Source organism: Microvirga lenta (assembly GCF_020532555.1).
GTDB lineage: Bacteria > Pseudomonadota > Alphaproteobacteria > Rhizobiales > Beijerinckiaceae > Microvirga > Microvirga lenta.
The window spans coordinates 1-57,671 of record NZ_JAJBBR010000008.1; the positions used below are offsets into that span (position 1 = coordinate 1).

The window sequence follows — 57,671 nt, forward strand, 5'->3', positions numbered from 1 at the left end:
CGCACGGTCTGCACGCCCGCCTCCAGATCGACCTGCACCTTCCCGGTCTGCTGGAACGTCGACCAGCCGCCGGTGAAGCCCACCCCCACCGGAGTGGCCGTCTCGTAGACCGTGCCGCCCTTCTCGAACGTGGCCGTGATCGAGCGGGCCGTGCCGCCCTGCGCCCCCAGAGCCGACAGGAACGACAGGTCGTAGGTGCCGGCCTGAGCCACGTTGATGGTGTATTCCACCCATTCCCCGTTGGCGATCCAGCCGATGGCAGAGTTGTTGCCGACGATGTCGACACCCTCGTTGCGCCCGGCCGTGCCACCCTCGTCCGTGGTCGGCGTGGTGTCGTTGTAGGCAACACCCTGACCGCCAAGGTCGAACTTGGTGGCGTCCACCAGAACCGGATCGGCCCCCACTGCGATGGCCGTGCCGCTGAACGGCGCCTGCTGATTGGCCGGCGGCGGCACGTAGTCGAAGGTGAAGGAGCGCAGGTCCAGAATATAGGGCGAGCTTCCCTCCGGCGTGCCGTTGAAGGCCAAGCGGATGGTCTGCTGCCCCGCCGGCAGGGTCAGCTCTACCGGAGCGGTGGCCTGGAACGGCGCGTTGCCGAAGCTCGTCCCTCCGTCCTGCAGGGCCACGGTCGCCAGAGGCGTTCCGTTGCCTAGCGAGACGGCCACCGTGGCATTGCCGAGCGGCGTCTTGGCCATGAGGCTGAGCTTGTAGGTGCCGCTCTGGGGTACGTTGACGGTGTACTCCACCCACTCGCCCGGACGGACATAGCCGATGTCGTTCTGAGCTCCGACGAACTCGACCGCATCGCCCGGCCGGAAGCCGGTGCCGCCGTCCTTGCCGGCATTGTCGTTGTAGGCGACGCCCTGCCCTCCCTGGTCGAAGTTGGAGGCGTCCACCGTCAGCGAGCCGTTGACGAAGCTCGGCGCCGTCCCGCCATAAGGCTGCTGGGTCGGGGTCGATGTGGGGGGCGCAACGGTCAGGTTGAAGGTGGTTGCCGCACTGGCCGCACCATCCGACGCGGTCACCGTGATATCGAAGGTGCCCGCTGCCGCCGGCGTCCCGCTGATCACGCCGGCCGGCGTGATCGAGAGACCTTGCGGCAGGCCGCTGGCCGTATAGGTCAGCGCGTCGCCATCGCTATCGGTGAACGTATTCGCCGGAAGGGCGAAGTTGAAGGTCTGGCCTTGGGTGGCCGTCTGGGCTCCCACGGCCTGACCCACGACCGGCGCGACGTTCGTCTTGTCGAGGGTGAAGGACTTGAGATCCATGGAGCCGCCGCTGAAGGCCAGGCGCACGGTCTGCACGCCCGCCTCCAGATCGACCTGCACCTTCCCGGTCTGCTGGAACGTCGACCAGCCGCCGGTGAAGCCCACCCCCACCGGAGTGGCCGTCTCGTAGACCGTGCCGCCCTTCTCGAACGTGGCCGTGATCGAGCGGGCCGTGCCGCCCTGCGCCCCCAGAGCCGACAGGAACGACAGGTCGTAGGTGCCGGCCTGAGCCACGTTGATGGTGTATTCCACCCATTCCCCGTTGGCGATCCAGCCGATGGCAGAGTTGTTGCCGACGATGTCGACACCCTCGTTGCGCCCGGCCGTGCCGCCCTCGTCCGTGGTCGGCGTGGTGTCGTTGTAGGCGACACCCTGACCGCCAAGGTCGAACTTGGTGGCGTCTATCACGATCGGATCGGCCCCCACTGCGATGGCCGTGCCCGTAAACGGGGTTTGGCCGCCGCCGCCGGCACCCGCGTACTTGTACACGGTCACGGCGTTGAGTGCCGCATTGTCGATCCCGTCCGGCCCGGTGGAGTCGAGGGCAATGGAGATCACGCCGTTCGTGACGGTGACGAGTGTCTCGACCGCGTAGGGCGTGTCGCCGCCGACTTCGGCGAAGACATCCAGGTCGTCAGCGACAAGGCTGCCGTTCACCGATATGTCGAACTGGCGCATACCGGCCTGGTTCCAGTAGGTCTCCTGGGTGTGGAGAACGACCACGTAGGTCCCGTTCGCGACGTTGATCGCGGCATTCCAGCTGGTGCCGTCCTCGTACGTCTTGAAGGCGGATCCTGCGACGGCATTCGCTCCGTTCGGGTTGCTGGCGCTGTCCGTCCCGGCAGCCGGATTGACCGACCCGGTAACCGAGATGCTGGACTGCGCCTGGAGAGCGACGCCCAGGACGGGATCGTTCGCGATGGCTCCTCCCCCGAAGTTCACGCCGGTGACGTAGTCGCCCTTCTCCAATCCGCCGTCGCCCGGATCGGGGTTCGTGGTCGGATCGAAGAAGTTGACCGTGCCATCGGCGTCAGCGTCGAGCTCGAGCGCATCGTTGACGTCATTGTTGTTCGCATCGTTGGCCGTGGTCAGGTCGTAACCCTTGACGTTTTTGATGACGAACATGTGGTCGTTGTAGTCGTAGTTTCCGGCGCCCGGGTAATCCTGGATGCCGATATAGGTGCCCTCGATCGCGTTTCCGTTCGCATCCAGCGCCTGGAAGAAGCGGATCAGGTGGCCCTGGTTGTCGCCGACGAGATGCCCGAAGTTCGGGTCGATCTTGTTGGCTTCCGGATCGGACCAGGACGCGTAGGTCGGACGGCCGTCCACGGAGATGTAAAGGCCGAACGGATTGTTGTGGTTGATCGTCGCCCGGGCGACGTTCGCCCCCGATCCCGCACCCGCCAGGAGCTGATCCGGCAGGATCGTCTGACCCTGCTGGTCGTCGTTGGCGAAAAGCTGGGTGACCTGCGAGGACTCGAGGCCGTGGAAGCCCAGGCGAGCCACGTTGCCCTGGTTCAGGAAGGCCGCGAGCTGGATGACCTCGATCGGCTTGGTGCCGTCGAGCCGCTGGAGATAAGGCAGCAGAACCTCGTCCCCGATGGTCTCGACCACGCCTCCGCCTGCCAGCTCACCCTGCGCCACGTCGGTCCCGTAACCGAAGGCTTCGACGATCTGGGCCACGGTGGGTTCGGAGTTGTTCTCCGAGAACTCCTGGGCCAGACCGGCGAGCTGGATCACCTTCTCGGGCTGGTTCACATCGTTGGACCGGATGGTGAGCGTCGACTTGTAGAGGTCGGCGCCGCTGCCCGTTCCGGCATGGGTCCCGATGAAGCGGACCGTGACGGTTGCGCTGGCGCCCGCCGCAATCGAGGTGGGAGCCGTTCCGACGATCTCAAAGGCCGGATTGCCCGTGGTGATGCTTTCGATGGTCAGCGGGGCAAAGCCGTCATTGGTGATCGTGAACGTCGCTTCGTTACGGAAGGCCTGCGAGGCATTGACCGGGTTCTCGATGTTGGTGAAGACGAGACGCTCGTCCGCCGCCGCATCGTCCAGACCGCGCAACACCACGCTCTGGCCGAACCCGACCGGGGCAACACCTTCAATGACGAACATGTTGTCATTGTAGTCGTAGTTGATGCCCGTGTAGTCCATGATGCCGAGATACACGTTGGGGATCACGTTTCCATTCGCATCCAGCGCCTGGAACATCTTCACCGTGTGCCCCTGCTGAGCCCCCGGCACGACCACGCCGCCCGTCGGGTTGAGCCGCGGATCGGTCGACAGGCCCGCCACCGAGATGCCGAACATGTCGTTGCCGGTCCACCCGTCCGGAATGTCGTTCCGGGTGAAGGTGCGCGTCGCAAAGGTGCTGTCATTGCCGGCATTGGGCAGCAGGCGCTGGTTGTCGGTCCCTTCGTGGTTCCAGAGCTGGATGTTGGAGCCCTTGTTGTTGGGGTTGTGGAGGTGGATGGTCGCCCCGCCCGTGCCGTGGAAGGCAGCGATGTGGGTGATCTTGGCCTCCGTGACGCCGTCCGCGAGCTTCCAGTAGGGCGAGAGCACCTCCGTCGGATCGGTCTTGGCGAAGACGTCGTTGGTGCTCAGCGTCGAGTTCTCGCCGCCGCCGCGGGTGGTGAGACCCTCGATCACATTGCCGAAGCCGAAGATCTTCCAGACCTCATTGACGTTCGGCTCGTGACCGCCCTCGTCCCGCGACTGCCAGAAGCCTGCCAGGTCGATGGTGGAGACGGGGGTGTCGGCATCGTTGGTGACGAGGCGGATCGACCCTTCGAACACGGTCGACGTGGCATCGACGTTGGACGTCGGCGGGGTATAGGCGGCCCGGTTGAACAGGACCGTCACCTCGATCGACTGACCGGCCGCGAGGGTGAGCCCTTCGAAGATCGCCGGGTTGGCGAGCACGAAGGGACCCGTGATCTCGGCATCGATCACCGACAGGGGAGCCGTTCCGGTATTGGTGATCCGGATGGTGCCGCTGTCCTTGAAGTCGCGGTCGGCTGCATTCGGGTCGACGGCGTTCGGATCCTCCAGGTAGCTGAAGTGGAGCCTGTTGTCGAAGTAGGCCGGGTCGAGGCTCTGGATGGCGATGTCGGCATTGACGTCGCTGGCCACCGGCCGCACGTCGAGATAGTCGATGGCGCTGGCTCCCGGAGCGTTGGAGACGACACGCAGCTGGTACTGCGTCCCGGCTTCCAGCTGCAGGAAGGCCGTGCTTTCGCCCGCCGTACCAGTGCCCGGGAAGGCCAGGTTCTCGACGATCACGCCGTTGAGATAGAGGGTGAGCCCCTGCCCGTTCGGCGCCCCCGCATTGGCTGCGAGGTCGAGCGCATAGGTGCCGTCCTCGGCGACGGTGAAGAAGAACTCCACCGCCTGACTGTTGAGGGTGCGGGTCGAGTTGTCCGCCGTCTGCTCGAGCTCGATGCGGGTCTCCCCTGTGACCGCGACATAGTCGGGATCGAAGGGCGTGGTGCCCGCATTGGCGACGCGCAGCTGGTCGATGTTCGGTCCGACCGCGTTCGGAGCCGTCAGCGTGATCGTGTTGTTGCCGGCGACGAGGTTGACCATGGTCGACTGGAACTGCCACTCGGTTTCGGCATCGTTGCTGAAGCCCTCGAAGTTGATCGGTCCGAGATCCACTCCGTTGACGGTCAGGTTCAGGGGCCGATCCGCCTTGCTGGCGGCCAGGGCATACCGGAACGCGATTTCGAACGCTCCCGCCTGGGCCGAATTCACCGTCCAGGTGATCGACTGATCGGTGGTCCCATTGAAGTCGACGAAGCCCGTTCCCTCCTGGTTGCGGTTCTCCGTGACGACCACCGCGCCGTTCAGCGTCGCGTTTTCAGCCTCGTAGAAGCTGAATTCGGTCGGCTGCTGCGTGACCGGCGGCACCAGAACCTCGATCTGATCGATGTTCGGTCCGGTATTCGCCGTGGCCCGGAACGTGACGGTGTTGAGCCCCGCCACGAGGTTCATGGGGATGTCGAGCGTCTGCCAGGTGGCCCATGCGGCATCTCCGGTCACCCCGGCAGGCGGGCTGAAGCCGAAGGTGCCGATGCTGGCCCCGTTGACGAACACTTCCAGAGGCCGGTCGGTGGTTCCGCCGTTGCCGTAGCGGACCTTCACCACGCCGGCGCCCGCCTGATCGGAAGGAACCTCGAAGTTGAAGGTCAGGAAATCGGCGTTGCTTGCGCCGAAATCCGCATAGCCGCCAGGCACGCCATCCGCATTGTTCGTGTTGCCGTCGAGGCCGAAGGCGCCCGGACGGAGGCCGCCGACGAGGCCGCTGGTGCCCGTCTCCGGGTTGGCGGCGGTGCGGATCTGGATTTCAGCCGGAGCCCCGGGGATCGACACGGAGGTGCCGTCTCCGGGCGTGTTGTCCTCGGCCTGGATCGTCACGAGAGAGACGAGATCCGTGGGCTGGGGGTTGGGCTCCTGTCCCGGCGTGAAGGTGGCACTGGCCGTCGCGCGGTTGAGCGCATCGTCAGTGACCTCGATCTGCGCCGTCACCGGGCCGGTCAGGTCGCCCAGATCGACCGTGAAGCGGTTCTGCGAGTCGAGCAGCACCGTCTGCGGAGCTCCGCCGTTGAAGCTGATGCGGATCGCAGTGATGTCCGTATCGAGCCCGCCGATCTGGAAGATGGCGCTGGCGGGATCGCTGACGTCGACGACGGTAAGCGCAAGATTGCCACCCTCGTCCGCCGTCAGATCCTGGGTCACGCCGCCCGGAGCCGGCGTGAGGAGGACGAGCTGGCTCGCTCCCGTGCCGCGGTTCAGCGTCATGAGGTAGAGCTGGCCCGTGACCGGGTTCTCGATGATGTCGAGCGGATCGATGTAGTTGTTGATGACGGATCCGTCCGGACGGCGCAGCACGTCGTCGCCGACGATGTTGCCCTGCTGGTCGACCAGGATCGCACGGACGTTGTCGCCGGCGGAGAACTGGGCGAACAGGATCGCACCCTTGAGGTTGGATCCGAAGGCGGCGCCCTTGTACTCGATGGCTCCGTTCGGCGACTGGTTGTAGCCGAGGTTGTAGGTGCCATCGAGGTCGTAGTTCGGATCAGGCTGGACGCCCGGATCGTAACCGTCGGTGTTCGGGTTGCCGTCCTTGCCGTCGGTCACCTCGTTCGGGTCGATGCCTCCGGTCGGATTGCCGCCGTTGAGCACGTACTCGTCGCGCAGGACGTTCGGGTGGCCGTAATATTTGCCCTCCTCGACCGTGAAGAAGTAGTCGTACTGCTTCGGTGAGTTGTTGATCACCTGGCTGCCGGCCTGGGTCGGGTCGTCCGGCGTCTTGCCGCCGGAGGCCGTTCCGTTGGTCGGCATGTAGAGCTGCCCGTTCGAGTGCCAGACGAGATCGTAGGCGTTACGGACGCCCGTGGCGAAGATCTTCAAAACCGCATCCGCAGCATAGGGATTGTAGAAGCCCGGATAGGTTCCGTCGGCATTGAAGTTCGCGGCGGGGTTGACCGTCGTGGGCGCCGTGACCGGCTCGGTCCGCACGTTGAAGCCACCGGGAGGTGCATCGCGGGTCGGATCGATTTCGAGGACAGCCGCATTCAGCAGACGCTCGGGGCGATTGCCCCAGGCATTGTCGGCAGCACCGGCGGCCGAGTTCGAGCCCTGGGACACGTAGAGCAGGTAGTTCGGCTCACCCGCCTGGCCGGCATTGGGATTGACGCGGAACTCCAGGCTGTTGGTGAGGTGGTCGCCGCCCGAGCGCGGCAGGCCGTCGATATAGGTCTCGATCGTGGCCCCCGTGAACGAACCGTTCGGCCCGAGGGTGATCTTGCTGATACGCCCCGAGAACTCGGGCGTGTCGAAGGCCTTGTTCTCGCGCGGGATTGCGTAGTTGTTCGAGATCCAGATCGTATTCGGATCCTCCGGATCGAAGGTGAACCCGACGATACCGCGCCGGTCTCCGTCGGCCTGGGCGAAATACTCGTGGATCAGGCTCTCCTGGGACGCCTTGTCGATCGTCCCGTCGGCATTGACCGCCCAGCGATAGATCTCGCCCGTGATAGTGGCCACATAGAGCTTGCCGTCGGGACCGAACTCGATGGAGGTGTAGCCCCCGGCCCCGTCGGCGAAGCCGTCGAGCAGGGTCTGGGTCGTGAACGCCACATCCCGGGCAACCTCTTCCGGCGCTTCCCCGGTGACAAAGGTCGTCGTCATGTCCTGCATCTGGTGCAGCGGCGCCGTACCGTCGGTGATGCTACCCAGATCGAGGACGTCTTGGACCTTGAGCGTGTAGCTCGTGTTCTCCTTCAGCGGCTGGAGCGGTCGGATGGTCAAGGAGTCGGCGCCACCGCTGATCTGAACGTCGATGGCGACTTCCTGGCCGGTGAGCGTCTCGACCAGCTTGATGTTCTCCACATGCGCGATGTTCGGCCCGCGATGGTTCGGCGCCTGGACGTTCACGCCGACGACGAGGCTGGACAGCGGGTTGATGCCCACCGGCAGCGCTCCGTCCGACCCGATGGAGATCGGGACCTGGTCGTTGAGGTAGGCTGCGACCGGCGAGGTGAAGTAGGAGTAGTCGAGATCGGCGGGCCGGTCGTCGTTGGGGGTCAGGTCCGGCACACGTTCGACTTCCAGATACTGGATCTCGGTATTTGTGCCGCCGATGGAGTCGATGGTCAGGCGCCCGTCCGTCACATGCACGATGCCGGTGACGAGGGTGGAGCGGAAGCCGCCTCCGCTCAGGGAGCCGTCGACCGGATTGGCCGGCACCCAGCTCTGGCCGAACCTCTGCCCCTCGACGTCGACGACGTAATTGCTGTCGAAGGCGCCGGCCGTATCGCCGACCGACATGGTCACCTGATAGGTACCGTTCGCCAGCGACATCTCCCATGCCCGCGAGCCGGATACACCGGCCCCCGGATACTCGAAGTGAGCGTAGGTCTTCTGCAGATCGGACGCTCCGGTGACGGTGCTCTTGTACCAGTGCGCATTGGCCGGCTGGGCCGCGGCAATGGTGCCGTTGGCAGTTCCGTCCGCGACGCTGGCCTCGGTCACCCAGCCGTAGCTGAAGCCGTTGCCCCGATCACCGAAGGCCGCGCCGATATCCGCCAGATAACCGGTCGGCGTGCTGTAGCCGGTCGGCAGGCCCTGCGTCGTCTGGGACGGGGCCGGCTCGAAGTTGATCTTGACCACCTCCTGGAAGGTCATCTGCTCGCGGGGGTCGACCGGCCCCTGGGTATCGCGACTGATCGTGACATTGTCGATGTTCGGCCCGTTCGTCACCGTATTGGCGATCGAGACGGTGTTCACGCCGGCAGAGAGCTGCACCTCGACGGTCGCCGTCTGCCAGTTGTCCCAGCCGTCCACGCCGGTACCCGGGAACGACACCGTCTTCGTCTGGCCGCCGACCGTCAGCGACATCGGCCGGTCACCGTTGGTGCCGCCGCCGCCATTGGAGTAGCGGAAGGTGAAGGTATAGGTGCCTGCCTCGGGCGCATTGACCGTGAAGGTCGCCGCATCCCCGACCTGGGCGCCCATATCGAGGTAACCGGCGCCCGTGAAACCATCCCACAGGCCGTCGGAGTTGGCGTCGCGAGCCAGCGGAGCATTCGGCTCGGGATTGTCCGCGGTCCTCCCCTGGGTGATCTGGTTGCCCGTTCCCGAGGTATCGACGGGGGTGAAGGTCTCCGCCTCGATGGTGAGGGTGAACGGCTCCGGATCGGTGGGACCGCCATTCTGCGGCGCAAAAGTGATCTGGTCGATATTGGGGCCGTTGTTGCCTCCCGCCGGAATGGCGAGCTTGATCGCATTCGCGCCTGCCGACAGGTTCAGCTCCACGGTCTTCTCGACCCAGGAGTTCCAGGCTGTGGCGTCCGCGCCCGTGCCGACCACAGGACCGGGCACGAAGCTCACGGAAGTGGCCGCACCGCCGTTGAGCGACAGATCGAGCGGACGGTCCGTAGCCCCGCCATTGGCATAGCGGAACGTCACGAGATAGGTGCCGGCCGCCGGAGCATTGACATTGATGGTGATGGCGTCGCCAGGGTTGCTGCCGAAGTCCATGTAGGCCCCATCGACGGCTCCGGTGCGGTAGTTGCCGAAGGCATCGGGATTGGCCTGGTCCACGACACGCGTGAAGTCGCCGTTGGTGGGCACACCGGTATCCTGCACCGTCACGCTCGCGGCATCCTCGGCCTGGATCGTGAACGGCGCGGCAGTGGCGCCGGCGATCGTGACATCGGCGGTCGCCTCGGCTTCGTTGCCGGCTTCGTCGGTCACGATCACGGTCACCGTCGTCACGCCCGGAGGCAGTGCGGAACCGTCGAAGACGAAGTCACCGTCGGCATCCGGAAGACCCGTGATGTCCGTGCGGGTGACGCCGCCGTCGAAGCTGATCTCGACCTTCGTCACGTCCGCATCGACGCCTGCGATGTTGAAGTTGATGGAGGCGGCGCCCGCCTCGTTCAATTCACCGTCCGGCGCGTCGAGGAAGAGGTTCCCATCCTCATCCGCGGAGGTATCGGAACCGATCGGGCCGGTTCCGGCCTGCGTGATCTCGATGCGGTCGAGGTTCGGTCCCGCCGTGGCTCCGGCAGGGATCGCGAAGGTGATCGTGTTGACCCCTGCGGTCAGAGTCACCGTCTGCGTCAGGAGCTGCCAGACGTTGAAGCCCTGAAGCTCCGTCGGGCCGCTGCTCGGCCCCGTATCCGGGAAGGTGGTGGTGCCGAGGCTGGCACCGTTGATGCCGATATCCAGAGCCCGCGGAGCGCCGGCAAAAGCCTGCGACGCATAGCGGACGTTCAGATCGTACTGGCCGGCCTGGGCAACGGTGACGGTGTAGGTGACGGTGTCTCCCGCATCGTTGCCGAAATCCAGATAGCCCGTACCGGTGAAGCCGGGACGCAGGCCGTTCGGAAGGGCGGGGTTGTTCTCCGGGTTGTCGGGGTCGCGGACCATCGTGTCGTCGTCCGTCGTCACCGCGTCGCCGATCAGGCTGATGCTGCCGGCTTCGGCCTGGATCGTGATGGGTGTGAAGGCCGCCTCGTCCACATTGGTCACGGTGACCGTTGCGGTCTTGACGTCTTCGAGGCCGCCATCGGTCGCAGTGACCTCGACCTCATAGGCGTTGTTTCCGTCCGCATCCACGGGCGCCTCATAGTCGGGGGAGTCCTTGAAGGACAGTGCGCCGGTCGCGGCGTCGATGACGAACCTGTCCGCGTCGGCGCCTCCCGTAATGGCGAAGACCGGCGAGGCGAGCCCGGCGGATCCACCGTCCTCGTCGGTCAGCGAGACCGAACCGGCCGCAGTGGACCCCTCGGCCACCGAGAAAGCGGTTTCGCCGATGGCGATGCTCTCATTGATGTCCGCAACGGTGACGACGACATTCTGAGAAACGGTATTGCTGCCGTCGTTGACGGAGACCGTCACCTCGTAGCTGCCGTTCCCATCCGAATCCGCCGGTGCCTCGGCGTCGGGTGCCGACACGAAGCTAAGCGCGCCGGTCTCCTGATCGTAGCTGAAGAGCGCCGCATCAGCGCCTTCCAGAGTTACCGTGACGGCGTCGTTCTCCGGATCGGAGATCGTGACCGTGGCGACGCTCGTCCCGTTCTCGTCGATGGCGATGGCCTCGGCCAGCCCGCCTATGGCGGGAGCCGCATTCACCGGCTCCTCGATCCGGGTGAAGACCAGGCGGTCGATGCGCATCACCTCACCGGCATTGGTCTGCGCCGATAGCGTGGCAATGGTCTGCGCATCGATGAAGACGGGCGTTTCGAAAGCGATGGACTTCAGGTTGCCCGTCTGGGCTGCGTTGCCACGGGTGCCGCCGTTGAGGAAGCTCCCGAACTGGTCGTTCAGAACCACCGTCCCGGTGAGTTCGTCGGTGGCCGTGTTGCGGGCCTGGAGGACCGTGTCGCCGATCTTCAGCGACAGAGTGCCCTGCCCGTCCGTCTCATCGAAGGCGACGACGCTCACCATGTACCAGCCGGCCGTGAGCCCATTGGCGCCGAGATTCGTGGAGACCTCTCCGCTCTGGTTGTCGTTCAGACGGATCAGCTGGCTGCCGGAAGCCGGAGCGGCCGCCGTCATGTAGAAGTTCGTAGCGCTGGCAAGGCCGGTAAAGGCCTCCGCCTCGACGCTCACCACGTCACCGACGGTGGGGCCGTCGATGTTGAACTGCAGCGTGATCGTGTCGGAGAGACCGCCGGCATCGGTCGCGCGGACGATGACGGAGAACGCTCCTGCCTCCGTCGGTGTGCCGACGATCACGCCCTCCTCGTTCACGGAGAGCCCCTCGGGCAGCCCCTCGACCGACAGGGTGAGCTCGTCCCCATCCGGATCGCTGAAGAAGCCGCGCAGGGAGCCGAGATCCAACCCGTCGAAGGCTTGGCCGGCCTCACCGAAATAGGGCTCCAGAGCCACGTCGGCGGCAACCGGAGCATCGTTCACGTTCTCGACCGTGAGGTCGAAGGACGTGCTCGTCGTCTCCGTGCCGTCGCTGGCCGATACGGTGATCACATAGGCGCCGACATCGAGGCCGGACACCGTTCCGCTCAGCACGTTTCCGCTGATCGAAAGACCGTCGACACCTGGGACCCCGGCACCGTCCTTCGTGATCGTGAAGGCATAGGTGAGCGGGTCGTTGTTCCGGTCCACGAACGGCAGGTCGATCTCAACGGCGCCGCCCTCGGAAACGACGATGTCGGCGATACCGCCTCCGACCACTTCAGGCGCGACGTTGCCGGGGGTCTCGTCGACGCTTTCGACGAGCTGGACATTCGAGAACGTCGCGGAACCGAGAGGCGTGCGGGTGTCGTCGTCGCTGATGAACACGAGCGAGTTGATCGTGGTGCCGGCATGGGCGCCGAGATCGATGGTGTAGCGGACCGTTCCGTTCTCGTTCGGCTGGCCGGAGCTGCGCAGATCGATGAAGCCCGCCTGCGTCTGCGACCCGCCGAGCTGGTAGATCGACCGATCCCCGTCGAAGGCGTTCTCGTCCAGGTCGAAGCCGACCGCGACGATTTCCGGCATATTGGCGCCGATGGCAAGATCGAGGACGATCTTGGTGTCGGCGGTGATCGCATAGCCTTCCGTCAGCGCAACGCGCTTCCACAGGTTGTCGTTCAGGGCCAGCGTCGCGCCATTGTCGGACACGACGAAACCAGGGGCTCCGAAGGGGCTGTCCTGGCTGCCGGCATAGGAAGTCACATTCTCGAACGTCACCGATACGGGCCCAGCGCCGGTATCGGGAGCAGCCGCCATGGTGACCGTGATGCTCTCCGTCGCCACGTTTCCAGCGGCGTCGGTGGCATAGAACGCGATCGTCGCCGGGCCTTCCGGCAGCGCCGAGAGGTCCAGAGTGACCTGCCCGTTCGTGACCGGCACCTCAATGCGGCTCAAGCCGCCATCGAGGCTGGCCTCGACCTTCACGATGTCGCCGTCCAGGCCGGCCACGCCGAACACCACGGCACCCGCCGCCTCGGTCGAAACGGCCTCGGACGGTCCCGTGAAGCTGAGATCGTCCCCCTCATCGGCGGTCGTGTCGGGAACCGCAGCCGCCTCGAAGAGGTCGAGGGTAATCTGATCGATGTTGGGGCCGTTGTTAATGCCTGCGGGAATGCTGAGCTGGATCGTGTTGGCGCCGGCGGCAAGGTCCAGCTCCACGGTCTTCTCGACCCACGAGCTCCAGGCATTCGCAGTCGTTCCGGTCCCCACGATGGGACCGGGGAGGAAGCTGACCGACATCGGCTCCGCGCCGTTGAGCGACAGGTTGAGCGGACGGTCGGCGTCACCGCCATTTGCGTAGCGGAAGGTCACGAGATAGGTGCCGGCCACGGGAGCATTGACGTTGACCGTGATGGCGTCGCCCGTATTGCTGCCGAAGTCCATGTAGGCGCCGCCTACTGCGCCGGTTCGGAAGTTTCCGAAGGCATCGGGGTTGGCGGCATCGACCACGCGGGTGAAGTCACCGTTGGTGTTCACGCCGGTGTCCTGTACGGTCACGCTCGCGCTGTCCTCGGCCTGGATCACCAGCGAAACGCGGGCGGCTCCATTGTCCGCAAGAATGGTGAAGCCGACGGCCTTCTGGACCTCGTTTCCTGCATCGTCGGTGATGAACACCGTCGCCTGAGCCGAACCCGCCGGCACATCCGCTGCACTGACAGTCACCAGATAGGTGCCGTTGCCCTCATCGACTGCGGTAACGGGTGTGCGCGTCGTGCCGCCGTCGAAGCTGATTTCGAACGTCGTCGAGTCGGCATCGACGCCGTAGAGACGGAACTCGGCGGCACCGACCTCGGTGGAGTTCAGGATGCTGTCGACCGGAATGACGGCGAGATTTCCGTCCGCATCGGCCGAGAAGTCGGTGAGGGCGTCGAAGGTCTCCGTCTTGCCCGGATCGGTGACGGCGATGACATCGATGTTGGGGGCGTACTGTCCGGCCCCGGACATCTGCATGATGCCGATCGTGTGAGGACCGTCTCCCGTGAGTGTCACCTGGAAGGTCCGCACCTGCCAGATGTCGAATCCTCCGGTATTCGTGTTCTGGGCCGCCCCCTGCTGCTGACCGTCCACCGCGATGGCAATCGGACGGTTGAAGGCAGCACTGGTCGCAGTGCCGGTCGCGCCGTTCGCGACACGCAAATGGATGTCGTAGGTGCCGGCGGGAAGATTGAGCTCGAACGTGGCTCTTACGCCCGTGGTCGTGCCGTTGATGTCGAAATAACCCTCGCCGGTATAGCCGTTGCGCAGACCGTACTCATCGAACCCGGCCTCCGGCAACTGAGACTGCGTGCGTTCCTGGTTCGCTGTCCTCGTTCTGACCAGGGTATCGTCGGTCGTGCTGGTGTTGCCGTCCGGAATGATCGTCAGGTCTTCAGCTTGCAGATAGATCGTGTCCATGGCCGTGTCGCCTTAAGTTGGGAAAGCTCGGATTGAGGAGTTCTGGGGATCAGAATTCGGGTGGTTCCAGCGGCTTCCGCGCGCACTCGCTTTCGGGCGCAGCGGATGAGGCTGGTTGCGCTCGGCGCAGATCGGTCGCGGCTATGCCAGATGGCAGCTCGCGACTTGATGAGGTGGGGGATCGGCGGCTCCAGCCGGGCTTATCGAACAGTGAGAAAAGCCGGCGAGCAGAAACCGTTCAGATAAATTCGAGTTTTGGTAATTACGCTGCACCTCGAAAGTGCATAGGGACATATACCAATTCAGCTTAGTCACTGATGTCTCCGCGCTCAATTTCGATGTAACATCATCAAAGTCTTGGTGACGTTACGGCACGGAGGAAGCGTTAACTATACGGACTGAAGGCTTCATTTTGCACGACGATAGTCTGATCTTTGTCAGACCTTGGTCTGACGTGCGACATTTTGGCTTTTTGTCTGTCGAACAGTGGATCGCCGGGAATATTTCGGCCAGCGCCTTTCTCCCCGGCCGCTGTCAGGTCGTACGGGCTCCACCAGGAGCGGCCCGCCTTCAAACGGACACGCGACGCAATGAGGATAAAGTCTAATCGGACGATGGTCTGATGTCGGCAGGTCCCGGCTGGGCCGATCTGTGCGACACTGGGAACAAGCGGTTGCGGGATTGAGGCGGAAACGGAACAGCACCCGGCCTCCGCTCATCGAAAGGTCGCTCGTTGGGCCGCTGGAGATTCGGCAAGGGAATCGAGCCGATAGACCGTGGCTTCAGATGCCCGTGCCTTTGACCCTGCTCAGCATTTCCCAATTCTCGCCGGCCGCGATCATGCAGGCCGTGCCGTTCGGCATGGTCATCACCATCGACCACGTTCCGCTGGACGAGGCGAAAACCTCCACGACTCGCCCCGGCTGCGCCAGGCCTATGCTCACAGGGCTTTCCTTGTACTGCTCGGACAGGACCTTCACGAGCTGATCTCGGGGGCCGCATGACGTCTGGGCAGAGACCGGCGAGGAGGCGAACGCGACCAAGGCACCAAACACCAGGGCCGAAGGAAGGGATCGGCGGATCATGTCAATTCCTTGCGTTTGCCCGCAATAATCCCTTGGCGTCCGGCTAACGCCCGAATGAAGAAAAAGCTCCGTTGACCTCCTCGGGTCGACGGCGGGAGGGATCAGCCCTCACGAATGTGTGTTCTGGCTGCGCTCTCCAGGCGGCGATCGACGAACTGAGCAGGAGCCGAGCGGCCGAGGCGCGGCAGCCGGATCGTATCTCCTCCAGCCGCTCCTCTGGCGAGTTGGCAGCACGACGCCGGCAAAAAGCTCCCAATGGTCGCGACCGGAGTATTTGACTTTGGAGCGGGGCGGCCCAGATCCTGAGGGTTATCACCCTTTCGGGTGACTTACCTTCGAGGCAAGAATAACCCAGGTTATTTTTCGAACCGCAGGATGGTCTCACAATCCGCCATGGCTAAAGGATCGCTGCCGAAACATGTTGGTTTCATTCCCGATGGCAACCGGCGCTGGGCCGTCGGCCGCGGGCTGACCAAGGATCAAGGCTACCGCTTCGGGGTTGATCCGGGCCTGGTCCTGTTCGACATGTGCAGGAAACTCGGGATTCCGGAGATCTCGATTTACGGCTTCACCCAGGACAACACGAAACGCCCCTCCCCGCAGATCCAGGAGTTTCGTGCAGCCTGCGTTTCGTTTGCCCAGGAAGTTGCCAGCCGCGGCGCTGCCCTGCTGGTCGTCGGGCACGACAGGTCGCCGCTTTTTCCCGATGAGCTGCGGTGTTTTCGGACGCGGGAGGGGAGCGGAACCAAGGTCAATCTGCTGATCAACTACGATTGGGAGTGGGATCTCGCCGGACTGAAGGAAGGCGGCATCCGTTCGGAGGAGGTCTCCCGGCTCGACCTGATCGTACGGTGGGGCGGCGGGCGACGATTGAGCGGCTTCCTTCCGGTGCAGTCGGTTTATGCCGATTTCTACGTCGTGGACGACTACTGGCCGGACTTCAAGCCGCACCATTTCGATCAGGCGCTCAACTGGTTCAAGAAGCAGGATCAGACCCTGGGAGGATGAATGCCTCGCCAGCCGTCTGTCGTCCCCACAAAAGAGGCTCCCCATGGGAGCCTCAGTTTCTTTCAGGGAGGACCAATGCCGTCGGCCGATAACCAGTCTCGGCCTCGTTCATCCTTCGATCAACTCAATAATTTTAACCGATTATGAAGACCTGAGAGCACCGTCCCGCGTCGCTCTCTAGCGTGCTGCCCAAGCTCTCCAGGCCAGAACGGGGGCAAGCAAAGGCCACCCGAAGGCCGCAATGAGGATGTGCCGCAAACCAACACCCTCGTCTTCCTTGATCCCCGTCGAAAGCGCCAGCACTGCGATCACGACGCCGAGATAAGCGACCAGTACCCCCTCCATTCCCCTACCCTGCATGCTTGTTCATTGATGGAGTGCAGGGCTACAGGCGAATAAAACCGCAACCTATGCGGTGGGTGGTCGCGATGGGCGATTCAACGACCCTGGCGCAATTCTGCCACACCGCCGGAGATGAGATCCGAATACATCCTGACGCGGAACGCGGCTCATGAACCCACCAAGGCGGAAACAAGCACGCTCAGCGCGTGGGCCAAGAAGATCAGGAACGGGATCAGCACGATGGCCGCGACGACCATGGCAAGCGACAGACCAAGATTACGCATACCGGGCTCCTGGACTTCGAACCTTCAGCTTCATCGGTAATCTTGGCTGCAAGATGTCCTGACGTCGGACGGGGCTCCAACTCCTCGACTTTTGCAGATGAGCCGGTGCTACACCGAAAGAGGTACTCACGGAGCAAGATTCAAACTAACCCCTATTGTTAGGGAATGCTCGTTGCACCTTAACTGATCGGAAAGGTATGTTTCTTCAACGGATTCCATGATCCGGAGGGAACAATGCGCAGCAACCAAGACAATCCTCTCCACTCTGGCAAGCAAAGCGCAGGGCGCAAGGGGTTTCTGTCAGAAACGGACCTGAAGATTCTGTGGGTAGCGCGCACTTTGACGAATATTGATCTGCAGTACGAATCCGACTTGCTTAAATTGAACCAGAGTCGCGTTCCGCATGACCTGAAGAAGCCCATCCAGGCAGTGATTTTGTCACGGCACCATGCGAGGCGCGAACCTTATGTCAAACTGCTCGAGCAGCTTCAGGGGCAGCAGCGTCATCAAACGATCGCCGCCTGAGTCGACACGGCAGGCATTCAAACTCGCTCCCTTTTCGCTTTCCGGTTCGGCTGTTCCGCCCCCAGGCCCCGCCGAGTCGGGATCTCCAGCGCCTTCACGGGCGCTTCTTTTTTGTCGCCCCCCTGCCCTTCGTGCTACGATCCTCACCTAAGGCCGTACCTTACAAAAGGCTTAGTCCACCTCCGTAATGGGTGCGGCTGCCTTCAGGGGATGGATGTTGATTGCGGATTTGACGATAGCCCTGTTGATGCCCGTCGCCGGGTTCTTCACAGCGATCTGGCTGCTGATCCTCTGGGTCGGAGATGCCGCCGTGACGCCGGAGATGGACAGCGGCCTCGATCCGATCACAGGCGTTCGTGACCAGGTCGGAATCTACGAATCCTATGAATCCTACATCCCCATGCCCGACCATCTGAAGACGCAGGACGAGATGGTCGCCTGGATGACGAAGGAACTCCCCAAGCTGACGGCGGAAATATCCACGCCCGTAAACCCGCTCCGTCAGCCCAGGGACATCCGCGATCCGGACTGAACGACAGGTTCCGTGAACGGCATCCTCGCAGGAGGCCGGACCGACTTCTGGCGGTTCAGTGGGCAAATACCTGCGATCGTGGAAGAATGCTGTTCCCGGCCACCACCTGGGCTATCGCAGAAGCGATCTTGTCCCCGCCCCTCGCGGAAGGCTCGATAGGGTTGGCGTAGTCGTCAGGCTCGTTGCAGAGCAGGCGCAGGTCGATCAGCGGCAATCGCCTCCCGAAGGCCTCACGCATGATGCAATCGTTGAAGAGTGCCAGGCCGGTCACCACGAGGCGCTGCTCCTGCGGATCGGGAAAGCGCGCATCGTAGATAGTGCACAGCGCAACCGGCAGCCGCCGCTCCGCGACCTTGTCCACCATGTCACGATAAACGCGGGCGAACTCGTCCCGCACATCCGCGAGCCTCCCCATGGCCTCGGCGACCGAACGCGCGCCCTCCCGGAGAACCCCGATATTGCGCAGTCCATCGTTCCCACCCGCACTGACGACGAGGTGGCTGGCGCTTTCAGGAACGTTGCGGAGCTGACGGTCGACATCACGGGTCACGGCGCCATCCACCGCACACAGGGTTGCCTGCCAGTCCCGCGGAAGCTTGGTGCGGACTTGCGCGACGACATCGGGCTCTCCACGGCGCACATAGGCCGCGTTGTCGAAGATGGAATCTCCCAGGAGGACCACGTGACTCACGGTGACCTCCCCACCAGCCGGTCGAGTGTGGGCGCAAGATGGCTGAGCAGGTAGGGCTTGGAGATGAACTCGCCTCCTTCCGGAACGGGACCGGATGTTGCATCGGAGTGCCCCGACATCATCACCACCGCCACGGTCGGCCACCGTTTGCGAACCAGCTCAGCCAGCTCGAATCCATCGACATTTCCGGGAACATGCGCGTCCGTGACAACTCCACGGATGTCGGAGCGCTCGTCGAGGAGAGCCATGGCGACATCGGTGGTCTCAGCCTCGATCACCGCGAAGCCGGCTCCTTCGAGGTACCGAGCCACCGCCTCCCGTTGAGTCGTCTCCTCCTCGACGAGAACGATCACAGGCGGCTGTCGCGATTCCGAAGACATGGCCTACTCCAGAGGTGCATCCAGGCGTCGTGGAGCAACAACCGAGCCGGAACCGCCCTGGTTCCGCCCTTTGTGTCAATGGATTGACATGAGAGGTTGCCTGCTAGAGGATTTCTCAACCGCCCCGCGCGCACGTCCGGGTGGTGGGAAGACATCCTTCACATCCCCTGCGTCCTAATCCTTTGGAGATAGTCCTTTCGAGAAGTTGCGAATCTCCACGACGCGAACCTAAAGCTTGCAACAGCAAAGTTGATGCGAAGCACACAAGTAAGTAAGCCTTCTTAAACGCTCGCATCGCAAACTCGAACAGTAATCAATTACTGACGTGGGGCAGAAATGGACACAGCAATCGAGCATGTGGCGCGTGCGTTCTACGATGCGCAGGATGATGCACACTCTTGGGACCGCGAGCCCGAAATCCTGAAAGAGGAGTTTCGGCGTTATGCCCGCGAGGCCATTGCGCTCCTTCGCGGCAAGCATGCCGATGCGCAACAGGACGACCTCGTCGAAGGATCTGAGGCCCTGCTCTATGCGGTCGGTCTCGAAGGATCGGTCGGAGCTCCCGTAGCGGCTTAGGCTGAGGAGCCGGATCCCTGCCTTCAGGGTCGTCGAGAAGAAAGGCCTGCGCTTGGTCGAAGCGCAGGCCTTTTCCAATTAGGATGGGGGCCCGTCCTCAACGGAGGAAGAGCACCCGGCGGTCAGACGATGAAGAACTCCTTGGCGCTCATCTTGAGGTTCTTGTCGAGCTTTGCAATCTCGACAGCTCGTCCCGAGCCGGAACCGTCGGCATCGTAGTAAAGGATTCCGTTCTTCTTGTTGTAGAACAGGTAGTCGTTCTTGTCCTTGGCCTCGCTTCCGACAGTGAAGAATGCGGATTTCAACTTGCCTGGTTTCGTCTCGGAGCCTTTCCCGAGTTTCTTGAAGACCGCGTTGTCGAGATAAACGCTATCGTCGCGCACGTTGTAACTTTTGATCGTATCGAGATTCGTTTTCTTGTTCGGCTTCGTGTCGAAGACGAAGGCGTCCTTCCCCTTGCCGCCGGACATGACATCCTTGCCGTGTCCGCCATAGAGCTTGTCGTTATCAGCACCGCCATTGAGGCGGTCGTTTCCTTTTCCGCCCTTCAGGGAGTGGGCACCGACTCCGCTCCAAAGGGTATCGTTTCCGCTGCCACCATCGAGAATGTCGTCGAAGGCCGTGCCGACCATCGTATCGGAGCCCGACGTTCCTGTCCTCGTGATGACGTCGCCCCAGGAGAGCGTCATCGCCCCCAAGGAGGCGAACTGCGCCTCGGTGAAGGAAATCGCATTGTTCGTGGCGTCGAAGCCGACGACGCCTCGGCTGGCGAGTTCCCCGAACTGGTGCGGCGCGAGACTGCCGATGGTCGAGCCATGGTCCGTCAGTACGATGACGTCGCCAGGGGACAGCGGCACTTGAAGAGCGTTCAACTGTGCAAGGGAAAACGGAAGAACGTTGTCCGCAACGTCGATCCGGTCGACGTTCCTGGCAAGAAGGCCGGAAATCTGCTCGATGGTGCCAGTGCCGAGTTCGGCGCCGGTATCGGCCAGAACGATGGTGTCGGCTGCCGTAAGCCTCACTGCTCCCAGGGCTTCGTACTGCGACGTCGACAGGAACATCGAGTCGTTCGTGGCGTCGATGACATCGACACCGTTGGCGCCGAGTTCAGCAAGCTGCGCCGGGGTCAGGCCGTCGATGTTCTGGCCGGCATCCGCAAGAATGACTTCGTCTTCCGCCGAGAACGGTTTTGCCGCAGCGGTATACTCGGCATAAGTCAGAGTAATCGTGGCCATGCGCGCCTCACCATGTGCGTTTCATGCCTTCCTTGCTCACACGATGAGCCAGGAAGCCTTGCACCATTAGAGGCATATGGATGTTGCGTTATCCAACGTCCAAAAAGAGGTATCGGCAATACTCAGATGAGACTACTCTAAAAATACGCAGATCTATCCGCAGCAAGTATTCTCCGGAAAAGTTCTTGCAGTACCCCTAAAAGAAAAGCACGCGGGGGACCCGCATGATCCTCTGACCCGGTCGCGCTGGATTGGGCCGGGGCAATGCTTCTGCCGCCCCGGCCTTTGACGGATCTAGAGGGAGGCGGTCAGCATCGCCTCGTAGTCCGAAGCCGTCGCCTCGCGCGGGTTGGTCTTGTGCGTGTGGTCCTTGAGGGCGCCGTCGATGATCTGCGGGAACATGGAGGGCGTGATGTCGAGCTCACGCAGGCCGGACGGAAGGCCGAGGCGCTTCGTCATGTCCCGGATCGCCGGCGTGACGGCCGCCTCGTTCTCCAGCCCCATCGCTCTTGCGATGCGCTCCATCCGCCGGTCCGCGACGACGGTGGGAGCCGATGAATTGAACTCGATCACGGCCGGGAGCAGCACGGCATTCAGGGTTCCGTGGTGCAGGCGCGGATTGAGGGCGCCGATGGAGTGGCTGAGGCTGTGGACGCAACCGAGCCCCTTCTGGAAGGCCATGGCACCCTGCATGGCCGCGCTCATCATGTTGAGACGCGCCTCGCGATTGTCCGGCTCATGCGTGGCTTGAGCGATGTAGCGCCATCCCCGCTCCAGCCCGTCCAGGACGATCCCGTCGGCAGGCGGATTGAAGGCAGGCGCGAGAAAAGTCTCGATGCAGTGGGAAATGGCGTCCATGCCGGTCGCGGCGGTCAGGTGCGGCGGCAGGCCGAAGGTCAGCTCGGGATCGCAGATCGCCGATTTCGGCACGAGGTGCGGAGAAAGCAGACCGGTCTTGCGGCCGTCGTCGAGAATCATCATGGAGCCGCGGCCGACCTCACTGCCGGTTCCTGCGGTCGTCGGGACGGCGATGACGGGCGCGACCTTCGGCGTGATGCGTGCCGTGCCGCCTTCGACCGCCGCATAGGTCCGCAATGGTCCTTCGTGGGTCGCGGAAAGGGCAACGGCTTTTGCCAGATCGATCGGGGAACCGCCTCCGACCGCGATCACCCCGTCGCAATCATGCTCCTTGTACATCGCGGTCGCATCACGCGCCGCACTCTCGGTCGGATTGGGAGGCGTCTGGTCGTACACCTGAAACGGGATCGAGTTGCCGAGTTTCGCCAGGACGCGGTCGAGCAATCCGGCAGCCCTGACGCCGGCATCCGTGACCACCAGCGGCCGGGAGATTCCGACCCGCTCGCATTCCTGCGGGAGGAGGCCGACGGCACCGAAATCGAACTGGATCGTGGTGATATAGTTGATGACCGCCATGGCGTTTTCACCCCTGTTGTCTGGCTGTTCTCATGACTGCCGATTTCGGTTCACGGGTGGCTTTCGAGCGGCAGACAGGTCTCGAAACCGCCGGTGCGGCGAACATCATCATGCGCTGTCCGCGTGCCCTGGGGCATTGATGGGGAGAAGCACCGGCCTCCGCGGCGATGCGCGGCGGAGGCCGGCAGAGGTCAGGACGGGATCAGTTCGCGCCCACGCCCGTCTTCAGCTTGGCCACGGCCGCCTTCTCCGGGAACACCGTCACAAGCTCGCCCCCCTGCCACTGCATCAGGAACGGGCTCACCCGCGTGTTCTGGCCCTGCTCGTTGAACTTGGCGCCCCAGCCGGTCGGCGTTGTCCCTTCCGGCACGTCCACCTTCATCACCGCCTCGCGGATCGCATCCGCCGACAGGTCCTTGGCCGAAGCCATGGCGTCCAGGAACACGTTCGCGCCCATGTAGTTCGCCAGGCTGTGGCCGGAGCGCGGCGGCATGCCGTACTTGGCCTGGTACTTCTTCTCGAACGCGTCGATCCCCGGGGCCGCCGCCGGATTGGTGCGGTACTGGGTGAAGTCCACGTTCAGCGCCCCTTCCATGTTCTCAGGACCGACCGCTTTCACCGTATCCAGCAGCGAGTAACCGCCACCGGCGCCGATGGCTGCCTTGGGCTTGAAGCCCTGGTCCTTCATCTGGCGGAAGAACAGCACCGTGTCGTTCTGGTACGAGGTCTGCAGCACCACGTCCACGCCCGCCGACTTCAGCCGCAGGATCACCGGCGTCAGGTCCACCGACTTGGCCGAGTACGGCAGCGTCTCGACCAGGTTCAGCCCCTTCTCCTGCGCCCGCTTCTGCTGGAACCCGGCCACGGTCTGGCCGTAGAGCGAGTCCTCATGGATGATGCCGACCTTCAGGCTCTTCGGGTCCACCCCCAGCGCCGGCGCCACCGCGTCCGAGATCGCATCGACCATGCGGTTGGCGAAATCCTTGGAGGTGGGGTTGGTGCGGAAGGTGTACTGGAAGCCGCGTTCGGTGATCGGGTCCGAGATCGCGCCGAGCTCGAAATACGGCACTCCCGCCAGCTCCGCCACCTGCGTCGCCGCAATGGCGAGCGACGAAGAGAACGTGCCGAAGATGGCATTGACCTTGTCGACGGAGGTGAGGCGGCGGGCCTCGCCCACGGCCTGGTTCGGATCGACCGCGTCGCCGCGGATCATCTGGATGGGCTTGCCGTTGAGGCCGCCCTTGGCGTTGCGCTCCTCGACCGCGAGCTCGAGGCCGCGGAAGCTCTCGTCGCCGAGCAGCGCCAGGCCGCCGGAGAAGGGATAGAGCGCGCCGATCTTGACGGTTTCCTGCGCGAGGGCCGGCGCGGCGGACAGCGCCAGGGTGGTGGCGAGCGCCACCTTTGCAAAGAGTTTCATCGGTTTCCTCCCTGAAGCCTCTGTCGGGCAGGGCTTCTGTCGAACGGGCGCGGCACGGCGCACCGGCCGGCACGTTCCCGGCACCCGCGATACTGCAGATAACCAAGTTGCCTGACAAGCAGGAATTTCTGTTCTCGTTGCTTTAGAGGGGCGCTTCATAGGGACGCTCCAGATGAACGAAACGGCGGGGCAGTGGGACTGCTCTTCCCTGCCCCGACCAACTCACCTGATCGCATCGAGATAGCGTTCGACCGATATGTCGAAGGCTTGGCGGGCGTTGCCTACGATGTTGCGCTTCCACCAAGCCCCGAAAATGCTGTCGAACCCGTGGGGGGCCAGAGAATCGCGGATCCGCTCAACGGCAGCCGCATTCACGGGGATGAGGTTGGGATAGCTGTACATGAAGCTGACATGCCGCCGGTCCTGCACCACCTGCAGGATGTCGCCCGTCAGCAGAGCACCCTGCCCCTCCGCACCGTCGGCCCAGTGCAGCACGGCGCCGCCCTCGAAATGGCCGCCGCAGCGGATCAGGGTCAGGGACGGAGAGAGAGCGTGGGTCTCGCCGCTCCATGCCACAATCGACGGGTGGAGCCGCTGCACCCACTTCATGTCGTCGGCGTGGATGTAGATGGGAATTCCGCCGAAAGCCTCGCTCCATTCGACCATGGTCGTGTAGTAGTGCGGGTGGGAGATCGCGATCGCCTTCAGCCCGCCCCTCGCTTCGATCCTCTCGACGATCTCGTCGTCGATCAGGCTGATGCAATCCCAGAGAACGTTACCGTCCGCAGCTTCCACGAGGAGCGCCCGCTGACCGATGGCGAAGCTCGGTGTGCTCCCGATCCCGATCAGGCCGGCTCCCTCCTCTTCCCAGCGCAGGCTGTGGGAGGCCCGGATCTCCTCCAGCGTCGTCCATGCCTGTCCCTCCCAGCGCACATATTGGCGCTCGTCCTCGCAGATGGGACAGGCATCCGGTGGCGCCTCGGTTTCGGCGTATTGGGTTCCGCACTCGCGGCAGATGAAGTGGGGCATGGGCCTTCTCTCGTCTCGGTCGTCTCCTCGCCAGTATCCCTGCCCCTGCCCGTACGGCAAAGCGAAACTGCTACGTCTGGCATAAGCCTACCTTATCGCACGGGAGCATCACCATTCGGGTGGCGCTCTGCGAATTGATATCGCTCAAGGACAGAGGAAGACCGTCGCTGCAGGGTGGAGGCCGGACAATCTCAAGTGCCGATGAATGCCGGGCCACCGGCATCAGGCGCAAATAATCGAGAGGGAAACATGACCGCCAAGATGAAAGCAGCCATTTTCGTCGAGCCGAACCGGATCGTTCTGGACGAAAAGCCGATCCCCGATGTCGGCCCCCTCGATGCGCTCATCCGCATCACCACCACCACCATCTGCGGCACGGATGTCCATATCCTCAAGGGGGAGTATCCCGTGGCGCGGGGGCTGACCATCGGCCACGAGCCCGTGGGCATCATCGAGAAGCTCGGCTCCGCCGTCGAGGGTTTCGAGGAGGGACAGCGGGTCATCGCCGGCGCGATCACGCCGAGCGGGCACAGCGCCGCGTGCCTGTGCGGCTGCCATTCGCAGGACGGGCCGCGCACCAAGTACGGGTTCAAGCCCATGGGCGGCTGGCGCTTCGGCAACACGATCGACGGTGCGCAGGCCGAGTACCTGCTGGTGCCCGACGCCATGACGAACCTGTCGCCGATTCCCGACAGCCTCACGGACGAGCAGGTGCTGATGTGCCCGGACATCATGTCCACCGGCTTCTCTGGCGCAGAGAGCGGCAAGGTTCGGATCGGCGACACGGTGGCGGTGTTCGCGCAGGGGCCCATCGGCCTGTGCGCCACGGCCGGCGCGAGACTCATGGGAGCGACCCGGATCATCGGCGTCGAGGCTGTTCCGGCGCGAATGGAGATCGCGCGAAGGATGGGCGCCGACCACGTGGTGGACTTCACCAAGGTCGACGCCGTGGACGAGATCATGCGCCTGACGGACGGGCGCGGCGTCGACGTGGCCATCGAGGCTCTCGGGCGCCAGGAAACCTTCGAGGCGGCTCTCCGGGTTCTCCGTCCGGGAGGCACTCTCTCGTCCCTCGGGGTCTATTCAAGCGACCTGAAAATCCCTCTCGACGGGTTTCTCGCAGGTCTCGGCGACCACACCATCGTGACCACCCTCTGCCCCGGCGGGAAGGAGCGGATGCGCCGCCTGATGCAGGTCATCGCCTCCGGACGGATCGATACCCAGACCCTCGTGACCCACCGCTTCAAGCTCGACCAGATCGAGGAGGCCTACGATCTCTTCGCCAATCAGCGGGATGGCGTTCTCAAGGTCGCGATCACGCCTTGAGCTCTGTCCCACCCGTCCGCACCGACAGGCCGCGGGAGCTGGTCTCACGGCCTGCCGGCGACAACCCACCATTCGTTCGAGGAAGAGGAGAGCGACCGGCGATGGACAGATTCGTCTCCAGAAAAGCTGCTCCAAATCCGCCCGAACCCTCACAGGACCGGCCAGGGGCACCTTCGCGGGCAGGTGAGCCGTGGCATGCCCTTCCTGATGCCGATGTTCTCTCGGCCCTGGCGGCGAACGCATCCGGACTGTCGAGCGAGGAAGCCGCAGAGCGTTTGCGGAGTCACGGCCCCAATCGCCTGCCTCAGGGATCGAAGCGCAGTCCTCTCGCGCGCTTCCTGCTGCAATTCCACAACCTGCTGATCTACGTTCTTCTCGGGGCCGGCGCTCTTGCGGCCCTCATCGGCCACGGTACGGACGCACTCGTCATCGTCGCGGTCGTCCTGGCCAATGCGATCATCGGCTACGTGCAGGAGGGACGCGCCGAGCGGGCGCTGGACGCGATCCGGGGCATGATCGATCCCCATGCGTCCGTGGTCAGGGACGGGCACCGGGTCACCATCCGCGCCGAGGATGTGGTGCCGGGCGATGTGGTGATGCTGGAGGCCGGCGACCGGATTCCGGCTGACCTGCGCCTCCTCAAGGCGCGCAGCCTGCGAGTGGACGAGGCGGTCCTGACGGGCGAGTCGGTGCCGGTCGACAAGGCCGTCGCACCCGTCGAGGCCGACGCTGCCCTCGGCGACCGCGCCTCCATGGCGTTCTCCGGCACCTTCGTGACTGCGGGCCAGGGCACCGGCATCGTCGTCGCCACCGGCGCCGACACAGAACTCGGGCGGATCAGCACGATGATCGGCGAAGTCGAACGGCTCACGACGCCGTTGGTCCGTCAGATGGACCAATTCGCGCGGCAGGTCACCATTGCCGTGCTCGCGGTCTCCGCCCTTGTCTTCGCCTACGCGGTCCTCGTCCGGTTCTATGCGTTCAGCGACGCTTTCATGGCTGTCGTCGGAATCGCGGTTTCGGCGATCCCGGAAGGCCTGCCGGCCGTCATGACGATCACGCTTGCCGTCGGCGTCCAGCGCATGGCGAGACGCAACGCCATCATCAGGCGCCTCCCGGCCGTGGAAACGCTCGGTTCGGTCTCCATCATCTGCTCCGACAAGACCGGCACCCTCACGCGCAACGAGATGATGGTGAGCACGGTCGTGACCTCCGTCGGCAGTATCGAGGTCGAGGGTGTCGGCTACCGGCCCGTCGGCGGCTTCCTTCTGGACGGGCGACAGATCAATGCCGTTTCCGACCGGGTCCTGGAGGAGCTGTCACGCGCGGCTTTTCTCTGCAACGATGCCGAGCTGCGGCAGGCGGACGGAACATGGTCGATCGACGGCGATCCCATGGAAGGCGCCCTGATCTCGTTCGCCGTCAAGGCAGGCCACGACATCGCGGCAGCGCGGGCGTATCTGCGGCGCCTGGACGAGATCCCGTTCGACTCGCGGCACCGCTATATGGCGACCCTCCATGGAGCCAGCGGCGCCCCCGTCATCTACGTCAAAGGCGCACCCGAGCGGATCCTCGCCATGTGCGACCGGATTGCAACCCCTGAAGGATTGCGTCCCATCGTACCCGATGAGTGGCACCGTCGGATCGAGGCGCTCGCGGCGAACGGTCAGCGGGTCCTCGCCCTCGCCTCCGCCCATCCGCCACAGGGCACGAGAGGCATTGCCCCGTCCGACGTGGAGCAGGGCCTGACCCTGCTCGGCCTCGTCGGCATGATCGATCCCCCAAGGTCAGAGGCCGTTGCCGCGGTGGCCGAGTGCAGGGCAGCCGGCATCCGGGTGAAGATGATCACCGGAGACCATGCCACGACGGCGCGTGCCATCGCGCTGCAGCTCGGCCTCGCGGAGAACCCGATAACCGTCACCGGCCGCGATCTCGACAGCCTCGACGAGGCCGGATTCCTCGCAAGCGCCCGCGAAGCGACCGTGTTCGCGCGGACCAGCCCGGAGCACAAGCTGCGGCTGGTAGAGGCGCTTCAGAAGGACGGCTCGGTCATTGCCATGACCGGGGACGGCGTGAACGACGCACCGGCGCTGAAGCGCGCGGATGTGGGTGTCGCCATGGGCCGGAAGGGCACGGAGGCCGCCAAGGAAGCAGGCGAAATGGTGCTTGCCGACGACAATTTCGCCTCCATCGTCGCCGCGGTCCGGGAGGGCCGCACCGTCTACGACAACCTGACCAAGGTCATCGCCTGGACGCTGCCGACCAATGGCGGAGAGGCCTTCACCATCATCCTGGCGATACTGTTCGGCCTCACGTTGCCGGTCACGCCGATCCAGATCCTCTGGATCAATCTCGTGACCGCCGTCACCCTCGGCCTGACGCTGGCCTTCGAGCCGACCGAGCCCGGGGCCATGCGCCGCCCGGCACGGCAGGCCAACCAGCGGCTTCTCTCGGGCCGCCTCCTGTGGCGGATCGTCTTCGTTTCGGCATTGATGGTGATCGGCACCTTCCTGATCTATGCCTGGGCCATCGGCCGCGGACTCCCGGTCGAAACGGCCCGGACCATGGTGGTGAATGCGCTGGTGACGATGGAGATCTTCTATCTCTTCAGCGTGCGCTACGTTCACGGCACGTCGCTGTCATGGAAGGGTGTTCTCGGTACGCGGGCCGTTCTGATCGGCGTAGGCACGGTGGTCGTGGCGCAGTTCGCCTTCACCTATCTGCCCTTGCTGCAGCGCATCTTCGACAGCCGACCGGTCTCGCTGACGGACGGGTTCGCCATCGTGGCCCTGGGTGCGGCGCTCCTCGTCGTCGTGGAGGTGGAAAAACGCGTCGCTGCCCGGCTTGGAGGTTCGCCAGGGCAACGGTAAACCCGGCGCGACACGGGTGTCGCGCCGGGAACGCCGTTAGTGTTCCTCAGTACCGGCTGACGGCCGCGTCCCGCGCTCGATCCGGGTGAGTCCGGGTGACGAGGCTGAGGCCGATTTCGGCGATGCCGATGATCAGGTGCGGCAGATAGGTGCGATCAGCGAAGCCGAAGAGCCACGGTGAAACCGCGAGCAACGCTCCGCCAAGCCCATCGACCGCCAGATGCGCCCCCATGGGAATGACCTTGGCGACGCTCACCTCATAATCGGTCATGAGGCTCATCAGGATGATGGCGACGCCGAGCAGCACCGGAACCCATTGGGCAGCGGTTCCGTCGGCGAAGCCGAACAGCCACGGTGCGACGATGAGCAGGCCACCGGTGAGATAGTCGATGATCCCGTGAACACGGGTGGACAGAAAACGCATGGCACGACGCTCCATAAGGACGGGTTCTGCCAGTCAATGACCGAATTGTGTCGCATGTTCCCCAGGAATTTGGCCCCACCGGTCACAGAGGCGGCCTCATCATGGTTGCTCCCGATGCTTCCATGGATGCCGCAGGCCCTGGAGCCGCCGGGCCTCGCGCCCGATGGACGAGCATTAGGAATGTCGAATTGACGCACTCTCCTCCAGGACCGGCAAGCAGGCTCGGGACAAGCTTGCTGGCTTAAGAATTCGTTAACCCAGCGATCAGAGAGAAACACGATGAATCACGAGCCGCGCCTGCCCCGCGCGATTTCCTTGGCGGAACTCAGCCGCGCCGCCGGCAGCTCCATCGGGTTCGGGCGCAGCACCTCCGGCGAGCAGCCGCAGGCCGACGGTGGCGAGGAGCGGACCGACAGAAGGACGCCTCTGAGCCTGAGGAACATCGCTCATCCCCTGCCCCTTCCCCGCGGAACGGAGCTGATCTCGCTGACGACCTATGACGGGCGGCTGGTCATCCTGACCAACAAGGGCCCCTATCTCTGGCACGGTAGCGAGTGGGAGAAAATCGTCGCTTCAGCCTCGCAGCAGGAGACCGCTGGAATCTAAGCTCCCGCCCCTGCCGCGCAGGAAAAGAGCCGGATCGCGAAGCCTACTCGGCATCCTCGGTGCAAGGCCACGATTGAGGCGCGACGAGCCCTGCAGGCAGCTTTGTCTCGGCCGTGCCGCAGGCAATGTCGACCTGGGCCTGCGTCAAACCCATCGTGCCGCTCAGGTCGGCCCCTCCGAGCTGGGTGAGATAGAGATAGGACCGCGTCAGATCGGTGCCCTGCAGGTTTGCGCCGGTCAGTCGGGCGCGTGAAAGGTTGGAATATCCGAAACTGGCGCCGGAAAGATTCGCGCTCTGGAAGTTCACGCGCGCCAGTTCCGCCTTCGACATGTCGGCCCCCGAAAGGTCGGCGCCGCTGAAATCGGAACGGTTCAGTTCGGACTTGCTGAAATTGGCACCGGCCGCGCGGACCTGGGCAAAGTTCGAACGGCCCATATCCGCCGCATGGAACACCGCTTTGGTGAGATTGGCCTGACCGAAATTGGCACGCCAACCGATCGCCTTCGTGAAATCTGCGAGGGACAGGTCCGCGGCCTCGAAGCGCGTGCGGCTGACCTCCGTCTCCACCAGCTTCGCACCGGTCAGCTTGGAGCCGCCGAAATCGCTCAGGGTCAGCAGGGACCGGGTGAAGTTGCTCCCGCTCAAGTCATCGTTGGCAAGGAGAAGCCGGGCCTTGGAGCAGCCGGACCAATCGACGCCCGCATCCGGTCCGTCCTGGCACTTGGCCGAGGCTCCGCCGCAGAGAAGACCAAGGAAGAGCACCGCGCCAGTGAACCGCTTTGCACTTCCCGCACCTGACGGGACGATCCCAGACGGCTTGCCTTCGCTGCGCTGCATCATTCCCTCTCGAACCTCGCCTGCTTCAACCCCCGATCCGAGCCGGCTGTTCCGGGAGGACAGGGAGACCGCTCTTCCGCGCGCGAGTTTCATCAATTCGGGAGCGGGAGACAAGCATTCATGGCGCTGCGCGACAAACAATTCCAGGAGGATCCGCATAGATGAGGGCATTCCTGGGGCCAAGAGCATAGAAGAACCTGCCACGCGCTGCTCTGCCCTTGAATTTCCTGTCGATTTCCTCTTTTCGATCCAGCGCGCTCCGGCACAAGGACTCGACTTCTCGCCGCCATCCCTTACGGTTCCTCTCCGTCACGTCCGGAGGAAACAATGCGTCACCTTGCACCGATCCCTGCCCTTGTTCTGGTCGGAGGTCTCCTTGGCGGCTGCAACACGGGTGCTCCTCAAGGCGTTCTGCCGCGCGACCCGCTTCCGCCTCCTCCCTCGCTGAACGCCTCGGCCTCACGTCAGACGGCGACCGCAACGGCGCGGGAGGCCGGCCCAGGCGTCCGGCGCCGGGCCATCAGCGTGCCGGACAGGATCGAGACGCCTCGCCCTTCGTCGCCGAGCGTCGAGCCCGTGATGACGCCGAGCGGCGCCGGCGCCGGCTTTCGTTTCTAAGCCGGACGGGGACGCTCCCCCTCTCCTCGCAACCCAACAGAAAAAGGCAGGACCTTTCGCGCCATGGCCCACCACCCCAAAAGGCAACATCCCGCCATGGAGCGGCCGCGCCACCAGCGCATCATAGCCGCCGTGGTCGTCCTCATGATCCTCGCCCTCGCGATCTACGGCTATCAGTTCTGGTGGGGCGAGTAGCGGCAAAAACGAAAGACTCCCTGAGCGGACGCACAGGGAGGCTTCCGATGAAAGCGAAAGGCGGGCCTAGTCGCCGAAGATGTCGCCGCAACGGGACAGCGAGAAGGCAGCGCCTTCCGTATCCCGGTTGATGCGAACGGCTTGAATGATCCCCTGGTCATCCGCGGTGATCTGCGCCTCGCAGACCAGATGAACATGCTGCGGAGGCCGAACCATCGTCGTGACCTGCGGCGCGGCGAATCCGAAGGACGAGCTCGTCGTCTTGGAGCGGGTGACGGTGACACCCGGAGCCGGGTGGGCGGTCACTGTCGTGGTCCGCTCCGAAACCTTCATGGGGCTCGAGAAGGCCGGGCGCGTCTGGTACTGGGCAGGCCGGACGAAATCCATCTCGCCGCCTCTCCAGGTGTAGATCGTGCCGCCCGAATCCAAAGCATAGCTCGAAACCGGCGGGCCGTTCTCCACGAAGAACCGGTCGACCGGTTCGCCGATCCACTTGGCGCGCACGCTTCTCGCAGCCTCTTCCGTTGTCTTGCATCCGGCAAGAGCCAAGGCGGCCGCAAGCACGGCGCCGACGGATTTGATCATGGTTAAGCCCCCACTCCCCTTTGTTTGAGGAGTATTTGCCGCAAGGGAAGCAGAGAAAGCAACCCCAAATTTGGGACGATTTCCCTTGTTTCCCTTGGTGTACGACGGGGTCAGGTCACTTCACGAAGGTCTTCGACAGGCCGACCGAGCGGTCGACGATCATGACGACCGCGAGGGTGAGCAGGATCAGGAGGACCGAGACGCTCGCGACCAGCGGATCGGCCCGGCTCTCCACGTGATGGAACAGTTCGACCGGCAGGGTCGTCAGGCGCGGACCGGTGAGGAAGAGCGTGATGACGACCTCGTCGAAGGAGACGAGGAAGCACAGGGCCGTGGCTGCGACGATGCCGGGCGCCATCATGGGCAGCGTGACGCGGCGGAACACCGTGATCGGGCGGGCGCCGAGGGTCGAGGCCGCCTCCTCGCAGGCGAGGTTGAGGTTGCCCAAGGTCGTCGCGAGAACACGAAGCGCATAAGGCAGCGTGATCACGAGATGCCCGATGATCAGTCCCGGGAATGTTCCCAGGAAGCCGATCGACGCGAAGACGATGAGGATGGCGAGGCCCAGGACGATGGTCGGCAGCAGCAGCGGCGCCGTGAAGAGATTGTAGAGGAAGGACGATCCCAGGGTGCGCATCCGGACGATGACGTAGGCGGCCGGAATGGCGACGGCGAGGGAGATCGCCGTCACGATGGCGCCGAGCAGGAGGCTCGTCCAGAAGGCGGAGATCATCTTCGGGTTGTCGGCCAGTGCCGCATACCAGCGCAGCGACCAGCTTTCCGGCGGGAAGGAGAGGATCTGCTCGCCGCTGAACGAGAGCGGCACCACAAGGATCACGGGCGCCAGGAGAAAGATGAACAGGAGCGCCACCAGGATCTTCATGGGCACGGAGGTGTTGTCGGCTTCCATGTGTCCCTCCTCAATCGATGGCGCGCAGGATGCGGGCATACACCGCGAGCGCCGCTCCGAAGATGATGAGAACCAGCATCGAGAGCGTCGCCGCCAGGGGCCAGTTCAGGGTGACGATGGCCTGATCGTAGATCTCGGTCGCCAGGAGGAACACCCGCCCTCCCCCCAGGAGCTTCGGCGTGATGAAGGACGACACGGCGAGCACGAAGCAGAGCAGGCATCCGAGCGCGATACCCGGAACCGTCAGAGGCAGGATCACGCGCCAGAAGGTCTTGATCGGCGGTGCGCCGAGGGACATCGCGGCCTCCTCCACGCGGGGATCGAGGCGGCCGAACCCGGCGAGCAGGGACAGGATCATGTAAGGCATCAGGATCTCGGTCAGGCCGATGATGACGCCGGTCGTGTTGAACATCAGCCGCGGCGGAGCAAAGCCCAGGGCCGCGATGCCGCTGACGATGGGCCCCTGATCGGCGAGCAAGGCGATCCAGCCATAGGTGCGCACCACAGCGGAGGTCAGCAGCGGCGAGATCACGAGAACCGTGAGGAAGGTGCGCCACCGTCCCGTGCTCCGGTGCAGGTATAGGGCAATGGGGTAGGAGACGACGAGGGTCGCAAGGGTGATGCTGAGGCTCACGGTGATCGAGTTGAGGATCAGCTCGACGTAGAACGAATCCCCGAAGAGCCCCGTCCAGTTCTCGAACGTCACCGTTTCGCGCACGCCGCCTCCGGCCAGCGCCTCGTTGAAGGACATCCGCAGCAGGTTGAGGACGGGCAGGATAAATCCGATGGCGTTGATCAGCGCTATGGGGAGCAGCAGCGCGATGGCCGTTCCCGTGCGGCCGAGCGCCAGGCGCGGCGCCGCGGGAGGCGCGGAAGCCGTGATCGCCGTCATGCGCTCCTCCCGAACACCATCGTGTCCTCGACCCGCCAGGCGAGCGCGACCGGACTCCCGACGGAGCGGATGCCCCGGCCGTGATCGGAAGCGGCCTCGACGACGATCTCCGTCCCCCCGACATCGACCTGATACTGGAGCAGGTCGCCCACGAAGGTGACCCGTGTCAGGCGCCCGGAGAGGAGATTGGTGCCTTCGCCCGATGCGCCTTGCGCCGCATCTGCGTCGAGCAGCCTGATCCGGTGCGGACGCACCATGATCTCGACATTGCCGCCGGGACGTCCCGGCACCCGCACGCTCATGGGACCGACATCCACCGTCCCGTCGCCCCGCGCCCGCCCTTCGAGGCGGTTCGTGCGGCCGACGAACGACGCCACGAACGGGGTGGCCGGGTGCTCGTAGACGTCGATGGGGGTTCCCACCTGCTCGAGCTTGCCCGCCCGCATGACGACCACCTTGTCGCACATGCTCAGGGCTTCGACCTGGTCGTGCGTGACGAAGACGGCGGTGATGCCGAGGCTCTGCTGGATGTCGCGGATCTCGTTGCGCATCTCGTCCCGCAGCTTGGCGTCGAGGTTCGACAGCGGCTCGTCGAGGAGAAGGATCGACGGGCGGATCACCAGGGCGCGGGCCAGCGCCACGCGCTGCTGCTGGCCGCCCGACAATTCGCGCGGCTTGCGCTCGGCGAGAGCCTCGAGCCGCACCATGGCGAGCGCCTCCTTCACCCGCCTTTCGATCTCCGCCTTGGGAACGGAGCGCATTTCGAGGCCGAAGGCGACGTTCTTCGCCACCGTCATGTGCGGGAAGAGAGCATAGCTCTGGAACACGAGCCCCATGTCGCGCCGGTAGGTCGGCATGGCGGTGATGTCGTTCGAGCCGACGACGATGCGCCCGCCGGTGGGCTGGATGAGACCGGCCACCATGCGCAGGGTCGTGGTCTTGCCGCAGCCGGAAGGTCCCAGGAGAGCCACGAGCTCACCTTTCGGCACCGACAGGTCCAGAGCCGAAACGGCAACGGAATTGCCGTAGGTCTTAGTCAGTCCGTCGAGGCGCAGGTGCACATCGCGGTCGTCGGACACGGTCGGGCTCCCCGAAAGGATCGTCTGATGCATCATGGCGTTCTCCATGCGGGCCTTCGGCTGCGGCAGGTCTGGTCGATCAGCGGCTGAGCGGGATGACGCGACGGCGCCACTGCTCCGTGATCGCATCGCGGATGCCGGCGACGGCGATCCAGTCGATCCCGATCATGTCGTCCATCGATCCGGCCGCCGTGCGGGCCAGGGCCTCCTTGGAGATCTTCTCCTGCGCCTTGGAATTGGTCGGCGCATAGAACATGGCCTCCGTGAAGGCGGCCTGCGCCTCGGGGCTGAGCGCATAATCGATGAAGGTCTTGGCCGCGTCATTGGCCGGGCTGTTCTTCACCAGGTTGATCGTGTTGATCTGGAAGCCGCTGCCCTCCTCCGGCAGGGCGACGCCGAGCTTGCTGCCGGCTGCATCCGAATAGACTTGCGCACGGGCGTTCCAGCCGATGCCGAGAGCCGCCTGTCCGTTGGCGATGGGCGTGTACACGTCCGGCCTCGGGTCCCAGGTCTGCACGTTCGGGGCCAGTTCGCCGAGCTTCTTGATGCCCGGCTCCACGGTCTTCTTGTAGTCCTCCTCGCCGGCCATCTTGTTGGCGATGATCGTCAGGGTCGTGCCCTGAATGTCGGGAACGGCCGGAATGGCGACCTTGCCGGCGTATTGCTTGTCCCAGAGGGCGTTCCAGGAGGTCGGCGCCGTCTTCACCTGATCCTCGTTGTAGAGGAGAACGAGGTTGTCGAAAGTCACCCCAACGCCGCCCACGCCCTCCGCGCGGGCTGCCGGATAGAGATCCGCGACGTGCTTCGAGACGCTCTCGTCCACCTTGTCGAACAGCCCCTCGTCCGTCGCCGCCTTCGCGACGGACACGTCCATGATCATCACGTCGATCTGGGGCGAGGCCTTCTGGGCGCGAAGGGTGCCGAGCATCTGAGCCGAGTTCGGCATTCCGTAGAACTGGACCTTGATGTCCGGATGAGCCTTCATGAAGGGCTCGACGACCGCCTTGGTATAGTGGTCCTGGAAGATCCCGCTATAGGCAGCGAGCGTCACCGTTTTCTCCTGGGCGAAAGCGGGCATCGAGGCGGCAAATGCGAGCGCCGAGATGCCGAGCAGAGCCGTACGCCGTTTCATCATCGTCATTGTTCCCTCTGTTTTTGACTGCTCTTCCCGTAACCGGCGCGTCAGGCGACGCGCCGGGCCTTCTCTTCAACGATGCGGGTCGCGCCGGAAATGTCCGGCAGCTTCTCGCCGTTGCGAAGCCGCTCCAGCAGCTTGATCTCGGCCTCCTGCATTCCGATGGCCCGCTCGGCCACGGCTTTCGCCTCGGAGGGATGGAGCACGATCACGCCGCTTTCATCCGCGAGGATCGCGTCACCCGGCTCGATCACCTGACCGCCGACCGTGACGGGCACGTTGATGGCCCCTTCGAGCCCGAGGATCTTGGTGGTGATGGGCGACGGGCCCCGGCACCACATGGGCATCTCGACCCGGCGGATCTCGGAGAAATCGGTGGCCGGACCGTCCACGATGCCGGCCTTCACGCCGGCGAGCTTCATGGAGTGGGTGACGACACCGCCCCAGCAGGCGTGCTTGTCGTCGCCGCAGCGGTCGACCACCACGATGTCGCCCGGACGAACCAGCTTCGTGAGGTAGTGGAGGACCGTGCTGTCCGCATGGGGCAGCCGCACGGTGACGGCGGTTCCGGCGACGCGCTTCTCAGGGAGAACCGCGCGCAGTTCGCGGTTCACGAAGCCGGAATGCAGGAAATGGCCGACCGTTGCGGTCTCGACCTGCTCGAGGAGCGAGATCAGTTCCTCGGAGATCTGCTTCGGCATCTGATTGACGGTGAACATGCTGTGCGCTCCTCAGGCCAGGACGTGGTGCTGAGCGACAGGTACGTTGCGACGCACGTGCCCCACATAATCCAGGTCGAGGCGGGAGCTGGTGCTCGCGACCTTGTCGGAGCACTGCGCCACGATGTGCCCCCACGGGTCGATGACCATGGAATGGCCCCAGCACCACTTCTTGCCGTCCGAGTTGGACAGCACCTGCCCGACCGCCAGGAAATAGGTCTGGGTCTCGATGGCGCGGGCGCGGGCGAGTGTCTCCCAGTGATCCTTGCCGGTCATGAGGGTGAAGGCGGCAGGCAGAACGATCACGTCGGAGCCGGCGTCGCGCAGCTTCCGGAACAGTTCGGGGAAGCGGATGTCGTAGCAGATGGCGCAGCCGACCGTGACGTCGCCGACCTTGTACGTCACCACGTCCTCGCCGCGGCTGATCGTGTCCGACTCGCGGTAGCTGGTGCCTCCCGGAATATCCACGTCGAACAGGTGGATCTTGCGGTAGCGGGCAATCTCCTTGCCCTCGGGCCCGAACACCACGGTCGTGTTGTAGTGGTTGTTGCCCACGCGCTCCACGACGCTGCCCGCATGGATCGTCACGCGGTACTTGGCGGAGAGCTCCGCCATGAGCGTGTAGGCCTCGCCGTCGGGAAAGGTCTCGGCGCTGGCATGGATGTTGTCGCGCCCTTCCCCGAGGAAGGCGTAGTATTCCGGCAGGACGATCAGATCGGGCGTTTCCTCGTTGACGGCCTTTTCGATCATCGCGGCGGCGGTTTTCAGATTTTCCGCCTTGTTGTTCTGGGAATTCATCTGAATTAGACTGACTTTCACGTCACGGCCTCCATTGATCCGAGCCCGAAGTGTGGGCGCGCCGGCCGACCTGCGACAAACACGAAATACTTTTCCTGCAGGCTAAGTTTTGCTTGTTCTGCGCTGCACAACCAGCATTCCCAACGTGTTCGGGGAGCGGCCTACCAGGACGCTCCGTCCGTCTGAGCCTGTGAAAATCCATGGGCGACCTCCTGCGCCATTCTCGCCGCGACCGCCGAGATGAGATTGTCCGGATGATCGGAATAGACCGCGTGGAAGCTGAGAGGCGGGAAAGCGGGCGTGACGTCGAGCGCCACGAGGGTTCCGGCCGTGAGCTGCTCCCGCACGATCACCTTCGGCAGCGGCGTCACTCCGATTCCATCCTGCGCAAGGCGGATCACCGTCGCCAGAGAATTGGAATTGTAGATCGTCGGATCCTCGATGCCCGCATCGGCGAGCTGCTTCAACAATCTGTGATGAGGTATGCTGTCCCGTGAATAGGCGAGGATCGGATGGTCGGCCATCTCCGCCAGGGTCAGCGGCCTGTCGGGCAAGTTGAGCTTCGGGCTTGCGAGCCACGTGCAGGCAAACGTGCACAGATCGAGATTGATGATGTCGGGCGCGATGACAGGTCCCATGATCAGGGCCAGGTCGATGCGCCGCTCGGCCACCTCACGCGCCATGTGGAGACTGGTATCGGTGTTGAGGTCCACCGCGACACTCGGATAGCGAGCCCACAGGCGCTCGATGAACTGCGGCAGCCAGGCATGGGCGATCGAATCGATCGTGCCGATCCTGATCGAGCCGCGCAGGCTGCCGGGATCGCTCACGGCCTCGCGAAACTCGTTGGCGACCCGAACCAGCTCCTCCGCCTTGGCGACCGCCTGCTGTCCCAGGCCGGTGAGGCGGACGCAGCGGACATCCCGCTCGAAGAGCCGGATTCCCAAATCCCGCTCGAGGGTGGCGATGCGGTTGGAAATCGCCGCCTGCGTCGTGTTGAGCCTCTCGGCCGCAGCGCTGAAGCTGCCCAAGCGCGCCACCCAGAGGAAAGTCTCCACGAAACGCAGGTTCATTTCTTCGAATACCCTCCAGTCATCGAGACAGAACTCAAAGTCTAAAGGCCCTCATCCTCTTCGATACGAAATATCGAAATATCGCCTGATCCCTTTTTGCCTCAGGCGTACTTTAGGACCATCCATGCACGCAATCTATCGGGATGAGGATCAAGCACACATCGAAAATTCGAATATTATATCGGTTGCAGCAAGATCTTTCGAAGTATGTGGGAATATTATTCAACCACTGTCATCGCAGTGCTGCACCCGCCCAACCAAACGGTGCACCACCTAAGAACATGCCTGCGGCTCTTGCCCACATGTGCGCGGTCGCATATCCCACCTGACTTCCGCCAATCGATGTTATATGCCGTAACGGTATTCACCATCACGGATGGGTTCCATGACTTTGACCATGACTTGGGTCGAGGCACTCGGCTGGCTCGGTGCGGCTTTGGCCATCACCGGCAGCGCGATGAAGACGATCATTCCTCTGCGCTGCCTCGGCATCGCGACGAACGTGGTCTCGCTGACCTATTCATCGTTCATGGGCCTTTACCCGAGCATGACGGTCAACCTGATCCTGCTCCCGCTCAACAGCCTGCGCCTCTACCAGATGCTGCGGCTGATCAGGAAGGTGAAGCAGGCCTCGAAGAGCGACCTGTCCATGGAATGGCTCAAGCCCTTCATGACCCGCCGGCCGGTGAAGGCCGGCGAGATCCTCTTCGCCAAGGGGGACAGCGCCTCCTGCATGTTCTACACCCTCTCGGGCCGCTACCGGCTGAAGGAGCTGGGCATCGAGCTGCCTCAGGGCCACGTGGTCGGAGAGATGGGCTTCATGTCGCCAGACAACAGGCGCACGCAGACGCTCGAATGCCTGGAGAGCGGCGAAGTGCTGAGCATCAGCTACGACGAGGTGCGCCAGCTCTACTTCCAGAACCCGGAATTCGGCTTCTATTTCCTGCGTCTGGCCAGCGAGCGGCTCTTCAACAACATGGAGAAGATGGAGGCCGAGATCGCCCGTCTCAGAGCCGCCTCCGAAGAGGTCGTCCCCGTCAAGGAAAAGCTGTCGGCGTAACGCCTGCGCGACGGACGTCTGCCCCGCCAGGAAGTTCCGTTCGAAAACCCGTGCGCCCGGTCGGGCTCTCCGGTCCATGGACCGTGGTCGCGACGGGCCGCGGGCGAAGGCGATGCAGGTTGCCACCGGCCTGTCGCGTCGCGCTCCATCTTAGAGAGCTTCCAATCTGGAGCCAGTTTAGAAACCCTCTAAATCATTGATGTTACAGAGTTTTTTATTGACCGGATTCGAGGCACGTGTTTTTTGCAGTTTATACGGAGGCTGGCAGAGGCCGCTTCCTGACGTGTGACTTAGGGATTTCCACGATGAAGATGAAAATCGCCCGCACCCTGCTGCTCGGCGCCACGGCCGCCGGTCTCCTGGCAGGGTCGTCCCTGGCCGCCATCGCCCAGGAACTGAACCTCTATACGTCCCGCGAGCCCGGCCTGATCAAGCCGATCCTCGACGAGTTCACGAAGGAGACCGGGATCAAGGTCAACACCGTGTTCGTGAACAACGGTCTCGAGGAGCGCATCCGCACGGAGGGCGAAAACAGCCCCGCCGACGTGATTCTCACCGTCGATATCGGCCGCCTGCAGGCCGCCAAGGACCTCGGCGTCACCCAGCCGGTGAAGCTGACCGCCCTCGAAGAGACCATTCCGGCCGCGTACCGCGATCCGGAAGGCCACTGGTTCGGCATCGCCCTGCGCGGCCGCGTGGTCTATGCCTCGAAGGATCGCGTCAAGCAGGACCAGATCACCTATGAGGAGCTTGCCGATCCGAAGTGGAAGGGCAAGGTCTGCATTCGCTCGGGTCAGCACCTCTACAACATCAGCCTCTTTGCCGCCGTCATCGCCCACAAGGGCGAGGAGAAGGCCGAGGAATGGCTCAAGGGTCTGAAGGCGAACCTCGCCAAGAAGCCCTCCGGCGGCGACCGCGAGCAGGCCAAGGACATTCTGGCCGGCGTCTGCGACATCGCCATCGGCAACACCTACTACGTCTCGCTGATGCGCAACGGCAACAACGAAGAGCAGAAGAAGTGGGGCGAGGCGATCAAGGTGATCCTGCCCACCTTCGAAGGCGGCGGAACCCACGTGAACGTGTCGGGCCTCGCGCTCGCCAAGAATGCGCCCAACAAGGCCAATGCCGAGAAGTTCATGGAGTACATGGTCTCGGACGAAGCCCAGCGCCTTCATGCGGAGGCCAACTCCGAATACCCGGTGAAGGCCGGCATCAAGATCCACCCGACCATCGAGTCGTTCGGACAGCTGAAGCCCGACAACGTGTCGATTGCCGAGATCGCAAAGCTCCGCAAGAAGGCCAGCGAACTCGTCGACAAAGTCGGCTTCGACCAGTAAGCCTGGACGGTCTTTCGACCGTACCGAACCTGAACAGGGGGCGCTGCCGTCATCGGCAGCGCCATTTCCATTGAGCGCCACCGCCACCGCAACGACCGCGCCCTCTCCTGCCCGCCGACGCCTGGCGCGGCAACTTCCCGGATGGCTGAAAGCCGCCGTGGCCGCGACGGGTCTGCTGGTGCTGATGCCTCTCGTCGCCCTGATCGGCATTGCCGCCGAGGGCGACGCGGAGATCTGGCCTCACCTCATCGCCAATGTTCTGCCCTCGAGCCTCAGGGACACCCTGGCTCTCCTGACCGGCGTCGCGCTGGTGGCCGGTTCCATGGGCATCACCACCGCGTGGCTCGTCACCGCCCACCGCTTTCCGGGGCGTGACATGCTGGTGTGGCTCCTGCCGCTCCCCCTCGCGGTGCCGACCTACATCACCGCCTACATCTACGTCGAAGTCTTCGACGCGGCCGGGCTCGTGCAGATGGCCCTGCGCGATGCCACGGGATGGTCGCGGGCCGATTACTGGTTTCCGGAAATCCGCTCCCTGTCCGGCTGCATCCTGGTGATGTCGGCGGTGCTCTACCCCTACGTCTACATTGCCGCCCGGACCATGTTTCTCACCCAGAGCGCGAGCATGATGGAGGTGGCGAGAACCCTCGGGGCCGGCCGGTTCAAGCTGTTTCGCGTCATTGCCATCCCGCTCGCGCGCCCGGCCCTCGCGGTCGGTCTGTCGCTGGCCCTGCTCGAGGCCCTGAACGACATCGGCGCGAGCGAGTATCTCGGCGTGCGAACGCTCACCGTCTCGGTCTTCACCACCTGGCTCAACCGCGGCAGCCTCGCCGGAGCGGCCCAGATCGCCTGCGTCATGCTGGCCTTCGTGATCGCGCTGATCCTGATCGAGCGGTACGGCCGCCGCGACCGGCGCTATGCCCTGTCCACCAAGCGGCCCCGCGTCGCGCAGCCCGTGCCGCTCTCCGGCGGGCGGGGCTGGCTTGCGGCCGTCCTGTGCGTCATGCCGGTGATCCTGGGCTTCTTCCTGCCGGCGACCTTCCTGCTGCGGGAGACCCTGCGCGGCGGGCTCGTCCGCCAGCTGGACACGACCTTCCTTGCGCATCTCACCACGACGATAGGCCTTTCCACCGTCGCGACCCTGGCGGCCCTCGCCCTCGCGATCCTGCTCGTCTCCGCCTCGCGCCTCACGAAGATCGCGCTTACCCGAAGCGCTCTCTTCGTGGCCGGCCTTGGCTACGCCGTTCCCGGAACGGTGCTCGCCATCGGGCTGATGACGCCCCTCATCGCGTTCGACAACATGGTCGGCACGATCTGGCGCAACCTGACGGGCCAGCGCATCGGATTGCTTCTCATGGGAGCGGCAGGTGGGATCATCCTCGCCTATGTGATCCGCTTCCTGCCCATCGCCACCGGCGCCCTCTCGGCCGGGTTCGAGCGTGTCTCACCAGGGCTCGAAGATGCGGCGCGCACGCTCGGCGCCAACCGGCGCGAGCTGATCAGGAGGGTGCAGTTGCCCCTGCTCCGGCCCGCCCTCGCGAGCGCCGCCCTGCTCGTCTTCGTGGATTGCATCAAGGAGCTGCCGGCGACGCTTCTGCTGCGTCCGCTCAATACGGAAACGCTCGCCACGCTCGTCTACGGCCATGCGGCGCGCGGCGCATTCGAGGACGGCTCCCTCGCCGCCCTCGTGATCGTTCTCGTCGGGCTCCTGCCGGTGATCCAGCTCACCCGCAGCGCCGAAAGCCGCCGGAAGGCCGCGGGCACCGCTTCTACCTGAGAAAGGACGGCCCCGAAGGGCCGCCCTGCATCAGGCCGCGTCGGACTGCTTGGAATCCAGCGCGACCTTGAAGTCGGCCTGGGTCTTCGCCTTGATCTCATCCAGCGTGACGCCGTCGGCGAGCTCGATCAGGGTCATGCCGGTGCCGCCCTTCTTGTCGATGGAGAAGACGCCGAGATCGGTGATCACCAGATCGACGACGCCCGTGCCGGTCAGGGGAAGGTTGCACTCCTTCAGGAGCTTCGGATCCTCGGACCCGTCCTTGCCCTTCGCCACGTGCTCCATGACCACGACGACGCGCTTGACGCCCGCCACCAGGTCCATGGCGCCGCCCATGCCCTTCACCATCTTGCCTGGAATCATCCAGTTGGCGAGGTCGCCGTTCTGGGCCACCTGCATGGCGCCGAGGATCGACAGGTCGATATGGCCGCCGCGGATCATTCCGAAGGAATCGGAGCTGGAGAAGTAGCTCGTGGTGGGCAGCTCGGTGATGGTCTGCTTGCCCGCATTGATGAGGTCGGCGTCCTCTTCGCCCTCGTAGGGGAACGGCCCCATGCCGAGCATGCCGTTCTCCGACTGGAGCTGCACGCGCATCCCCTTGGGGATGAAGTTGGACACCAGGGTCGGAATGCCGATGCCGAGGTTCACGTAGTAGCCGTCGCGCAGTTCCTTGGCGGCGCGGGCGGCCATCTGCTCACGGGTCCAAGCCATCAGATTTCCTCCCCTGCGCCCGCGGGAGCGGCCGCCTCGGCGCGCTTGCGGGTCGTGCGTTGTTCGATGTGCTTTACCGGGTTCGGCACGTGCACGATGCGCTTCACGAAGATGCCCGGCGTGTGGATGCAGTCCGGGTCGATCTCGCCGGCTTCCACCAGGTGCTCGACCTCGGCGATGGTGATCTTGGCGGCGGTGGCCATCATCGGGTTAAAGTTGCGGGCCGTCTTGCGGTAGACGAGGTTGCCCTCCCGGTCGCCCGTATGGGCGTGGACCACGGCGATGTCGGCGAAGAGACCGCGCTCCATCACGTATTTCTCGCCGTCGAACTCGCGCACTTCCTTGCCTTCGGCGATCAGGGTGCCGACGCCGGTCTTGGTGAAGAAGGCCGGGATGCCCGCGCCGCCCGCGCGGATGCGCTCGGCGAGCGTGCCCTGCGGGTTGAACTCGAGCTCCAGCTCCCCGGAAAGATACTGCTGGGCGAAGAGCTTGTTCTCGCCCACGTAGGAGGAGATCATCTTGCGGATCTGGCGGGTCTCGAGGAGCCGCCCGAGGCCGACGCCGTCGACGCCCGCATTGTTGGAGATGAAGGTCAGGTCCTTCGCCCCCGAATCACGGATCGCCTCGATCAGCGCCTCGGGAATGCCGCAAAGGCCGAACCCACCGGCCATGATGGTCATGCCATCCTTGATGAGCCCGGCCATGGCCGAGCCAGCATCGCTGTAAACCTTATCCATCCACCCCTCGTCTATTGGGACTGTGCCTATTTTGCACCACCGACGGCGCTCAGGACGCCACCCTGCAACCTGGCCTCAATTTAGACAATCCCTTCGTATGGATATATGGAAACCTCGATTTCCGGTGCCGTCATCCCCCGGCGGTTCCCCACCAGCGCTTCCGAAGCGAAACCATTAGGTCTAAGACGTCAATCCATGTCGCGTCGCGTCGTATTTCTCATCGCGTTGATCTCGCTTGCGGTCCTGGGAGCGGCGGCCGTTCCCTGGACGCTGACCGGGAGCAGGCTGTCGTCGACCGTGGCCGGGCACCTGCGGAAGAGCTACGGCCTCGACCTCACGGTCGAGGGACGCAGCACCTTCGCCGTGCTGCCGACGCCGCGGGTGAAATTCGAGAACATGACCCTGGCCGCGGCGGATGGATCCGCGAAGGCCGAAGGGGGAACCCTGCGGGGCGAACTGCGCCTCCTTCCGCTTCTTTTCGGGCGGCTTGAGCTGTCCGAAGTCATGATCAGCGAGACCAGGATCACCGCGTCCCATGAGGCCCTGCGAGCCCTGGATTGGGCCGGCCTGTTCAAGGAGGGGACCAAGCCGATCCCGGCCCGGCGCCTGATCGTGGCGGCATCGTCGCTTTCCTGGACCGACCTCAAGAACGCCTCCCTCGACCGGATCAACGGCGTGATCAACTGGGAAGGGGCGAGTTCCCCGCTCTATGCCGTGGGCTCGGCCTCGTGGCGTGGAGAGACCGTGACGGTCGAGCAGGCCTCCTTCACCCCCAACCTTCTTGCGGCCGAGCAGCTGAGTCCGTTCTCGCTGACCCTTTCGGCGCCCTCGGGCCGCCTTGCGGTTACCGGCGAAGCCCAGCTCGGAAGCGATCCCCGGGTCACGGGCGAGAGCCTGATCCAGGCCAAGTCCGTCCGCAACTTCACCCGCTGGAGCGGGCTGGAGTTGCCTTTCGCCTCTCTGATCGACGACCTGTCGATCCAGGGCGATGTCTCGATCAATCGCCGCCGCCTCTCCTGGCCCTCGGTCGCCGTGACCCTCGGGGGAGACAAGCTCGACGGCACCCTGTCGGTGCGTCTCGACGCGGAGCGCCCACTCATCTCGGGCACCCTGGCTGCGGAAAACCTCAATCTTTCGGATTTCGTCCGCCCCCTGGCCGAGGCCCGCGCCCGCTCGGGCGGCTGGAGCGAGGACGCCATCGACCTGACGCGCGCCACCGGCAGCGATCTCGACCTGCGCCTCTCGGCCACGAACGCGCAGTTCGGGCGGATCCTCGTCAACGACATGGCTGCGGGCGTGCTGGTGCAGCCCGGCCGCATCGAGGCATCCATCGGACGCGCCGATTTGGGTGAAGGAACCTTCAAGGGCCGTCTGTCCCTCGTCTCGGTGAACGGTCCGGCCGAACTGAAGGGACAGGCCAGCTTCGAGCGTGTCGATCTCGGGCCGTTCCTGAAGGCCATCGGCGAGCCGCGCTGGATTGCCGGACGCGCCCAGGGCCAGTTCGCGCTCGAAGGATCGGGCAAGAACCCGGCCGAGCTCATGCGGAAAGTCCAGGGACGCATGTCCGTGACGGTCAAGGAAGGCGAGCTTATCGGCATCGCCCTCGACGACGCCCTCCGCAGGGTGGAAAAGCGCCCTCTCCTCGCCTTCCTTCATTGGAAGGGCGGGCGGACGCCCTTCGACCAGGCCCAGGCCCACGTCTCGGTCAAGAACGGCATCGGCGTCATCACCGAGGGGCGCCTGACCGCTCAGGAACTGATCGCCAGCTTCCAGGGAGACATCTCCCTCGCCGACCGGGCCTTGGACGTGAAGGCGGACGTCACCCTCGCGAAGGGAGCTCCCGATTCCTTGTCCGCGATTGCCTTCGAGGTCAGCGGAAGCTGGGACAACATCCTGGTGAGGCCCGAGGTTCGTCCGCTGATCGAAAGATCCGGCGCCGCCAAGCCCCTGTTCGGCCCCAGGCGTCCACCCCTAACCAATCAGGCTCCTCTGGCGACGGCTCAGTGAATGTTGCGCTGGGAGCGCAGCAGCGAACGCTTGCTCAGCAGGGTCGCGGTCGTGACGCCGAGGGCCACGATCCCGATCAGGATCGTCGAGGCCGCGTTGACCTCCGGTGACAGGCCCAGCCGCACCTGGCTGTAGATCCGGATCGGCAGGGTCGTCGCCCCCGGTCCCGTGTTGAAGCTCGCGATGACGAGGTCGTCGAGGGACAGGGTGAAGGCCAGCAGGAATCCGGCAACGATGGACGGTGCGATCAGCGGCAGCGTCACGGAGAAGAACGTGCGCAAGGGCGGCGCGCCCAGGTCCATGGCGGCCTCTTCGAGGGACCTGTCGAAGGTCATCAGCCGCGACTGCACGACCACGGTCACGAAGCACATGGTGAGCGTGGTATGGGCGAGCGTGATCGTCCAGAAACCCCGGTCCAGGCCGATGGCGACGAAGAACAGCAGCAGCGACAGACCGGTAATCACCTCCGGCATGACCATCGGGGCATAGACCATGCCGGTGAAGAGCGTCCGGCCGGTGAAACGCCCGTAGCGGGTGAGCGCAAGCGCCGCGAGGGTGCCGAGGACGGTCGCGAGGGTCGCCGACAGGAGCGCGATCCGCAACGTGACCCAGGCGGCCTCCATGAGCGCCTGATTGCGGAAGAGCGCCACGTACCACTGGGTCGAGAAGCCGCCCCACACCGTGACGAGGCGCGAGGCGTTGAAGGAATAGACCACGAGCAGCAGGATCGGCAGATAAAGGAACGCGAAGCCGATCACGAGCGACGTGACATTGAAGAAGCTCAAGCGGCGGGTCATGCTCGAGTCTCCACACGGCGCGACTCCACATCGCGGTAGATGACGATGGGCACGACCAGGACGATCAGGAGCAGGATGGCGACGGCCGAGGCCAGCGGCCAGTCCCGGTTGGAGAAGAACTCGCTCCAGAGCTGGCGCCCGATCATGAGGGTCTCCGATCCGCCCAGCAGGTCCGGAATGACGAACTCGCCGACCGCCGGAATGAAGCAGAGAAGCGAGCCTGCGATGATGCCCGGCATGGCGAGCGGCACGGTGATGGTCCAGAACGCGCGCCAGGGCGTCGAGCCCAGATCGAGCGCCGCCTCGAGGAGCGTGTCGTCCATCTTCTCCAGCGTCGCATAGAGCGGCAGCACCATGAAGGGCAGATAGGCATAGACGATGCCGATGAAGACTGCCGCCTCCGTATTGAGAATGGTGAGCGGTTCGCCGATCACCCCGAGGCCGATAAGCGCCTGATTGAGCAGTCCTTCCGGCTTCAGGATCGCGATCCAGGCATAGATGCGGATGAGAAAGCTCGTCCAGAACGGCAGGATGATGAGGGCGACCAGGAGCGAGCGGTAGCGCACCGGCGCCCGCGCCATGGCGTAGGCGATGGGAAAGCCGACGAGGAGCAGCAGAACCGTCGATATGCCGGCGATCCGCACCGACGAGAGGGTCGCGCTGAAATAGAGGTCGTCGCTGGTCAGAAGCTCGAAGTTCTCGAGATCGAGCCCCTGGAAGAACCCGACGATGTCGCCCCACTCGAAGGTGGGCTTGTAGGGCGGCTGCGCGACCGCCGGGTCCGAGAGGCTGATCTTGAAGACGATCAGGAACGGCACGAGGAAGAACAGGCCGAGCCACAGATAGGGCACGGCCGGCACGAGGCTCTCGGCCAGCTTCTTGGAGAAGGAGGGTCTGGGCGTCATAGCTATTCCGCCAGGATCACCGCCGCATCCGGCGCGAAGGTGACATAGACCTGCTCGTCCCAGTCGATGGGATGCTCGACATAGCGCGACCTGTTGGCCCGGGTCACGCGCAGGATGGCTCCGGAGGCGAGCTTGACCCTGTAGACCGTCCAGTCGCCCAGATAGCCGATGTCCCAGACCTCGCCGGTCAGGACGTTGATGGCGTCGGGACCCGGCGGGTCGCGCCGGATCACCATCTTCTCGGGCCGCACGGCGATGGCGACGGCCTGATCGGAGTGCAGCACCTCGTCCGGATCGTCGATGGTGAGCGGAGCCTCCGCGGACGGGGTCTGGACCCGCCACAGGCCGTTCTCCTGGCCGAGCACGTTGCCCTCCAGGATGTTCACGTCGCCGACGAATTCCGCGATGAACCGGGTCTTGGGCTGCTCGTAGATCTCGCCCGGGGTGGCGACCTGGACGATGCGCCCGTGATCCATGACGGCGATCCGGTCCGCCATGGTCATGGCCTCCTCCTGGTCGTGCGTGACGACCACGAAGGTCATGCCGAGGTCGTGCTGGATGTCCATGAGCTCGAACTGGGTCTCCTCGCGCAGCTTCTTGTCGAGGGCGCCAAGGGGCTCGTCGAGAAGGAGCACCTTCGGCTTCTTGGCGAGGGCCCGGGCCAAGGCGACGCGCTGGCGCTGCCCGCCCGAGAGCTGGCTCGGATAGCGCTTGGCCAGCCGCTCGAGCTGGACCAGGCGCAGCATCTCGTCGACGCGCGCCGCGATCTCGGCCTTCGGCAGCCCGTCCTGCTTGAGGCCGAAGGCGATGTTCCGCTCGACGCTCATGTGCGGGAAAAGGGCATAGGACTGGAACATCATGTTCACGGGCCGACGATAGGGCGGCACGCCCGCGAGGTCCCTGTCCGCGAGGGTGATGCGGCCCTCGCTCGGATGCTCGAATCCGGCCAGCATCCGCATGAGGGTGGTCTTGCCGCATCCGGACGGGCCGAGGAGGCAGAAGAACTCGCCTTCGAAGATGTTCAGGGAGAGATGATCGACGGCGACGGCGTCGCCGAACCGCTTCGTCACGTTATCGAAGCGGATGAGCGGCTTGGCTTCGGGGTCCGACCAGGGCGCGAAGGAACGGCGCACGGCGCCGACGGAGGCGGATTGGCGGGGAGGAGGCAAGATGTTCGCACTTCAACCTGAATGATGAGGAAACTGCGGGGCAAACTAGGATGTTCAGGCTGGAAGAACAACAGCTTAATGCCCCCTTCCCCATCCGTGCCGATCTCCGGCCGATGGCTGCCCTCACACTTGAACCGCTGCCAAGCTTTTCTAGTTCACCCTGCACGTGAGTGGAGACGAACTTGCAGAACGACGATGGATTGAGCGGCGCCGATCTGGCGGCCGTCGAAGCGAACTCCTGGAATCACGACGCAGACAGCAGCCCGTCCGCCGCAAAGACCATGAGGGCGGCGATCCTCACGGGGCCGGGCCGCATCCGGATCGATCCCGTTGCCCGCCCCGAGCCGGGGCCGGGACAGGTCCGCATCCGCCTGGAAGGCTGCGGCGTCTGCGCCTCCAACCTGACGCCCTGGGCGGGGCCGGAATGGATGCAGTTTCCCACCGAGCCCGGCTCCCTCGGCCATGAGGGCTGGGGCGTGGTCGATGCCCTGGGCGACGGCGTCGAAGGGCTCGCGGTCGGCGACCGGGTGGCGGCCCTCTCCTACAAATCCTATGCCGAATACGACCTGGCCGAGGCGGACGCGGTGGTTCGCCTGCCCGAAGCGCTCGCCGGCAAGCCCTTCCCGGGAGAGCCGCTCGGCTGCGCCATGAACATCCTGCGCCGGAGCGACATCCAGCCGGGGCAGACCGTTGCGATCGTCGGCATCGGCTTCCTGGGCGCGATCCTGACCCGGCTCGCCACGGATGCGGGCGCGCGGGTCATCGCCATCTCGCGGCGCCCCTTCTCCCTCGACGTGGCCCGGGAGTTCGGAGCGACCGAGACGATTCCGATGGAGGATCATCACGCCATCATCGAGCAGGTGAAGGAGCTGACCGGAGGCATGTTCTGCGACCGGGTGATCGAGGCGGTCGGCAAGCAATGGCCCCTGGACCTCGCAGGCGAGCTCACCCGGGAGCGGGGCAAGCTGATCGTCGCCGGCTACCATCAGGACGGGCCGCGGCAGGTCAATATGTGGCTCTGGAACTGGCGCGGGCTCGACGTGATCAACGCCCACGAGCGGGACCCGAAGATCTATATCCAGGGCATTCGCGAGGCCGTCGACGCGGTCGCGTCCGGCCGCCTCGACCCGAGCCCCCTCTACACCCATACCTATCCCCTCGACCGGCTGGACGAGGCGCTCGACGCCACCCGCGACCGGCCGGACGGTTTCCTCAAGGCACTGGTGACCCTCTGATGACACAGGTTCTGCTCGAAAAGGCGCCGGAAGTCTCGCTCGCCCGCCCGCGCATCGGCTTCCTGGGCGTCGGATGGATCGGCCGCCACCGCATGGAGGCCATCCTGAAGACCGGCATGGTGGAGGCGGCGGCCATCGCCGATCCCTCACCCGAAATGGCGGCGGAGGCCGCCAGGATGGCGCCGGACGCGCAGCTCGTCTCGACGCTGGACGATCTGCTCGATGCCGGGGTCGACGGGGTGGTGATCGCGACCCCGAGCGCCATGCACGCGGAGCAGTCGATCCGGGCGCTGGAGCGGGGCGTGGCCGTCTTCTGCCAGAAGCCCCTCGGGCGCGATGCCGTGGAGGCGAAGGCCGTGGTCGATGCCGCGCGCCGGGCCAACCGGCTCCTCGACGTGGACCTCTCCTACCGCTTCACGGAGGGAATGCAGCGCATCCGTGAGGTTATCCGCTCGGGCGAACTCGGGCACATCTATGCGGTGGACCTCGTGTTCCACAACGCTTACGGGCCGGACAAGGCCTGGTTTTACGACCGGGCGCTCTCGGGCGGCGGCTGCGTGATGGACCTCGGCGTCCACCTCGTGGACCTTGCCCTGTGGACGCTCAACTATCCGGGTGTGAGCGACGTCTCCGGCAGGCTCTTCGCCGGCGGAGAGCCCCTGGGGAGCCGGCCCGACAAGGTGGAGGATTATGCCCTCGCGACCATCGGGCTGGAGACCGGAACGGCGGTGCAGCTCGCCTGCTCCTGGCGCCTCCAGGCCGGCTGCGATGCGATGATCTCCGCGGCCTTCTACGGCACCGAAGGCGGCGCCGCGTTGCGCAACGTCAACGGCTCGTTCTACGACTTCGTCGCGGAGCGCTATCGCGGCACGTCCCGGGAAACCCTGTCGAACCCGCCCGACGAATGGGGCGGACGCGCGGCCGCCGACTGGGCGATGCGGCTCGCCGCCGGGCAGCGCTTCGATCCCGCCGCCGAACGGCTGGTGGACGTGGCGCAGGTTCTCGACCGGATCTACGGGCGCTAAAAGAGAGCGTCTGACGCTCGGACCCGAAACGAGGAGATGCCTTTGCGACCTCTGTTTGCCCCACGGCTCGCCGCCGCTCTCCTCGCCTGTTCCTGGTGCACCCTCTCCAGTGCGCTTGCAGCAGACGCGGACCTCGACGCCAAGGTGCGGCGCATCGTCGACGAGGCGGTGAAACCTGTTATCGAGCAATACGGCATCCCCGGAATGGCCGTCGCCGTGACGGTCGATGGAACACGCCATTTCGTCGAATACGGCCTGGCCTCGAAGAGCCCGCGGGCTTCCGTCACGCGAGACACGCTGTTCGAGCTGGGATCGATCAGCAAGACCTTCACCGCGACCCTGGCGACCTACGCCGAAATCGAAGGCAGGCTGTCGCTGAACGGGAAGGTCAGCGCTTACATGCCCGAGTTGAAGGGGAGCGCGCTCGACCATGTGCGCGTGCTGGACCTCGCCACGCATACGACAGGCGGCTTCCCGCTTCAGCTGCCGGGCAACGTGAAAAATCAGGAGCAGCTCGTCGCCTATTTCCGCGCGTGGAAGCCGAGCGTCCCTCCCGGTACGTCTCGCAGCTACGCCAATCCGAGCATCGGCCTGCTCGGCATGATCACCGCAAAGGCCATGGGGGAGAGTTTCGAAACCATGGCGGAGCGTCTGTTCCGCGACCTCGGGCTCAAGCGGACCTACATCGCCGTTCCGGCCTCGGAGATGGCGTCCTACGCCTGGGGGTATAACCGGGCCGGCAAACCTACCCGCGCCTCCCGCGGCCTGCTCGCGACAGAAGCCTGGGGCGTAAAATCGAACGCCGTCGACATGATCCGCTACGTCGAGGTGAACATGGGCATCGGCACGGTGCCGGAGAAGGTCGCCCGCGCCGTCGAGGCGACGCATGCGGGATACTTCCGCTCCGGCGAGCTGATCCAGGACCTGATCTGGGAGCAATACCCCTACCCGGTCGCTCTGGAGAAGATCGTCGCCGGCAATTCGACCACGATGATCATGAACGCCACTCCGGCAGAAGCGATCAATCCGCCGATGGCGCCGCGTGGAGACGTGCTCCTCAACAAGACTGGGTCGACGAGCGGCTTCGGGGCCTATGTCGCCTACGTGCCGGAGAAGAGGATCGGCATCGTCATGCTGGCGAACAAGCCCTACCCCAACGAGGCGCGGGTGAAGGCGGCCCACCGGGTGCTTTCCCGGCTGACGGAGTAGCGCGGGCTCAGTGCCCCGCATCCGCCGGCGGCGCGGCTTTCGGCTTCTTGACGAAGGGCAGCGCGCAGATCAGCGCCAGGAACAGGATCGTCAGCAGCACGAACACGTCCGAGAACGACATCACCAGCGCCTCGCGCCGGACCATGTTCGACACGGTCTTGAGCGCCGCCTGGTTGGCATCCGATCCGAGGCTCTGGAAGCCCATGGTCATGGTGTTCAGGGTCTCGACCGCCGTCGAACGGCTCCAGTTCACGCTCTCCCGCAGGCGCTGGAGGTGAAGGTCCCATCGGTTGTTGAGGGCGGTGTTGATGAGCGCCAGGCCCACCGCCCCGCCCAGGTTGCGGGTCAGGTTGTAGAGGCCGGACGCGTTCTTGATCCGGTCCGGCGGCAGGGTGCCGAGCGCGATGTTGTTGATCGGCACCATGCAGATCATCAGGCCCACGCCACGGAACACCTGAGGCATGAAGAGCTCCCAGAAGTCCCAGTCCTTGGTCAGGCCCGTGAACTGCCAGGTGCCGAAGGCGAAGCAGCCGAAGCCGATCGCCATCATCACCCGCGGGTCGAGCTTGCGCGACAGCATGCCGGCGACCGGCGCCATCAGGAACATGCAGGCGCCCGACACGAACATGGTCTCGCCGATCTGCAGCGAGGAATAGCCGCGCACGCGCCCCAGATAGACCGGATAGAGATAGGTCAGTCCGTAGAGGCCGATGCCCATGACGAAGCTGAAGGCGGAGCCTGCCATGAAGTTCCGGTCCGTGAAGGCCCGCAGGTCGACGATGGGATGCTTCGCCGTGAAGACGCGGTAGAAGAAGGCAATCGCGGTGACGACGCAGAGCACCGTCAGGATGAGAACCGCCTCGTCCTGGAACCAGTCGTTGATCGGCCCCTCCTCCAGCACGAATTCCAGGCTGCCGAGGAAGACCGCCATGAAGCCGAGCCCGGCCCAGTCGAAGGTCTTGAACAGGCTCCAGTCCGGCTCGTCGAAATCGACCAGCAGGTAGGTCGAGATGGTCACGAAGATGCCGGGTACGATGTTGACCAGGAACAGCCAGTGCCAGGAGAACATGTCGGTGAGATAGCCGCCGATGGTCGGGCCGACGGTGGGCGCGAGCGTCGCCACCAGACCGATGATGGGCGAGATCACCGGGCGCTTCTCGGGCGGGAAGATCGTGAAGGCGGAGGCGAAGACGGTCGGGATCATGCCGCCGCCGATGAAGCCCTGCAGCGCGCGCCAGACGATCATCTCCTCGATGGAGGTGGAGGTCGCGCACATGAAGCTCATGAGGGTGAAGCCGCCCGAGGCGATCACGAACATCCAGCGCGTGGAGAGCACGCGCGACAGGGTGCCGGAGAGCGGGATCATGATCACTTCCGCGATCAGATAGCTCGTCTGCACCCATGAGATCTCGTCCGACGAAGCGGACAGGCCGGCCTGAATCTCGGCAAGCGAGGCCGAGACGATCTGGATGTCCAGGATCGCCATGAACATGCCGAAGACCATGCAGAAGAACGCGAAGGTCCGGCGCCGGTCGAGCGGCGCGGACTTCGCTGCGGGCATGGGTGCCGAGGGCTTGCCGGCAATGGCGGCGGAGGCGGCCATGGTTTCGTTCTCTTACCGTTGGGCGGTCTTGGTCGATCCGGTCTGCGTCCGGGTGTCCACGTTCACGACGACGGACAGGCCGGGGCGCAGAAGCCCCTTGCGGGCGAATTCCTGGTCGACGCTGACCCGGACGGGCACGCGTTGGACGATCTTGGTGAAGTTGCCGGTGGCATTCTCCGGCGGAAGCAGGCTGAACACGGCGCCCGAGGCCGGCGAGACGCTCTCCACGGTGCCGACGATGTCCGCATCCGGGAAGGCATCGACCTCGATCCGGACCTTCTGCCCCGCATGCAGGGAAGCGAGCTGCGTTTCCTTGAAGTTCGCATCCACGTGCACCGTGGTGAGCGGGACGACCGCCGCGAGGCGTGCGCCCGGCTGCACGAAGGTGCCGACCTCGACCGCCTTGTTGCCGATCACGCCATCCACGGGGGCGCGGATCTCGGTGAACGACAGATCGCGTTCCGCCCTGTCGACGGCCGTCTGCAGTTCGGCGGCCACGCGCCGGCCTTCAGTCTGCTGCGCCGCGAGAACGTCCACATTGGCCTTGGCCGCCGCCAGGGCGGCCTGCGCGCTCTTCACGTTGGCTTCGGCGCGGTCGCGGCCCGCCTTGGCGGTCTCGAGGGTCGCCTTGCTGGTGTAGTCGGAGCGGGAAAGCTGCAGCTGACGGGCGTAATCGGCCTCGGCACGCTCGGCCTCGGCACGGGCCGCCGCGACCTGGGCCTCGGCCTGCGCGACGGAGGCCCGGGCGGCCTCCACCTGCTTGCCGATGCGCGCGATGGCGCTTTCCTGCGTGGCCAGCTTGTCCTTGGCCGATTGCAGGGCGAGCCGGTAATCGCCGTCGTCGATCTTGGCGATCAGGTCGCCGGCCCTGACGCTCTGGTTGTTCGCGACGCTGACCGAGTCCACATAGCCCGACACCTTGGCCGAGAGGATCGTGATATCCGCCTGCACGTAGGCGTCGTCGGTCGAAACCATGAAGCGGCCGGTGTTCCACCACTCCATGCCCTCATAGCCGCCGAACGCAAGGCCGCCGGCCAGAACGGCAAGGATAACCAGCCGTTTGCCGAGCTTGCCCTTCGGCCGCTTCGCCGGAGCCGGCTCCTGAGCCGCCGCAGGCCGCGGCTCGGCCGCCGCCTCGGGGGCCCTGCTCTCGGGAGCGGGCGCGGAAACGCCCCGGCCGGCCTGATCGTATTCGTCCCGGTAAGCCATGTGGAAAACCTCTAACAGCGCGACAACCGGTACAGCCGGACGAGTCCGCTCGCTTCCTTGCCGCTTTCGCCTATGATGCCTATGTGATCTATATGATTTGACTGAACGGTTCGGTCAATGGCTTGAAGGTGATAAAACGCACATGAGCGACGTGAAAGACATCGCTGTCGCCGGAAATCCGTCTCCTCCTCCCCCGGAAGACGGCGCCGAGAACCAGAAGCGCCGCCAGATCCTGGACGGAGCCCGGCAGGTCTTCCTGGCCCAGGGCTTCGACGGCGCGAGCATGGGCGAGATCGCCAAGGTCGCGGGCGTCTCCAAGGGCACGCTCTATGTCTATTTCGACAACAAGGAGAAGCTCTTCGAGGCGCTGACCATCGAGGAGAAGAGCGGCCTCGCCGAGGTTCTCTTCAAGCTCGACGGGGAGGATCCGGACGTGCGCGCCGTCCTGACCAAGCTCGGCGAGACTTATCTGCGCTACATGGGGCGTCCCGACCATGTCTCGTCGGTCCGGATGGTGATCGGCGCGGCCGAGAAGTTTCCCCGCCTGGGCCAGGCCTTCTTCGACGCCGGGCCGCGCCAGGGCGCCGCCCGCCTCAAGGCCTACCTGGACCGTCAGGTCGAGGCCGGGCGCCTCTCCATCGAGGATACGGGCATCGCCGCCCAGCACTTCCTCGACCTGTGCAGCTCCGGCACCCTGCGCCGCCTGCTCTTCGCCGTGGGCGACATGCCGACCGAGGAGGAGATCGGGAAAAACGTGGAGAATGCGATCCGCGTCTTCTTCGCGGCCTATGGGCCGAGGGCGAGTTAAGCATCAGCTCCACCGGCGCGGCATAGCGACAGGACGGATTGTTGATCGGATCAGGGCCTTCGAATAGCGTCCCAGTCATGGGATAGAATCGGGAATGCTGTGACCGCCGACATCACTACTGTCGCTACCCGCATCGTTTATGAGAACCGGTGGATGCGAGTTCGCGAGGATGAAATCCGCCACCGGGACGGCTCCTGTGGGGTCTACGGCGTAGTCGAGAAAACCAATTTCGCCGTGATCGTGCCGGTCGAAGACAGCTCGACGTATCTCGTTGAGCAGTACCGCTATCCGGTAAAAGGGCGTTACTGGGAATTCCCGCAGGGGGCATGGGAGCAGGCTCCCGACACGGATCCCCTTGTTCTCGCCGGGGCCGAGCTGCTGGAAGAGACCGGCCTAACGGCCGATGAGATGGTTCAGGTCGGGCATCTCTTCGAGGGTTACGGGTATTCAACCCAGAGCTATGACGTCTATCTGGCCAGGGGCCTTGCTCAGCACAATGCCCGGCGCGAGCGGACCGAGCAGGACATGATCTGCCGTCGCTTCGGCCTTGATGAGGTCGAGCAAATGATCGTCGGCGGCATGATCAAGGATGCCGCGACCGTCGCGGCATTTGGCCTTTTGCGCCTTCAGAAGCTGATTTGACTCTCAGAGCCGGCCCGGTTTGAAGCTGCGAGCCAGTCGCCTCCCCAGCCTTCAAGCGTCCTCGCGCATGGCCTCTGCCACGCGGGCCTGGAGCACGTCGGGCTTGCGCAGGATCAGGGCGCCCCTGGTGCGCTCGATCAGTCCCTCATGGGACATCATCGAGAATTCCCGCGTCACCTGCTCGCGGCGGCAGCCGATGCGGGCCGCCATGATGTGGTGGAAGGGCGGCGGCGTGATGACCCGCTCCCCTCCCCGGTCGCCCCGGGGCATGGAGAGACGCAGGAGCTCGGAATAGAGCCTGTGCCGCAGGTCGAGCACCGTCTGCTCGACGAAGCGGGCGTTCAGGTCGCGGATGCGGGACGCCATGAGGCAGAAGAGCCGCTCCGCCACATGGTTGTTGGAGAACAGGATTTCCCGGAAGACCGAAGCCGGCATCACGCAGGCCTCGCCCCGGGTGAGTGCCGTCACGTTGGCGGAGCGCTTGATCCCGTCGAGCGCCGCAAGCTCGCCGAAGAGCTCTCCGGGCTTCATCTCGTCCAGGATGACCTCCTTGCCGGAAGCGGTGCGCATGAGCACCCGCACCTCGCCCGACAGGAGAAAATAGACGTCCGTCGAGAGATCGTCGAAATCGACCAGCGTCTCCTCGGGGTCGAAGCGGCGCCAGTTCGCCCGCGCCTCGAAAGGAGC

The 57,671-nt window shown here is 64.6% G+C and carries 44 protein-coding genes (1 of these 44 running past the window's edge); 18 read left to right on the plus strand and 26 right to left on the minus strand.

The window, feature by feature from the left end:
- Together LGR44_RS12780 and LGR44_RS12785 are read right to left on the minus strand one after the other, a co-directional pair.
- Positions 1-14,147, minus strand: a 14,147-nt coding sequence (locus LGR44_RS12780) for a carbohydrate-binding protein (RefSeq protein ID WP_226741086.1), incomplete at its 3' end; no start/stop codon positions are given.
- Positions 14,148-14,929: 782 nt separating this feature from the next.
- A complete protein-coding gene (locus LGR44_RS12785; protein WP_226741087.1) occupies positions 14,930-15,232 on the minus strand; it encodes a hypothetical protein in 303 nt (100 codons plus the stop codon).
- Between the two features lie 393 nt (positions 15,233-15,625).
- Here LGR44_RS12785 and LGR44_RS12790 point away from each other — a divergent pair, with 393 nt between their 5' ends.
- The 3 genes from LGR44_RS12790 to LGR44_RS12800 all read left to right on the plus strand — a co-directional run bounded on the left by LGR44_RS12790 (position 15,626) and on the right by LGR44_RS12800 (position 17,923).
- Complete coding sequence (locus tag LGR44_RS12790) at positions 15,626-16,240, plus strand: undecaprenyl diphosphate synthase family protein (RefSeq protein WP_226741088.1); 615 nt, start codon at positions 15,626-15,628, stop codon at positions 16,238-16,240.
- An 860-nt stretch (positions 16,241-17,100) separates the two neighbouring features.
- Positions 17,101-17,391, plus strand: a complete 291-nt coding sequence (locus tag LGR44_RS12795) for a hypothetical protein (protein WP_226741089.1) — start codon at positions 17,101-17,103, stop codon at positions 17,389-17,391.
- Positions 17,392-17,635: 244 nt separating this feature from the next.
- Positions 17,636-17,923: a hypothetical protein gene (locus LGR44_RS12800; protein ID WP_226741090.1), complete on the plus strand. Its 288-nt coding sequence runs from the start codon at positions 17,636-17,638 to the stop codon at positions 17,921-17,923.
- A gap of 55 nt (positions 17,924-17,978) precedes the next feature.
- Here the strand turns inward: LGR44_RS12800 and LGR44_RS12805 are convergent, their stop codons facing one another.
- Together LGR44_RS12805 and LGR44_RS12810 are read right to left on the minus strand one after the other, a co-directional pair.
- Positions 17,979-18,614 (minus strand): SGNH/GDSL hydrolase family protein, encoded by a 636-nt coding sequence (locus tag LGR44_RS12805; protein ID WP_226741091.1) that lies wholly within the window; start codon positions 18,612-18,614, stop codon positions 17,979-17,981.
- The gene (locus LGR44_RS12810) at positions 18,611-18,994 is read right to left on the minus strand and encodes a response regulator (protein ID WP_226741092.1); all 384 of its coding nucleotides are present in this window, start codon (positions 18,992-18,994) and stop codon (positions 18,611-18,613) included. Before LGR44_RS12810 ends, LGR44_RS12805 begins: the two co-directional genes overlap by 4 nt.
- Before the next feature lie 336 nt (positions 18,995-19,330).
- Between LGR44_RS12810 and LGR44_RS12815 the strand changes: the two genes are divergently transcribed.
- Entirely contained in the window at positions 19,331-19,570 is a 240-nt protein-coding gene (locus LGR44_RS12815) for a hypothetical protein (protein WP_226741093.1), read from the plus strand.
- A gap of 122 nt (positions 19,571-19,692) precedes the next feature.
- On the opposite strand, the gene LGR44_RS12820 is transcribed toward LGR44_RS12815, so the two are convergent.
- The 4 genes from LGR44_RS12820 to LGR44_RS12835 form a co-directional block, all read right to left on the minus strand.
- Positions 19,693-20,805, minus strand: a complete 1,113-nt coding sequence (locus tag LGR44_RS12820) for a calcium-binding protein (RefSeq protein WP_226741094.1) — start codon at positions 20,803-20,805, stop codon at positions 19,693-19,695.
- A 294-nt stretch (positions 20,806-21,099) separates the two neighbouring features.
- Entirely contained in the window at positions 21,100-22,239 is a 1,140-nt protein-coding gene (locus LGR44_RS12825) for an iron-containing alcohol dehydrogenase (protein ID WP_226741095.1), read from the minus strand.
- Positions 22,240-22,441: 202 nt separating this feature from the next.
- The gene (locus tag LGR44_RS12830) at positions 22,442-23,656 is read right to left on the minus strand and encodes an ABC transporter substrate-binding protein (protein ID WP_226741096.1); all 1,215 of its coding nucleotides are present in this window, start codon (positions 23,654-23,656) and stop codon (positions 22,442-22,444) included.
- A 222-nt stretch (positions 23,657-23,878) separates the two neighbouring features.
- Positions 23,879-24,685: an MBL fold metallo-hydrolase gene (locus tag LGR44_RS12835; RefSeq protein ID WP_226741097.1), complete on the minus strand. Its 807-nt coding sequence runs from the start codon at positions 24,683-24,685 to the stop codon at positions 23,879-23,881.
- A 249-nt stretch (positions 24,686-24,934) separates the two neighbouring features.
- Here LGR44_RS12835 and LGR44_RS12840 point away from each other — a divergent pair, with 249 nt between their 5' ends.
- Together LGR44_RS12840 and LGR44_RS12845 are read left to right on the plus strand one after the other, a co-directional pair.
- Complete coding sequence (locus tag LGR44_RS12840) at positions 24,935-26,011, plus strand: NAD(P)-dependent alcohol dehydrogenase (RefSeq protein ID WP_226741098.1); 1,077 nt, start codon at positions 24,935-24,937, stop codon at positions 26,009-26,011.
- A 101-nt stretch (positions 26,012-26,112) separates the two neighbouring features.
- Positions 26,113-28,881 carry a cation-transporting P-type ATPase gene (locus tag LGR44_RS12845; RefSeq protein WP_404809921.1) on the plus strand — a complete coding sequence of 923 codons (2,769 nt, stop codon included), beginning with the start codon at positions 26,113-26,115 and terminating at the stop codon, positions 28,879-28,881.
- Positions 28,882-28,927: 46 nt separating this feature from the next.
- Here LGR44_RS12845 and LGR44_RS12850 read toward each other — a convergent pair whose 3' ends face one another.
- Positions 28,928-29,305, minus strand: coding sequence for an SPW repeat domain-containing protein (locus LGR44_RS12850; protein WP_226741099.1), 378 nt, complete (start codon positions 29,303-29,305; stop codon positions 28,928-28,930).
- A gap of 279 nt (positions 29,306-29,584) precedes the next feature.
- Here LGR44_RS12850 and LGR44_RS12855 point away from each other — a divergent pair, with 279 nt between their 5' ends.
- On the plus strand, positions 29,585-29,911 hold the full coding sequence (locus tag LGR44_RS12855; protein ID WP_226741100.1) for a hypothetical protein: 327 nt from the start codon (positions 29,585-29,587) through the stop codon (positions 29,909-29,911).
- 43 nt (positions 29,912-29,954) lie between these two features.
- On the opposite strand, the gene LGR44_RS12860 is transcribed toward LGR44_RS12855, so the two are convergent.
- Entirely contained in the window at positions 29,955-30,752 is a 798-nt protein-coding gene (locus LGR44_RS12860; RefSeq protein ID WP_226741101.1) for a pentapeptide repeat-containing protein, read from the minus strand.
- Positions 30,753-31,076: 324 nt separating this feature from the next.
- Here LGR44_RS12860 and LGR44_RS12865 point away from each other — a divergent pair, with 324 nt between their 5' ends.
- Together LGR44_RS12865 and LGR44_RS21825 are read left to right on the plus strand one after the other, a co-directional pair.
- Positions 31,077-31,367, plus strand: a complete 291-nt coding sequence (locus LGR44_RS12865) for a hypothetical protein (protein ID WP_226741102.1) — start codon at positions 31,077-31,079, stop codon at positions 31,365-31,367.
- Between the two features lie 63 nt (positions 31,368-31,430).
- Entirely contained in the window at positions 31,431-31,562 is a 132-nt protein-coding gene (locus LGR44_RS21825) for a hypothetical protein (protein ID WP_264196500.1), read from the plus strand.
- A 66-nt stretch (positions 31,563-31,628) separates the two neighbouring features.
- Here LGR44_RS21825 and LGR44_RS12870 read toward each other — a convergent pair whose 3' ends face one another.
- From LGR44_RS12870 to LGR44_RS12905, 8 genes are all read right to left on the minus strand, one after another.
- Positions 31,629-32,147 (minus strand): hypothetical protein, encoded by a 519-nt coding sequence (locus tag LGR44_RS12870; protein WP_226741103.1) that lies wholly within the window; start codon positions 32,145-32,147, stop codon positions 31,629-31,631.
- Between the two features lie 115 nt (positions 32,148-32,262).
- Entirely contained in the window at positions 32,263-33,057 is a 795-nt protein-coding gene (locus tag LGR44_RS12875; RefSeq protein WP_226741104.1) for an ABC transporter permease, read from the minus strand.
- Positions 33,058-33,067: 10 nt separating this feature from the next.
- Positions 33,068-33,949, minus strand: a complete 882-nt coding sequence (locus tag LGR44_RS12880; RefSeq protein ID WP_226741105.1) for an ABC transporter permease — start codon at positions 33,947-33,949, stop codon at positions 33,068-33,070.
- A complete protein-coding gene (locus tag LGR44_RS12885; protein WP_226741106.1) occupies positions 33,946-35,064 on the minus strand; it encodes an ABC transporter ATP-binding protein in 1,119 nt (372 codons plus the stop codon). Before LGR44_RS12885 ends, LGR44_RS12880 begins: the two co-directional genes overlap by 4 nt.
- 43 nt (positions 35,065-35,107) lie before the next feature.
- Positions 35,108-36,160 (minus strand): ABC transporter substrate-binding protein, encoded by a 1,053-nt coding sequence (locus LGR44_RS12890; protein ID WP_319004855.1) that lies wholly within the window; start codon positions 36,158-36,160, stop codon positions 35,108-35,110.
- Between the two features lie 50 nt (positions 36,161-36,210).
- A complete protein-coding gene (locus LGR44_RS12895; RefSeq protein ID WP_226741108.1) occupies positions 36,211-36,882 on the minus strand; it encodes an RraA family protein in 672 nt (223 codons plus the stop codon).
- Positions 36,883-36,894: 12 nt separating this feature from the next.
- Positions 36,895-37,701, minus strand: coding sequence for a carbon-nitrogen hydrolase family protein (locus LGR44_RS12900; protein WP_226741109.1), 807 nt, complete (start codon positions 37,699-37,701; stop codon positions 36,895-36,897).
- Positions 37,702-37,841: 140 nt separating this feature from the next.
- Positions 37,842-38,753, minus strand: a complete 912-nt coding sequence (locus LGR44_RS12905) for a LysR family transcriptional regulator (RefSeq protein ID WP_226741110.1) — start codon at positions 38,751-38,753, stop codon at positions 37,842-37,844.
- Positions 38,754-39,138: 385 nt separating this feature from the next.
- Here LGR44_RS12905 and LGR44_RS12910 point away from each other — a divergent pair, with 385 nt between their 5' ends.
- The 3 genes from LGR44_RS12910 (at position 39,139) to LGR44_RS12920 (ending at position 42,927) form a co-directional block, all read left to right on the plus strand.
- A complete protein-coding gene (locus LGR44_RS12910; RefSeq protein ID WP_226741111.1) occupies positions 39,139-39,813 on the plus strand; it encodes a Crp/Fnr family transcriptional regulator in 675 nt (224 codons plus the stop codon).
- A 305-nt stretch (positions 39,814-40,118) separates the two neighbouring features.
- Positions 40,119-41,150: a Fe(3+) ABC transporter substrate-binding protein gene (locus LGR44_RS12915; protein WP_226741112.1), complete on the plus strand. Its 1,032-nt coding sequence runs from the start codon at positions 40,119-40,121 to the stop codon at positions 41,148-41,150.
- 157 nt (positions 41,151-41,307) lie between these two features.
- Positions 41,308-42,927: an ABC transporter permease gene (locus LGR44_RS12920; RefSeq protein WP_226741113.1), complete on the plus strand. Its 1,620-nt coding sequence runs from the start codon at positions 41,308-41,310 to the stop codon at positions 42,925-42,927.
- A 30-nt stretch (positions 42,928-42,957) separates the two neighbouring features.
- Here the strand turns inward: LGR44_RS12920 and LGR44_RS12925 are convergent, their stop codons facing one another.
- Together LGR44_RS12925 and LGR44_RS12930 are read right to left on the minus strand one after the other, a co-directional pair.
- A complete protein-coding gene (locus LGR44_RS12925; RefSeq protein ID WP_226741114.1) occupies positions 42,958-43,638 on the minus strand; it encodes a 3-oxoacid CoA-transferase subunit B in 681 nt (226 codons plus the stop codon).
- Complete coding sequence (locus tag LGR44_RS12930; RefSeq protein ID WP_226741115.1) at positions 43,638-44,375, minus strand: CoA transferase subunit A; 738 nt, start codon at positions 44,373-44,375, stop codon at positions 43,638-43,640. The genes LGR44_RS12925 and LGR44_RS12930 overlap by 1 nt, the downstream gene beginning before the upstream one ends.
- 195 nt (positions 44,376-44,570) lie before the next feature.
- Here LGR44_RS12930 and LGR44_RS12935 point away from each other — a divergent pair, with 195 nt between their 5' ends.
- Positions 44,571-46,382 carry an AsmA family protein gene (locus LGR44_RS12935; protein WP_226741116.1) on the plus strand — a complete coding sequence of 604 codons (1,812 nt, stop codon included), beginning with the start codon at positions 44,571-44,573 and terminating at the stop codon, positions 46,380-46,382.
- Here the strand turns inward: LGR44_RS12935 and LGR44_RS12940 are convergent.
- The 3 genes from LGR44_RS12940 to LGR44_RS12950 are packed head-to-tail and all read right to left on the minus strand — an operon-like array spanning position 46,376 to position 49,253.
- Positions 46,376-47,179, minus strand: coding sequence for an ABC transporter permease (locus LGR44_RS12940; protein WP_226741117.1), 804 nt, complete (start codon positions 47,177-47,179; stop codon positions 46,376-46,378). The two genes, LGR44_RS12935 and LGR44_RS12940, sit on opposite strands and share 7 nt — an antisense overlap.
- Complete coding sequence (locus LGR44_RS12945) at positions 47,176-48,084, minus strand: ABC transporter permease subunit (RefSeq protein ID WP_226741118.1); 909 nt, start codon at positions 48,082-48,084, stop codon at positions 47,176-47,178. Before LGR44_RS12945 ends, LGR44_RS12940 begins: the two co-directional genes overlap by 4 nt.
- A 2-nt stretch (positions 48,085-48,086) precedes the next feature.
- On the minus strand, positions 48,087-49,253 hold the full coding sequence (locus tag LGR44_RS12950; protein ID WP_264196501.1) for an ABC transporter ATP-binding protein: 1,167 nt from the start codon (positions 49,251-49,253) through the stop codon (positions 48,087-48,089).
- Positions 49,254-49,534: 281 nt separating this feature from the next.
- Between LGR44_RS12950 and LGR44_RS12955 the strand changes: the two genes are divergently transcribed.
- The 3 genes from LGR44_RS12955 to ampC are packed head-to-tail and all read left to right on the plus strand — an operon-like array spanning position 49,535 to position 52,722.
- Positions 49,535-50,488: an MDR/zinc-dependent alcohol dehydrogenase-like family protein gene (locus LGR44_RS12955; RefSeq protein ID WP_226741459.1), complete on the plus strand. Its 954-nt coding sequence runs from the start codon at positions 49,535-49,537 to the stop codon at positions 50,486-50,488.
- Positions 50,488-51,513, plus strand: coding sequence for a Gfo/Idh/MocA family protein (locus LGR44_RS12960; RefSeq protein WP_226741119.1), 1,026 nt, complete (start codon positions 50,488-50,490; stop codon positions 51,511-51,513). Before LGR44_RS12955 ends, LGR44_RS12960 begins: the two co-directional genes overlap by 1 nt.
- A 36-nt stretch (positions 51,514-51,549) precedes the next feature.
- Positions 51,550-52,722 (plus strand): class C beta-lactamase, encoded by a 1,173-nt coding sequence (ampC, locus tag LGR44_RS12965; protein WP_404809922.1) that lies wholly within the window; start codon positions 51,550-51,552, stop codon positions 52,720-52,722.
- 7 nt (positions 52,723-52,729) lie between these two features.
- On the opposite strand, the gene LGR44_RS12970 is transcribed toward ampC, so the two are convergent.
- The gene (locus LGR44_RS12970; RefSeq protein WP_226741120.1) at positions 52,730-54,325 is read right to left on the minus strand and encodes a DHA2 family efflux MFS transporter permease subunit; all 1,596 of its coding nucleotides are present in this window, start codon (positions 54,323-54,325) and stop codon (positions 52,730-52,732) included.
- Positions 54,326-54,337: 12 nt separating this feature from the next.
- On the minus strand, positions 54,338-55,534 hold the full coding sequence (locus LGR44_RS12975) for an HlyD family secretion protein (protein WP_226741121.1): 1,197 nt from the start codon (positions 55,532-55,534) through the stop codon (positions 54,338-54,340).
- Positions 55,535-55,676: 142 nt separating this feature from the next.
- Here LGR44_RS12975 and LGR44_RS12980 point away from each other — a divergent pair, with 142 nt between their 5' ends.
- On the plus strand, positions 55,677-56,342 hold the full coding sequence (locus LGR44_RS12980) for a TetR/AcrR family transcriptional regulator (RefSeq protein ID WP_226741122.1): 666 nt from the start codon (positions 55,677-55,679) through the stop codon (positions 56,340-56,342).
- Between the two features lie 99 nt (positions 56,343-56,441).
- On the plus strand, positions 56,442-56,984 hold the full coding sequence (locus tag LGR44_RS12985) for an NUDIX hydrolase (protein ID WP_319004843.1): 543 nt from the start codon (positions 56,442-56,444) through the stop codon (positions 56,982-56,984).
- 51 nt (positions 56,985-57,035) lie between these two features.
- On the opposite strand, the gene LGR44_RS12990 is transcribed toward LGR44_RS12985, so the two are convergent.
- On the minus strand, positions 57,036-57,671 hold the 3' portion of the coding sequence (locus LGR44_RS12990; protein WP_226741123.1) for a Crp/Fnr family transcriptional regulator. The gene runs 51 nt beyond the window's last position; 636 of the gene's 687 nt are visible here — the last part of the coding sequence; its start codon lies off the right edge, out of view; the stop codon is at positions 57,036-57,038.

Coding starts and splice junctions, on each gene's coding strand:
- LGR44_RS12785 (WP_226741087.1), bottom strand. CDS start 15,232: ATGATCCGCCGATCCCTTCCTTCGGCCCTGGTGTTTGGTGCCTTGGTC.
- LGR44_RS12790 (WP_226741088.1), top strand. CDS start 15,626: ATGGCTAAAGGATCGCTGCCGAAACATGTTGGTTTCATTCCCGATGGC.
- LGR44_RS12795 (WP_226741089.1), top strand. CDS start 17,101: ATGCGCAGCAACCAAGACAATCCTCTCCACTCTGGCAAGCAAAGCGCA.
- LGR44_RS12810 (WP_226741092.1), bottom strand. CDS start 18,994: ATGTCTTCGGAATCGCGACAGCCGCCTGTGATCGTTCTCGTCGAGGAG.
- LGR44_RS12815 (WP_226741093.1), top strand. CDS start 19,331: ATGGACACAGCAATCGAGCATGTGGCGCGTGCGTTCTACGATGCGCAG.
- LGR44_RS12820 (WP_226741094.1), bottom strand. CDS start 20,805: ATGGCCACGATTACTCTGACTTATGCCGAGTATACCGCTGCGGCAAAA.
- LGR44_RS12825 (WP_226741095.1), bottom strand. CDS start 22,239: ATGGCGGTCATCAACTATATCACCACGATCCAGTTCGATTTCGGTGCC.
- LGR44_RS12830 (WP_226741096.1), bottom strand. CDS start 23,656: ATGAAACTCTTTGCAAAGGTGGCGCTCGCCACCACCCTGGCGCTGTCC.
- LGR44_RS12835 (WP_226741097.1), bottom strand. CDS start 24,685: ATGCCCCACTTCATCTGCCGCGAGTGCGGAACCCAATACGCCGAAACC.
- LGR44_RS12840 (WP_226741098.1), top strand. CDS start 24,935: ATGACCGCCAAGATGAAAGCAGCCATTTTCGTCGAGCCGAACCGGATC.
- LGR44_RS12845 (WP_404809921.1), top strand. CDS start 26,113: ATGGACAGATTCGTCTCCAGAAAAGCTGCTCCAAATCCGCCCGAACCC.
- LGR44_RS12850 (WP_226741099.1), bottom strand. CDS start 29,305: ATGCGTTTTCTGTCCACCCGTGTTCACGGGATCATCGACTATCTCACC.
- LGR44_RS12855 (WP_226741100.1), top strand. CDS start 29,585: ATGAATCACGAGCCGCGCCTGCCCCGCGCGATTTCCTTGGCGGAACTC.
- LGR44_RS12860 (WP_226741101.1), bottom strand. CDS start 30,752: ATGATGCAGCGCAGCGAAGGCAAGCCGTCTGGGATCGTCCCGTCAGGT.
- LGR44_RS12865 (WP_226741102.1), top strand. CDS start 31,077: ATGCGTCACCTTGCACCGATCCCTGCCCTTGTTCTGGTCGGAGGTCTC.
- LGR44_RS21825 (WP_264196500.1), top strand. CDS start 31,431: ATGGCCCACCACCCCAAAAGGCAACATCCCGCCATGGAGCGGCCGCGC.
- LGR44_RS12870 (WP_226741103.1), bottom strand. CDS start 32,147: ATGATCAAATCCGTCGGCGCCGTGCTTGCGGCCGCCTTGGCTCTTGCC.
- LGR44_RS12875 (WP_226741104.1), bottom strand. CDS start 33,057: ATGGAAGCCGACAACACCTCCGTGCCCATGAAGATCCTGGTGGCGCTC.
- LGR44_RS12880 (WP_226741105.1), bottom strand. CDS start 33,949: ATGACGGCGATCACGGCTTCCGCGCCTCCCGCGGCGCCGCGCCTGGCG.
- LGR44_RS12885 (WP_226741106.1), bottom strand. CDS start 35,064: ATGATGCATCAGACGATCCTTTCGGGGAGCCCGACCGTGTCCGACGAC.
- LGR44_RS12890 (WP_319004855.1), bottom strand. CDS start 36,160: ATGAAACGGCGTACGGCTCTGCTCGGCATCTCGGCGCTCGCATTTGCC.
- LGR44_RS12895 (WP_226741108.1), bottom strand. CDS start 36,882: ATGTTCACCGTCAATCAGATGCCGAAGCAGATCTCCGAGGAACTGATC.
- LGR44_RS12905 (WP_226741110.1), bottom strand. CDS start 38,753: ATGAACCTGCGTTTCGTGGAGACTTTCCTCTGGGTGGCGCGCTTGGGC.
- LGR44_RS12910 (WP_226741111.1), top strand. CDS start 39,139: ATGACTTTGACCATGACTTGGGTCGAGGCACTCGGCTGGCTCGGTGCG.
- LGR44_RS12915 (WP_226741112.1), top strand. CDS start 40,119: ATGAAGATGAAAATCGCCCGCACCCTGCTGCTCGGCGCCACGGCCGCC.
- LGR44_RS12925 (WP_226741114.1), bottom strand. CDS start 43,638: ATGGCTTGGACCCGTGAGCAGATGGCCGCCCGCGCCGCCAAGGAACTG.
- LGR44_RS12930 (WP_226741115.1), bottom strand. CDS start 44,375: ATGGATAAGGTTTACAGCGATGCTGGCTCGGCCATGGCCGGGCTCATC.
- LGR44_RS12935 (WP_226741116.1), top strand. CDS start 44,571: ATGTCGCGTCGCGTCGTATTTCTCATCGCGTTGATCTCGCTTGCGGTC.
- LGR44_RS12940 (WP_226741117.1), bottom strand. CDS start 47,179: ATGACCCGCCGCTTGAGCTTCTTCAATGTCACGTCGCTCGTGATCGGC.
- LGR44_RS12945 (WP_226741118.1), bottom strand. CDS start 48,084: ATGACGCCCAGACCCTCCTTCTCCAAGAAGCTGGCCGAGAGCCTCGTG.
- LGR44_RS12955 (WP_226741459.1), top strand. CDS start 49,535: ATGAGGGCGGCGATCCTCACGGGGCCGGGCCGCATCCGGATCGATCCC.
- LGR44_RS12960 (WP_226741119.1), top strand. CDS start 50,488: ATGACACAGGTTCTGCTCGAAAAGGCGCCGGAAGTCTCGCTCGCCCGC.
- ampC (WP_404809922.1), top strand. CDS start 51,550: ATGCCTTTGCGACCTCTGTTTGCCCCACGGCTCGCCGCCGCTCTCCTC.
- LGR44_RS12970 (WP_226741120.1), bottom strand. CDS start 54,325: ATGGCCGCCTCCGCCGCCATTGCCGGCAAGCCCTCGGCACCCATGCCC.
- LGR44_RS12975 (WP_226741121.1), bottom strand. CDS start 55,534: ATGGCTTACCGGGACGAATACGATCAGGCCGGCCGGGGCGTTTCCGCG.
- LGR44_RS12980 (WP_226741122.1), top strand. CDS start 55,677: ATGAGCGACGTGAAAGACATCGCTGTCGCCGGAAATCCGTCTCCTCCT.